Source organism: Streptomyces sp. NPDC055506 (assembly GCF_053643595.1).
This window is the reverse complement of sequence record NZ_JBSHKH010000063.1, coordinates 1-45,099: the sequence shown is the minus strand read 5'-3', so window position 1 is coordinate 45,099 and position 45,099 is coordinate 1. Positions and strand designations below refer to the sequence as shown.

The window sequence follows — 45,099 nt, the reverse complement described above, 5'->3', positions numbered from 1 at the left end:
TTCGCTCAGCTGCGGGCATGCGTGCCGCTGGGGGCGGCACGGGTGGGCGCAGCGGTACCCCGCTACGCCGGGCTGCGGGCCCACCCGGCCCCGGCGTCGGTGCCGAGCGGCTAGGGCAGCCCAGGTGGGGCTGTGGAGCTCCGTACCACCAGCTGCACCGGGATGTCTCCGCCCTCGGGTGCGCGGCCCTCCATGACGGCCAGGAGGGCCCGCATTCCCCGTTCCCCGAAGAGCTCCGCGTCCAGGCGGACCGTCGTCAGTTCTGGGTCGATCGCCGTGGCCAGGGCCAGATCGTCCAGGCCGGTGACCGAGACGTCGTCCGGGACGCGCAGGCCGAGACGGCGGATCGCCTTGTACGCGCCGGCGGCCAGTTTGTCGTCGTCGCAGACCAGGGCGGTGGGGCGCGGACCGGGGAGTGAGAGGGCGGCCTCCGTGGCCGTCACGGCGCCCTCGATGGAGATCGGCGCGCGGGTCGTGCGGACCGAGGTACCGGGTACATCGCTCAGCCGGCTCGCCAGTTCCCGGGCCCGTGCCTCGAAGGTCCAGGAGGGTACGTCCGCCGCCAGATGGAGGAAGCGGCGGTGGCCCAGGGAGAGCAGGTGTTCCGCGACCTGGCGGACACCGTCGGCGATGTCCAGGTTCACGGTCGCCGCACCCAGGCTCCCCTCCGGATCGCTGTCCAGCATCACCAGGGGCAGCTGGTCCCCGCGGATCGCGGTGAGCGCGTCCGCGGCCATGGAGGAGGCGATCACGCCGTCCAGGGCGGCCTGGGCGGAGGCGAAGGGGTCGCGGGCGGGGCCGACGCCCTCGGGGGAGGGGTAGAGGACGACCCCGAATCCGTGCTCGGCGGCGACACGGGCGGCGCCCGTGTAGACGCCCGCGAAGAACTCCGTGGTGAGGGCCGGTACCACCAGGAGGACCGTGCGGGTGCGGCCGAGGCGCAGGTTGCGGGCCGCGAGATTCGGGCGGTAGCCCAGGTCCCGGGCGGCCTCACGGACCCGCTCCGCCGTCGCCTCCGCGACGCGGCCGCGCCACTTGTCGCCCAGGACCAGGGAGACCGCCGCCTGGGACACGCCGGCGGCCTGGGCGACGTCCCGGCTCGTGGGGCGGGTGCTGCCTCGTGCCACCGTCGGGCCGCTCCTTCGTCTGGACTCGTGAACAGCGGACATGGTACGTATGAAACGTTGACGTTATACGTAAAACCTAGGACGGGGACATGGCTACGGGATACCTGGAGATCCTTCGGGCGCGACACGCCGCGCGGCTGCTCGTCGGCACGCTCGTGGGCCGGCTGCCCAATGCCACCGGCGCCATCGCGATCCTGCTGTTCGTGCGGGCGGAGGGCGGTTCGTACAGCCTGGCGGGGGCGCTGGCGGGTGTGTACGGCGTCGCCAACGCCGTGGGGCAGCCGGTGCTGGGCAGGCTCGTGGACCTGCGCGGGCAGCCGCGCGTGCAGTTGCCGGCGGCTGCGCTGTCCGGGCTCGCGATGGCCGCGTTCGCCTTCGCCGGGATCGGGTCGCTGCCGGTCGCGTACGGTGCCGTCGCGGCCGCGGGGCTCTTCACGCCGCCCCTGGAGGGCGGGCTGCGGGCCCTGTGGTCCTCGGTCCTCCGGAAGGAGGACCAGGTGCACACGGCGTACGCCATGGACGCCGTGGCCCAGGAGGTGATGTTCACCGTCGGGCCGCTGCTCGTGACGCTGTGCGTGTCCCTGTGGTCGGCCCAGGTCGCGCTGCTGGTGCTGAACGTGGTCGGGGTGCTGGGGGCGCTGTCCGTGGTGGTGTCGCCGCCGTCGCGTGCCTGGCGGTCGGCGCCGCGGGAGGCCCACTGGCTGGGCGCGCTGCGTTCTGCGGGGCTGCTGGCGTTGCTGGCGGCGTTCCTGTTCATCGGGATGGCGCTCGGGTCCATCACGGTCGCCTCGGTGCCCTACGCGGACGCGCACGGCGGTGACGCCGTGTACGGCTGGCTGATGGCGGCCCTGGGGTTCGGGGCGCTGGTCGGCGGCACCGTCTACGGGGCCCGGCAGTGGGCCGGTGAGCCCGCACGGCGACTCCAGGTGCTGGTGGCCCTTCTGGTGGTGTGTTACCTGCCACTGCTTCTCATGCCGGACGCGGTGCCCATGGTGGCGCTGACCGCGCTCGCCGGTGTCTTCCTCGCGCCCGCCATCGCCTGCGCGTTCGTCCTGGTCGACCGTCATGCCCCGCGCGGCACGGTCACCGAGGCGTTCTCCTGGCTGGTGACGACGTTCACCGTGGGCCACTCGGTCGGAGCGGGCGTCGCGGGACCCGTCGTGGAGGCGGGCGGGGCTCTGTGGGGCTTCGCCGTACCGGGTGCGGCGGGTGGCGTGTCCCTGCTGGTTTTGGCCGCCACAGGGCGGGTACTCGCAGCTCCCGGCGGGGGAGCGGTTGTTGTGTCCGGTTCGGAAAATGATCCAAACCGTGCCCCCGAACCCCGTTTCAGTTCAGGGGATCGGGCGTAATGTTCCCTCATGGACCGCCGCATTTTCGGGCTGGAGAACGAGTACGGCGTCACGTGCACGTTCAGGGGACAGCGCCGCCTGTCTCCTGACGAGGTGGCGCGGTACCTCTTCCGCCGTGTCGTGTCATGGGGCCGCAGCAGCAATGTCTTTCTGCGAAACGGCGCCCGCCTCTATCTCGACGTGGGCTCACATCCGGAATACGCCACACCGGAATGTGACAACGTGACCGAACTGGTCACCCACGACAAAGCGGGCGAGCGCATTCTCGAGGGACTCCTGGTGGACGCCGAACGACGCCTGCACGAGGAGGGAATCGCGGGCGACGTCTACCTCTTCAAGAACAACACCGATTCGGCGGGCAACTCCTACGGCTGCCACGAGAACTATCTGGTCGCCCGGCACGGGGAGTTCTCCCGGCTCGCGGACATTCTCATTCCGTTTCTGGTGACGAGGCAGCTGCTGTGCGGTGCCGGCAAGGTGCTGCAGACGCCGCGCGGAGCCGTCTACTGCGTCAGCCAGCGGGCCGAGCACATCTGGGAGGGCGTCTCCTCGGCGACGACCCGCTCCCGGCCGATCATCAACACACGCGACGAGCCGCACGCGGACGCCGAGCGCTACCGCCGCCTGCACGTCATCGTGGGCGACTCCAACATGTCCGAGACGACCATGCTGCTCAAGGTCGGCGCCACCGACCTGGTGCTGCGCATGATCGAGGCGGGCACCGTGATGCGCGACCTGACCCTGGAGAACCCGATCCGGGCGATCCGCGAGGTCAGCCACGACATCACCGGCCGGCGCAAGGTGCGCCTGGCCAGCGGCCGCGAGGCCTCCGCCCTTGAGGTGCAGCGCGAGTACTACGAGAAGGCCGTGGACTTCTGCGAGCGCCGCGGCATCCGCACCGGCACCGTCGAGCAGGTCCTGGAGCTCTGGGGCCGCACGCTGGACGCGATCGAGGCCGAGGACCTCGACCGTATCGGCACCGAGATCGACTGGGTCATGAAGTACAAGCTCATCGAGCGGTACCGCAGCAAGAACAACATGACCATGTCGCATCCGCGGGTCGCGCAGATAGACCTCGCCTACCACGACATCCACCGCCGTCGTGGCCTGTACTACCTGCTCGAGAAGAAGGGCCAGGCGGCACGCATCTGCAACGACTTGAAGATCTTCGAGGGCAAGTCGGTTCCGCCGCAGACCACTCGGGCCCGGCTGCGCGGCGACTTCATCCGGCGCGCCCAGGAACAGCGCCGTGACTTCACGGTCGACTGGGTTCACCTCAAGCTCAACGACCAGGCTCAGCGCACGGTCTTGTGCAAGGACCCGTTCCGTTCCGTGGACGACCGGGTGGAGAAGCTGATCGCCGGAATGTGAGGAAATGCGCCGGCGGGTATTCAGCCGGAACGCCACACGGGCGCCGTACGTTACAAGTACGGCGCCCTGCTCACGCCGTAGAGTTGCGCGCACGCCAACAACGAGATCGATCGATTACGAGGCCCCCACAGTGCGCCGACGCTCACTTCTCATCTCTGTACCCGCAGGACTGGCCACACTCGCCGCATGCGGCGACGACAAGTCGGATTCGAGCAAGGCCAGCGACAGTCCCTCGCCCTCGCCCTCGGCATCGGCTCCGTCCTCGGCGCCGCCGCCGAAGATCGTGGACGGTCCGCTGCCGGCGGTCACCGCGGGCACGAAGTTCGACGAGAAGCCGACGATCGCCAAGGGCAGCGGGGAACCGTCGAAGCAGCTCGCGGTGAAGACGCTGATCACGGGCAGCGGCAAGACCGTCGCGGAGAACGACTTCGTCGTCGCGAACTACCTGGGCCAGGTCTGGAGCACCGGAAAGGTCTTCGACAACTCCTACGACCGCAAGGCCCGCCTGGCCATCCAGCTCACCCAGGGCCAGATCATCGACGGCTGGCGGTACGCGCTGGCCGGCAAGAAGGCCGGCAGCCGTGTCGAGATGGCCGTCCCGCCGACCTGGGGCTACGGCTCGCAGGGCAACCCGCAGGCGGGCATCAAGGGCACCGACACGCTGGTCTTCGTCGTCGATGTGCAGGACACGTTCAACTCCAAGAGCTCCGCCGACGGCGAGAAGGTCGCCCAGGACGACGCGGACCTGCCCAAGGTCGGCACCAACACCGACGGCAAGGCCCCCTCCATCGAGGTGCCCAAGGCGACCGCCCCGACGAAGCTCGTCGCGGAGTACGTCCTGGAGGGCGAGGGCGAGAAGGTCGCCGCCGCCGACAGCGTCCTCGTGCAGTACAAGGGCGTGCTGTGGGACGGCGGCAAGGAGTTCGACTCCTCGTACGCCAACAAGCAGCTGGTGTCGTTCTCGCTCCAGCAGGTCGTCAAGGGCTGGGCGCAGGGTCTGACCGGCAAGAAGGTCGGCAGCCGGGTCCTCATCGTCATCCCGCCGAAGCTGGGCTACGGCGACAACCCGCCGCAGGGCAGCGGCATCAAGAAGGACTCCACGCTGGTCTTTTCGGTGGACATCCTCGCGAAGCTCTGACGTGCGGGGGATGTAAGACTGTGCGTGTTCGCCTTTTCGCAGACAAGCAGGAGCCAGAAACGTGAGCATCGACAAGCCCGAGATCGACTTCCCGGGCGGCGAGCCCCCGGCGGACCTCGAGATCAAGGACATCTGGGAAGGCGACGGCCCGGTCGCGCAGGCCGGCCAGACCGTCACCGTGCACTACGTCGGCGTCGCCTTCAGCACCGGCGAGGAGTTCGACGCCAGCTGGAACCGTGGCACCCCCTTCCGCTTCCCGCTGGGCGGCGGCCGGGTCATCCAGGGCTGGGACCAGGGCGTGCAGGGCATGAAGGTCGGCGGCCGCCGCCAGCTGACCGTCCCCGCGCACCTCGCCTACGGCAACCAGAGCCCGACCCCGCTGATCAAGCCCGGCGAGACGCTGATCTTCGTGGTCGACCTGCTCGGGGTCTGAGCAAGGTTCGGACAGACCCGATCACGCGGGGCCCATGCCTGTTCGGGCATGGGCCCTCGGCTTTGCCGGGCCACCGCGGGGCGGTACGGTCATCGGTCGTAAGCACCATAGGGAGGCGAAGGGCGTCGATGGCCATTGCCAAGGCCGAGCGGCTGATGAATCTGGCGCTGTGTCTGCTCGGGACGCGGCGGCCGCTCAGCAAGCGTGAGCTGCGTGACTCCATCGAGGCGTACGTCGAGGCCTTCGGACCGGGGAACGGCGCCACCGGATCCGACGACTCCTTCAACCGCATGTTCGAGCGCGACAAGGACGACCTGCGCGAACTCGGACTGGTCATCGAGACCGTCGAGAGCCTCGACGGCGACATCGGCTACCTGGCCCGGCGTGACAGCAACCGCCTCCCGCCCATCACCCTGGACGCCGAGGAGGCCGCGGCCCTCGGGGTCGCCGCCAAGGTGTGGCAGCAGGCCCGGCTCGCCGGCGCGGCCAGCGGTGCCCTGCAGAAGCTGCGCGCGGCCGGCCTCCCCGAGGACGTCGACCCCTACGGGCAGCACGGCGCGCTGGAGCCGCGGATCCCCGTGCACGAGGCGGCGTTCGAGCCGCTGATGCTCGCCTGCCGGGACCGCCGCCCCGTCGTCTTCGACTACCGCAAGGCCACCGCCGCCCACCCCGAGCAGCGGCACGTGGAGCCCTGGGCGCTCGAGTGCTGGCGGGGCCACTGGTACCTCGCGGGCTGGGACCGCGACCGGGGCGCCGAGCGGGTCTTCCGGCTCTCCCGGATCACCGGCAAGGTCCGCTCGCGCGGCGGCCGCTACACCGCGGACGTGCCGGACGTCGTCACCGTCCGTGAGACCGTCGCGAGCTGGGCCGGGGAGATCGCCGACCGCTCCGCCCGGATCCGGCTGCGCTCGGGCGCGGGATACCCCCTTCGGGCGAAGGCCACCGTCGTACGGGAACTCGGCGACGGCTGGGACGAGTTGGAGATTCCGTACGGCCACGGGCTGGACGCCTGGCTGGTGGAGTTCGGGCCGGACGTGGTCGTCCTGGAGCCCGCCGAGCTGCGGGCAGACGTGGTGGACCGGCTGCGGGCCGTGGCCAAGGGCTGAGGGGGAGCGGACGAGACAGTGGCAGGCAAACCGGTCAGGCCCGTGAACGCCATCGACCAGACCCGGCGGATGCTCTCGCTGGTGACGTATCTGAAGGAGCGCCCCGGCGCCCGGGTCGAGGACGTCGCGCGCGCCTTCGGCATCACCGAGGACGAGCTGGTCTCCGACCTCGACGTGCTGCCCATGTGCGGCACCAGCTTCCGCGGCGGCGATCTGCTCGACATCGACACCGACGGCGAGCGCATCTGGTGGCACAACCCCGACGATGTCGCAGAGCCGCTGAGGCTCGCCGCCGACGAGGCCACCGCCCTGCTCGTCGCCGCCCGGGCCGTGGCCACGCTGCCCGGACTGCGCGAGAGCGACCGCCAGGCGCTGCTGCGGGCGACGGCCAAGGTGGAGACCGCGGCCGGCGAGACGGCGGGGGCCAGCTCGCGCCTGTCGGTGACCTTCGAGTCCGAGGGCGGGGTCTTCGCGGACGTCGACCGGGCCATCGCCGAGCGCCGCCGTCTGTGGATCCGCTACTACTCGCCCGCGCGCGACGAGGTCACCGAGCGGGAGATCGACCCCATCCGCCTGGTCAGCGTCGGGCACACCTACGTCGAGGCCTGGTGCCGCCGCTCCGAGGCGCGCCGCACCTTCCGGCTCGACCGCGTCGCCGAGATCAAGATCCTGGACGAGCCGTCGGCGCCGCCGGAGATCGAGCTACGGGACCTGTCGGAGGCCCTGGTGCAGCCCGCGGCCGAGGACCCGGAGGTCGTGGTCGAGGTCGGGCCCGGCGGCCGCTGGGTCGCCGAGTACTACCCGCACGACAGCGCGGACGAACTGCCCGACGGCGGCCTGAAGATCACCTTGCGCACGCCCGACCCCGCGTCGCTCCGCCGCCTGGCGCTGCGGCTCGGGCGGGACGGCCGCATCGTCTCGCCGCCGGAGCTCGCCGACAGCGCCCGGCAGGCGGCCCGCGAGGCGCTGACGGCGTACGACGGGATCGAGGCGGCCGGGACGGCCGGCGCGGTGGAGACGGCCGAGACCGGCGAGCCGCGCGGCGTGAGCGCGGTGCGCCTCGCCCCGGACGGGCCGGACGGCGGGCACGCGTGATGCGCGGGTGCCCGCGGCGTCGACGGCCGAGTGGGACTGCCCCCGGCACCGGCCGCGGTGCCGGGGCACGGACCCGGCCGGCGACGCTGGTGAGCCGGCCCGTATCGGTGTCACCCGGGCGCCCCGGAGGCGTCCGATCCCAGGAAGAGGAGCGAGGCCTGTGAGCGAGTCGGTGACGCCCGGTGCGCGCGGCATGACGGTGGAGTCCGCGTTCGCCGGGATGACGAGCGTGTCCCCGGTGGTCTTCAAGGCCGGCTGTCCGGACTGCCGGGAGCGCTTCGAACTCACCGCCGGAGCCCTGCGCCTCGCCATCGGCGCCAGCAGCCGCACCACCTTCTACTCCTTCACCTGCCCGGAGTGCGGCGCGTCCGTCCGCAAGCCCGCGGGGGAGCGGATCGTGGAGCTGCTCACCGGCGGCGGTGTGCGGACCCTGCGGCTCGCTCCGGCCCTCTGAGGGTCTGGGCGTCCGTCCCTCCCGGAGGGTCTAGGCTCGACGGCATGTTCTGGCCGATGTTCGCGGTTGCCGTGGGGTTCGTGGGTCTCGCCGTGCTCGGGGTGCTCGCCGTCCGGGTCTTCGTGGAGGCACAGCGCCTGGGCAGGCAGGTTTCGGACTCCGCGCGCCGTATCAACCGGGCCGCCGAGGACCTGGAGCGGGCCGCGGGGAGCGCGGCCCGGTCCGTGGACGCCCTGTGAGCCGTTCGGCAGGCGGCTGTGAGTTGCGCTTTGGGACACTTCGCCCTGTCACCTCTGTGGTTCGGACAGGTACTCTGCTGATCGCGGCCCGGTTAACGAGGCACTGGCCGCGGACGGGAGTACGCACAGGAGATGCAGAGGGATTGCCCCGCGTTTACCCCTGAGCGTTACGATCGCTGTCAACACGATCGTTCGGACATATGTCCGACCGGTCGGACAGCATCCCACCCCAGCCGCCTCGGTGAGAAGGTAAAGACTTATGTTCGGAAGGCTCGGAGCCCCCGAGATCATTCTCATCCTCGTCGTCATCATCCTGCTGTTCGGCGCGAAGAAGCTTCCGGACATGGCTCGGTCGCTCGGCAAGTCCGCCCGCATCCTCAAGAGCGAGGCCAAGGCGATGAAGGACGAGAGCAAGTCGTCCACGACCCCGGCCGGCCCGCCCAACAACGACGAGCAGCCCTCGCAGCGCACCATCCAGGCAGCGCCCGGTGACGTGACCAGCTCCCGCCCGGTCAACGAGCCCACGGACACGACCAAGCGCTGAAGCAGGGCCGGTGACCTCCGGCCCGCCGCACGAGATGGGAACGTGGGTTGCTGAAGTCTGCCCGCAAGCAGGAGAAGGATCCCGAGGGGCGGATGCCCCTCGCGGAGCACCTTCGCGAGCTCCGCAACCGGCTCGCCAAGGCGATGCTGGCGATCGTCGTCATCACGGTCGTCGCCGCCTTCTTCTACAACGACATCATCAACTTGATCACCAAGCCGATCCTCGACTCGGTCGGCTGTGACAAGACCTTCCAGGAACTGGCCGCGTCGCGGGCGTCCTCCAAGCCGTGTGCGCAGATCACCATCAACGGTCTGATCACCCCCTTCACACTGGCGCTGAAGGTGTCCCTGATGGCCGGTGTCGTACTGGCCTCGCCGGTCTGGCTCTACCAGCTGTGGGCCTTCGTCGCGCCGGGTCTGCACCGGCACGAGAGGAAGTACGCGTACGCGTTCGTCGGCACGGGCGCCCCGCTGTTCATCATCGGCGCCTACTTCGCCTACACGGTGCTTCCCACCACGGCGAAGGTGCTCCTCGAGTTCACCCCGGGCGGCACGTCCAACCTCCTTCCGCTGGACGACCTGCTCGACCTGGTCATGCGGATGGTGCTCGTCTTCGGCCTCTCCTTCGAGCTGCCCCTGCTGCTGGTCATGCTCAATCTCACCGGAGCACTCACCGGCAAGCGCATGCTCGGCTGGTGGCGCGGCATGATCATGGGCATCACGGTCTTCGCGGCCATCGCCACGCCCAGCACCGACCCGCTGACGATGCTGATGCTCGCCGGGCCGATCTGGGTCCTGTACTTCGCGGCCGTCGCCTTCTCCCTGCTCAACGACCGCCGTCGCAGCCGTCGCGAGGCCCTGGGCCCCGCCGACGACGAGGCCTCCGAGCTGGATCTCACGCCCGACGACATCGGCGAGATCGAGCCCGTGACCAGCGGCCGCGCCGCCCTGCCCGAACAGGCGAGTTCGGACCGCTCGGACCGGGTCAACGGTTATGACGACGTGACCTGAAGATCGGCAGGCAGCTCATAGGGTCGGTCGCGTGACCAGCGAGATCACCCTCTTCGTCAACCCCACCGCGGGCCGCGGCCGGGGCGCCCGCGCGGCGCAGCCGGCCGCTTCCGCTTTGCGGGCGGCCGGTTTCTCGGTGCGTACGGTGCTCGGTGAGGACGCCGCCGACGCCCTCACTCGCGCGCGTGCCGCCGTCGAGGGCGGCACCGGAGCGCTGATAGCCGTCGGCGGCGACGGCATGGCCAACCTCGCGCTGCGGGCGGTCGCGGGCACACGCACCCCGCTCGGCCTGGTCGCCGTCGGCACCGGCAACGACTTCGCCCGCGCCCTCGGCCTGCCCGTGCGCGAGCCGGCCGCCGCGGGCCGCATGATCGCCGACGCCCTCAAGTGCGGCCGGATCCACGACATCGACCTCGGCCAGGTCGGCGACCGCTGGTTCGGCACGGTCCTCGCCTCCGGCTTCGACTCCCGCGTCAACGACCGGGGCAACCGCATGCGGTGGCCCTCGGGCCGCCTCAAGTACGACCTGGCGATGATCGCCGAACTCGCCGAGTTCCGGCCCGTCCCGTACCGCATCCGGCTCGACGACGGGGAGCTCCGTGAGATCGAGGCGACCCTGGTGGCCGTCGGCAACGGCTCGTCGTACGGCGGCGGAATGCGGATCTGCCCCGGCGCCGACCTCACCGACGGGCTGTTCGACATCACCGTGGTCGGGGACTGCAGCCGCACGACCCTGCTGCGGGTGTTCCCGCGGGTGTACCGGGGGACCCACGCCGGGCATCCGGCGGTGACCGTGCTGCGGGCGTCCCGGGTCGAGATCGCCGCCGACGGGATCACCGGGTACGCGGACGGTGAGCCGCTCGGCCCGCTGCCGCTCAGCGCGCGCTGCGTACGCGGGGGCGTGCGCGTCGTCGGCCCCTGAACTGCGCCGATCCCCGGTTTCACAGGAATGGATCCGGATAATGATCGTCCTGTTGTCAGTGCGGCCCGGTACGCTCGAAAGCACGATGACAGAGGACCTCTCACCGGCCGAGCGGTACGCGGCAGCCCGCAAGCGTGCTGTCGAGCAGGCCACCGCGCTCGCCTCCTTCCGCGAGATGTACGACTTCGGCCTCGACCCCTTCCAGATCGAGGCCTGCCAGGCGCTCGAGGCGGGGAAGGGCGTCCTGGTCGCCGCACCCACCGGCTCGGGCAAGACGATCGTGGGCGAGTTCGCCGTCCACCTCGCTCTCCAGCAGGGCAAGAAGTGCTTCTACACGACACCCATCAAGGCGCTGTCGAACCAGAAGTACGCCGATCTGTGCCGCCGCTACGGCACGGACAAGGTGGGCCTGCTCACCGGCGACAACAGCGTCAACTCCGACGCCCCGGTGGTCGTGATGACCACCGAGGTGCTGCGGAACATGCTGTACGCCGGTTCGCAGACCCTCCTGGGCCTCGGCCATGTGGTGATGGACGAGGTGCACTACCTCTCCGACCGGTTCCGGGGCGCCGTGTGGGAAGAAGTGATCATCCACCTTCCCGAGTCGGTCACGCTGGTATCGCTGTCGGCGACCGTGTCGAACGCCGAGGAGTTCGGCGACTGGCTCGACACCGTCCGCGGTGACACCGAGGTGATCGTCTCCGAGCACCGGCCCGTGCCGCTGTTCCAGCACGTTCTCGCCGGGCGGCGGATGTACGACCTGTTCGAGGAGGGTGAGGGCCACAAGAAGGCCGTCAACCCCGACCTCACACGCATGGCCCGCATGGAGGCGAGCCGGCCGTCGTACCAGGACCGCCGGCGCGGCCGGTCCATGCGCGAGGCCGACCGCGAGCGCGACCGCAGACAGCGCTCCCGGGTCTGGACGCCGAGCCGGCCCGAGGTCATCGAACGGCTCGACGCCGAGGGGCTGCTGCCCGCCATCACCTTCATCTTCAGCCGCGCCGCTTGCGAGGCCGCCGTCCAGCAGTGCCTGTACGCGGGCCTCAGGCTCAACGACGACGAGGCACGCGAGCAGGTACGTTCACTCGTCGAGGAGCGCACGGCCTCCATCCCGACCGAGGACCTGCACGTCCTCGGCTACTACGAGTGGCTGGAAGGCCTGGAGCGCGGCATCGCCGCCCACCACGCGGGCATGCTGCCGACCTTCAAGGAGGTCGTCGAGGAACTGTTCGTACGCGGCCTGGTCAAGGCCGTGTTCGCGACCGAGACTCTCGCCCTCGGCATCAACATGCCCGCCCGCTCGGTGGTGCTGGAGAAGCTCGTCAAGTGGAACGGCGAGCAGCACGCGGACATCACCCCGGGCGAATACACCCAGTTGACGGGGCGTGCGGGGCGGCGCGGCATCGACGTCGAGGGCCACGCCGTGGTGCTCTGGCAGCGCGGCTCCAGCCCCGAGCACCTTGCGGGCCTGGCCGGCACACGCACATATCCGCTGCGCTCGAGCTTCAGGCCGTCGTACAACATGGCGGTCAACCTGGTCGAGCAGTTCGGCCGGCACCGTTCGCGAGAGCTGCTGGAGACGTCCTTCGCGCAGTTCCAGGCGGACAAGTCGGTCGTCGGCATCTCCCGCCAGGTGCAGCGCAACGAGGAGGGTCTCGAGGGCTACAAGGCCTCCATGACCTGCCACCTCGGCGACTTCGAGGAGTACGCCCGGCTGCGCCGCGAGCTGAAGGACCGCGAGAACGACCTGGCCCGGCAGGGCGCGGCACAGCGGCGCGCCGAGGCAGCGGTCGCGCTGGAGAAGCTGAAGCCCGGTGACGTCATCCATGTGCCCACCGGCAAGTACGCGGGCCTGGCGCTGGTGCTGGACCCGGGCCTGCCCGCGGGCCGTTCGAACGGCCACCGGGGCTTCGAGCACCACGACGGGCCGCGCCCGCTGGTGCTGACCGCCGAGCGGCAGGTGAAGCGGCTGGCGTCCATGGACTTCCCGGTGCCGGTCGAGCCGCTGGAGCGGATGAGGATCCCGAAGTCCTTCAACCCGCGTTCCCCGCAGTCCCGTCGGGACCTCGCGTCCGCGCTGCGCACCAAGGCCGGGCACATCCCGGCCGACCGGCACCGCAAGCGGCGCTCCCAGGCGGCCGACGACCGCGAGATCGCCCGGCTGCGGACCGCACTGCGCGCACACCCCTGCCACGGGTGCGACGACCGTGAGGACCACGCCCGTTGGGCCGAGCGCTACCACCGGCTGCTGCGGGACACCTCGCAGCTGGAGCGGCGGATCGAGGGCCGTACGAACACCATTGCGCGGACGTTCGACCGGATCGTCGCGCTGCTGACCGAGCTCGACTACCTGCGCGGCGACGAGGTCACCGAGCACGGCAAGCGGCTCGCGCGGCTGTACGGCGAGCTGGACCTGCTCGCCAGCGAGTGCCTGCGCGAGGGCGTCTGGGAGGGGCTCGGCCCGGCGGAACTGGCGGGCTGCGTCTCGGCGTTGGTGTACGAGGCGCGCGCGGCGGACGACGCGATGGCGCCGAAGCTGCCGTCGGGGAAGGCCAAGGCCGCGCTGGGTGAGATGGTGCGGATCTGGGGGCGGCTGGACGCGCTGGAGGAGGAGTTCCGGATCACCCAGACCGAGGGTGTCGGACAGCGTGAGCCGGACCTGGGGTTCGCCTGGGCCGCGTACATGTGGGCCTCCGGGTCGGGGCTCGACGAGGTGCTGCGTGAGGCGGAGATGCCGGCGGGGGACTTCGTGCGGTGGTGCAAGCAGGTGATCGATGTGCTGGGGCAGATCGCGGCGGCGGCACCGCAGGGGTCTTCTGTCGTGAAGAACGCGCGTAAGGCTGTTGATCTGTTGCTGCGGGGGGTTGTCGCCTACTCGTCGGTGGGGTGATCGTTTGTTGCGCGGGTGTCCGTCCGGATGTGGTTGCTCGCGCAGTTCCCCGCGCCCCTGATGGGGCGTTGTCCTGAGGCCACTCACCCGTCACGGTGAGTGGTTTTCGTATATCTGTACGCCGTTACGTACTGCATTCGAACGATGTCGCAGCGTGTAAACGACCGAGCGTACTATCCCTTCGCGTCCGGTTTCCGGCGGATGCTGAATATGACACGGCGATGATCCGGTCGGACTAAGCTCGCCCGCAGCGCACCGGCTTGAGATGAATTCGTGCGCTTGTTCCCCATTTGTGTGGAACCCCAGCCGACTCCTGTCAGAAGGCCTACATGGTGAGTGTTCAATCCCCTCCCGTTCGCCGTGAACTTCCCTACGCGCGCGTGCTGTTGCTGCCGGCCATAGCGATGGCCGCGGCGTCCGGAGCCGCCGTCGCCCTGGTGGCGGAGTCGGCCCGGCTCGCGGTCGGCTGGTGCGGCGGCATCGCCACCGCGCTGGTGATCGCGACGGCGGCCGAAGCGGTCCGCCGCGGCCGTGCCCTGCGCAACCAGCGTGCCGAGCACGCCCGTCACAGCGCGTATCTGGAACAGCGGATCGCCGGCCACGAGCACGAGTTGGTCCGCTTCTCGAGGGAGGTCGTCCCCGCCGCCCTCGACCTGCTGCGCACCGGAGAATCCCCCAGGGAGGTGATTCGCAAGCTCGGCCTCGCCAACCCCGCGTACCGTGACCTGCCCGAGCCGGAGGTCGAGACGCTCCTGACGGTGCTCAGGATCGTCGACAACGAAGTGACCATGCGTGACGCCGCCGCTCGCTCCTTCGTCACGGTCGCCCGCCGCGTCCAGGCGATCGCCCACCAGCAGGCCGAGGAACTCCGGGAGATGGAGGAGGACCACGGCCGCAACCCCGAGGTCTTCGACGACCTGCTGCGCATCGACCACGGCAACGCGCTGATCGGCCGCCTCGCCGACTCCGTCTCCGTCCTCGGCGGCGGCCGCCCCGGACGCCAGTGGCCCGAGCCGGTGTCCCTGTACAGCACGCTGCGCGGCGCCATGTCCCGCATCCTGGAGTACCGGCGCATCCAGCTGTCGTCCATCGCCAAGATCAGCGTCAAGGGCATCTACGTCGAGCCGGTCATCCACGCCGCCGCCGAGCTCCTCGACAACGCCACGCGCTACTCGCCCCCGCAGACCAAGGTGCACGTCACCGCCACCGAGGTGCAGACCGGCGTCTGCATCGAGATCGAGGACGGCGGTGTCAACCTCAACGAGGAGGCGCGAGCCCGGATCGAGGGCATGCTGGAGGCCGCCAAGGCGGGCGTCGACCTCCAGGACATCGGTGAGCACCCGCGGCTGGGCCTGGCCGTCGTCGGCCGCCTCTGCACGGCGTACAACATGCAGGTGTCGCTGCGCGCCTCCGCCTACGGCGGCGTCCGCGCCATCCTCATCGTGCCCAGCGAGATGGTCACCCACGAGCCCGGTGTCGGACTCGCCCACGGCATCGGCGCCACCGGCGCCCCCATGACGGTCGGCATTCCCGAGGGCCCCAAGCGCGCACCCAAGAGGCGCCGTCCCACCAGCCCGCGCATCCCCGAGACGGTCTCCATGGAGGACGACGACGTTCCCGAGGTCACCGAGTGGACGGCGAACGGTCTGCCGCAACGCCGCAGCCGGGTGAAGATGCCGCTCTCCGAGCGACTCGCCCAGCAGGCCGCCAACGAGAAGGCCGACCGGGAGGCCGAGGAGCGGGGCGAGTACAACCCCTGGGCGGCGACGGCGGAGCCCGAGTCCAAGCCGCTGCGCGACATGTCGGCGCCGGACGCCCCCGGCAAGGGCCTCGAGGCCTTCTGGGAGGGACTCAAGCAGGGCATCGAACCCGGCACCCACCCGACGGACTTCCTGCGGAACCCGACCAAGTATCTGCACCTGATCAACGACCCGGCCCGGACCGAGGCCGATGACGAGGGGGACCTCAAGTGATCCAGCAGCGAGGCAACTTCGACTGGATGCTCAAGGAGCTCGCCAACGGCGTGCCGGGCATCGAGATGATCGTGGTGCTCTCGGCCGACGGTCTGCGCATCGCCCGCTACGGCGGTGAGCCCGACGCGGCCGACCGGGTCGCCGCGGCCTGCGCCGGCCTGCAGTCCCTCGCGGGCAGCATCTGCCAGGAACTCACCGTGGGCGACGGCGAGATGAAGCTCGTCATGATCGAGATCGACCGTGGCTACTTCTATCTGATGAACGCCGGCGCCAACGCTTTCCTCGCGGTGCTCTCCGACGTGCGGTGCGAACCCGGCCGGATGAGCGCGATGATGCGTGACCTCATCGTCCGGATCGGTGGCCATCTGACCACTCCGCCCCGGCGCAACGGGCAGATCGTATGACGCCTCCGCAACGCCAGCGGCGCGACCCCACCCCGGAATCGCCCCCGCCCGAGGAGGGCGAGGGCAAGGTCAGAAACCCGGAGCGGATGTATGTGGTGGCCGGCCCCGACGGAGAACGGGCCGAGCTCGACCTGGTCACGTTAATCGTGGCGCGTGCCGATGACCCGCCGCCTTCCGCCTCCCCCGAGCAGGCGGCGCTGCTCCGGCTCTGCGCCGCCCCCCTGTCCGTGGCCGAGCTCTCGGCCTACCTCCACCTGCCGTTCAGCGCGATGGGCGTGCTGCTCACCGAGCTGCTGACGGCGGAACTGGTGCAGGCGCGCGCCCCGATCGTCCGCCAGTCACGCACCGACCGTTCCCTTCTCGAAGCGGTGATGAATGGACTTCAAAGGCTCTGACACCATCCCGGGCCCCCGGGCCGAGGACCAGTTGCCCCACACGGCACAGTCCGCGGCCAAGATCGTGATCGTGGGTGGCTTCGGCGTCGGCAAGACGACCATGGTCGGCTCCGTCAGCGAGATCACACCGCTGACCACCGAGGAGACCATGACGCAGGCCGGTATCGGTGTCGACGACAACTTCGGCTCCGCGTCCAAGACGGCCACCACCGTCGCCATGGACTTCGGCCGCATCAGCATCACCGACCAGCTCGTGCTGTACCTGTTCGGCACACCCGGCCAGCAGCGCTTCTGGTTCCTGTGGAACGGCCTGTTCGAGGGCGCGCTCGGCGCCGTCGTGCTGGTCGACACCCGTCGGCTGGAGGTCAGCTTCGACGTCATGGGGCGGCTGGAGGAGCGCGGTGTGCCGTTCGTGGTGGCGGTCAACTCCTTCCCGGACGCCCCGCGTTACGCCATCGAGGAGCTCCGTACGGCCCTCGACCTCGCCCCGGACATCCCGATCATGGAGTGCGACGTACGCCGCCGGGCCTCCAGCCGTGACGTCCTGATGACCCTCATGCGCTTCCTGCACTCGCTCGCCATGACGGGCTCGCGCACCTGATCCCGTACCCGCCCCACTCCACCCCCGCTTTCCCCCACCAGACACCTGGATTCACTTCAGTTTCGGAGCGACCACTGTGACGCCTGAATCCCACACCCCGACCGATACCGACGCCTCCCGGCTCGGCCCGCCCCCCGGTTGCCCCGCACACGGCCTCGGGCCCGGCGGACTGCACCGGCTGCACGAGTCGGAGGATCTGGGAGCGCTGTACGAGCAGCTGCGGAAGGACCACGGCCCCGTGGCGCCCGTGCTGCTCCACGACGACGTACCGATCTGGGTCGTCCTCGGACATGCCGAGAACCTGCACATGGTGCGCTCGCCCTCGCAGTTCTGCCGGGACAGCCGCATCTGGACCCCGCTCAAGGACGGCCTGGTCAAGCCCGACCACCCGCTGATGCCGCACATCGCCTGGCAGCCCATCGCCTCGCACGCCGAGGGCGACGAGCACAAGCGGCTGCGCGGCGCGGTCATGGGCGCCATCTCGACCATCGACTTCCGCAGCCTGCGCCGCTACATCAACCGCAGCACGCAGGCCATCGTCAACCGCTTCTGCGAGCAGGGCGAGGCCGACCTCGTCGGCCAGTTCGCCGAGCACCTGCCGATGGCCGTGATGTGCGAGATCCTCGGCATGGCCGACGAGTACAACGACCGTCTCGTCGAGGCCGCCCGCGACGCGCTCAAGGGCACCGAGACCGCGATCGCCAGCCACTCCTACGTCATGGACGCCCTGAGCCGGCTCACCGCGCGGCGCCGCGCCCAGCCGGAGGAGGACTTCGCCAGCTACCTGATCACCCACCCGGCCCGGCTGACCGACGACGAGGTCAGGGAGCACCTGCGCCTGGTGCTCTTCGCCGCCTACGAGGCGACCACCAACCTGCTGTCCAACGTGCTGCTCACGGTACTGATCGACCCGCGCTTCCGGGCCCAGCTCAACGGCGGCCAGATGACGGTGCCGGAGGCGGTGGAGCAGTCCCTGTGGAACGAACCGCCGTTCAGTACGGTCTTCGCCTACTTCGCCAAGCAGGAGACCGAGCTGGGCGGTCAGCGCATCCGCCGGGGCGACGGACTGCTCTTCGCCCCGGCCCCGGCCAACGTCGACCCGCGGGTACGGCCCGACCTGTCCGCCAGCATGCAGGGCAACCGCTCGCACCTCGCGTTCGGCGGCGGCCCGCACGAGTGCCCCGGCCAGGACGTCGGCCGCTCCATCGCCGATGTCGGCGTCGACGCGCTGCTGATGCGGCTGCCCGACGTCGAACTCGACTGCGACGAGGAGGAGCTGCGCTGGACGGCGTCCATCGCCTCCCGGCACCTGGTGGAGATGCCGGTGACGTTCTCGCCCAAGCCGCCGCAGGACGTGACGGAGCCGCCGAACCACAAGCAGGTCCCCGCGCAGCGCTCCGACTGGCAGATCGGCAGCCCCCGGCCGCAGGCCGCACCGGCCGCCGCCCAGCCGCAGCCGGCCCCGGCGCAGCCCCAGCCGGCCCCTGTGTATCCGCAGGTTCCGGCAGCGGCTCAGGAACCGGCCCGCCCCAAGGGCGTCTGGCAGCGCTTCCTGAGCTGGTGGCGCGGCTACTGACCGGCTGACGGGCCGTCGTACGTCCCGGCGGCCCACCGGTCGTACGACGCCCAAGCCGAGAGCTCCCGGCCGCTGCGGAACCGGTGCTCCTCGCCCGTGACCGGATCGGTGAACTCCAGGGCCCGTGCCAGCAGTTGGAGCGGGCGCCGGAAGTCACCGGCCGGTACGGGGTCGGTCACCTCCGGGTAGAGCGGGTCGCCGAGGATCGGCACCCCCAGCGCGGTCATGTGCACCCTGAGCTGGTGCGTCTGCCCGGTGCCGGGCACCAGCCGGTACCGGGCGAGCTCGCCCGCTCCTCCCGGACGGTGCTCGACGAGTTCGACACGGCTCACGGCGTTCGGCTCGCCCGCCACCTCCCGGGCGGTGAGCACCCCGCGCTCCTTCACGATCCGGCTGCGTACGGTCCGGGGCAGCGTGAGGGCGGGGTCGTACGGGGCGACGGCCTCGTACTCCTTGTGGACCCGGCGGTCACTGAACAGGGTCTGGTACGCGCCGCGTTCCTCGGGGCGCACGGTGAACAGCACGAGCCCCGCGGTGAGGCGGTCCAAGCGGTGTGCGGGGCCGAGCGCGGGGATGTCCAGCTCCCGGCGCAGCCTGGCCAGCGCGGTCTCGGTGACATGGCTGCCGCGCGGGGTGGTGGCGAGGAAGTGGGGCTTGTCGACGACGACGATGTGCTCGTCCCGGTGCACGACCTCCAGCGGGAAGGGCACCGGCACCTCCTCGGGCAGCTCCCGGTGGAACCACACGAACATCCCCGGCACATACGGCGCGTCCGCCGCCACGGCCCGTCCGTCCGCCCCGACGATCCGCCCCGCGTCGAACATGCCGTCGACGACCCCCGCACCCGCGCCGCTGAGCCGCTCCACCAGGTGCTCGCGCACGGTGGTCCACGACCGGGCGACGGGCAGCCGCACCCGTACCGGATCCACGCCGTGGCGCTGCGGCAGGGGAGAGGGCGGGATGCGGGGCTTGCGTCTCATCGCGCCCAGCGTACGAGGACCGGCGCGCCGGGCGGAAAACCACTGGGGAAGTCCCTCACGTCCTTGCCAGGATGCGGGGCATGCCGTTCCTCACCAGCCCGGTCCTGGCCGCCGGGACCCTCGCCCACCGCCCGCAGCCCACCCTCGCCACCGGCGACGGACTCCTCCTGCGTCCCTGGCAGGTCTCGGACGCGCCCGCGGTGTACGAGGTCTTCCAGGATCCCGTGATGCACCAGTGGCACGCCCGGGCCGCCGACTCCGAGGAGGAGGTCACCGGCTGGATCCGTGACTGGCACCGGGCGTGGGAGGAGGAGCGGGAGGCGCAGTGGGCCGTCACCGACGCGGACTCCGGCTCGCTGCTGGGGCGGGTCGCGCTGCGCGAGATACGGCTCGACGACGGTGTGGCGGAGGTGGCGTACTGGACCGTCCCGGCTGTACGGGGCCGTGGCATCGCCGCGCGTGCCACGACCGCACTGACCCGCTGGGCCCTCGACGAGACCGGCTTCCACCGCCTGGAACTGCTGCACGCCGTGCGCAACGAGGCGTCCTGCCGCGTCGCCACCAGGACCGGCTTCCTCCTCGAGGGCACCAAGCGCAGCGCCCTCCTGCAGCCGGACGGCAGGCACGACGCGCATCTGCACGCGCGAGTGCGGGGTGACTGAAGGGGCGTCGCGTCGCCGAGGCCCGTCGCGCTCGCGGCGCTCAGGCGGCCGGGGTGTTCTCCTGCTCCGCCTCGATGCGCGCGTTCCAGTCCCGCTTCGAGGCCTGCCAGCCGTCCTCGTCGTGGCCGCGTCGCCAGTAGCCGGAGATCGACAGGTCCTCGCGCGAGATGTGGCGCTCGACCCGGAGCAGATGGCGCAGCTCCTTGACGAAGTGTGCCTCGCCGTGGACGAAGGCGTGCACCCGGCCCTCGGGGAACTCCAGGCTCCGTACCGCCTCGACCAGCGCCTCGCCGAGGGGCCGGTCGCCGCGGTGCAGCCAGACGACGTCCACGTCCGAGTCGATCTTCTGCTCCTCCTCGGGGCCGGAGATCTCCACGAAGGCGAAGGCCTTGGCGCCGCGCGGCAGGGCCTCCAGGGCGCAGGCGATCGCGGGCAGCGCGCTCTCGTCACCGACTAGCAGATGCCAGTCGGCGTCGGTGTCGGGCGCGTAGGCCCCGCCCGGTCCCATGAAGCGCACGACCTCGCCCGGCTGGACGCGCACCGCCCAGGGACCGGCCAGGCCCTCGTCGCCGTGGATGACGAAGTCCAGGGTCAGCTCGCGGTGCTCGGCGTCCCACTGGCGCACCGTGTACGTCCGGGTCACCGGCCACTGTTCGCGGGGGAGCTCATAGCGAACGCGCTGCATGTCGAAGGGTTCCGGGTAGGTCACGCCCTCGGGTGCGAACAGCAGCTTCACATAGTGGTCGGTGCACGCGCCCGCCGCGAAGTCGGCGAGGCCCTCGCCGCCGAGCACCACACGCTGCATGTGCGGAGTCAGCCGCTCGGTGCGGACGACCTGAGCGGAATGCGGCTTACGCGGCTGGCGTCCGGGTCGCTCTGCCATGAGGACCTCCCTGTCTCGCATAGTTAGGCTTACCTAAGTTAGCACCTCGCCCCCACTTAACACCTCCCGAATGAGAGGTTCATGAACACCGCCGGTCTCCGGGAGGCCGTCGGCCCGCCCCCGTCACACCGCCAGTGTGGTCAGAAGACGCTCCAGTGAGCCGCCCAGTCCCCAGCGGGTCGCCAGCGCTTGAAGCTCCGCCGGGTCGCGCGGGGACCGGGGCAGCGCCGTGGTGACATCGGGCAGCGGTACGTCGTCCGCGACCCGGACCACCTTCGGCGCGACCGCCAGATAGGGGCGCGACTCGTCCAGCCGCCTGCGCTGCGTCGGCGTGAGCTTCGACCGCCGGTCCTCGACCGCCGCCATGATCCCGGCCAGGTCCCCGTACTCGGCCAGCAGCTTGGCGGCCGTCTTCTCGCCGACGCCGGGCACGCCCGGCAGGCCGTCGCTGGGGTCGCCGCGCAGCAGGGCCAGATCCGCGTACCCGCTCCCGCCGACCCCATACTTCCCGCGCAGCACGGCCTCATCGGTGAGCTGGAGCGTGCCCACGCCCTTCAGCGGGTACAGCACGCGCACCCCGCGCGCGTCGTCCACCAGCTGGTACAGGTCCCGGTCGCCCGTGACGATGTCGACCGGGCCCTCGGCCCGCGCGGTGAACGTGCCGATCACGTCGTCCGCCTCGTACCCCGCGACGCCCACGCGCGCGATGCCGACCGCGTCCAGCACCGCCTCGATGACCGGCACCTGCGGCGACAGCGTGTCGGGCACCTCCTCCTCGTCCGGGCCGGCCGCGCGCTCCTCGGCGACGCGGTGCGCCTTGTACGAGGGGATCAGCTCCACCCGCCAGTGCGGCCGCCAGTCGGCGTCCATACAGGCCACGAGCTGGTCGGGCCGGTGGTCCTTGACCAGGCGGTCGATGAAGTCGAGCAGCCCGCGCACGGCGTTCACCGGCGTGCCGTCCGGGGCCCTGACCGAGTCCGGGACGCCGAAGTAGGCGCGGAAGTACAGGGAGGCGGTGTCGAGGAGCATCAGTCGTCCGGTCACGCCCCGCATCATGCCGTACGCCACTGACAGCCACTCGCCGCTGAGCAGCGCGTTGCCGTGTGTGCGTCTTGTGTGAAGCGCCCCACTTGTGGGTTTGGCTTTCCGGATCCGGGGGAGGCGCGGCCCCAGAGCGAGGCTGGTTGCGCATTTCAACTGTTTGCGGCCCTGTCCTCGCTCTGTTCTATTGCCGTCGAGATTGAGGTGCACGTGTCAGCGAGGCTTCAGGCAGAGAGCCTGTACAAAGTGTTCGGCAGAAGACCGGACCGAGCGGTCGAGCGGCTCCGTGACGGAGCCGACCGGGAGGATCTGCGCGCCGAGGGCACGACCGCCGCCGTGATCGACGCTTCCTTCACCGTGGAGCCCGGCCAGATCTTCGTCGTCATGGGTCTGTCCGGATCCGGCAAGTCCACCCTGCTGCGCATGCTGAACGGCCTGCTCGAGCCGACCGCCGGGCACGTCCGCTTCGACGACCAGGACCTGACCGCGCTCGGCGACCGGGAACTGCGCAAGGTCCGCTCCCGGAAGATCAGCATGGTGTTCCAGCACTTCGCGCTCTTCCCGCACCGCAGTGTGCGCGAGAACGCCGCCTACGGTCTGGAAGTGCAGGGCGTGCCCCGCGCCGAGCGCGTACGCCGCGCCGACGAGGCGCTCGCCCTGTGCGGCCTGGCCGGCTGGGAGAAGTCCTGGCCCGACGAGCTGTCCGGCGGCATGCAGCAGCGCGTCGGTCTCGCCCGCGCGCTCGCCACCGACGCCGACCTGCTGCTGATGGACGAGTCCTTCAGCGCCCTGGACCCGCTGATCCGCCGCGACATGCAGGACCAGCTGCTCGAGCTCCAGCAGAAGCTCAAGAAGACGATCGTCTTCATCACCCACGACCTGAACGAGGCCATGCGCCTGGGCGACCGCATCGCCGTCATGCGCGACGGCCGGATCGTCCAGATCGGCACCGCCCAGGACATCCTGCTGCGACCGGAGAACGACTACGTCGCCTCCTTCACCCAGGACGTCGACCGCTCCCGCGTCCTGACCGCGGGCGAGCTCATGGACCCCTCGGCCACCGCCGACGACCCCGGCTGCCGGTGCCGGACCGCCACGGCCGACACCCCGTTCACGGAGCTGTGCGCGATCAGCGCCCGGCTCTCCCACCCCGTCTCGGTCGTGGACAAGGACAACAAGCAGATCGGCGTCGTCCCCCGGCAGCGCCTGATCGGCTTCCTCGGCGACGAGCAGGACGCCACCCCGCAGCCCTGCGACTCCCCGCGGGACAAGGGCGGAGAGAAGGTGACCGCCCGTGCCTAGGATCGAGCTCGGCACCTGGGTCAACGACGCGGTCGACTGGCTCACCACCCACATGGCGTGGCTGTTCGACTTCTGCAAGACCGTCTTCCTCGGCCTCTACGACGGCATCAACGCCGTCCTCCAGGCCCCCGAACCGCTCCTCCTCGCGGGCATCTTCGCCGTGGTCGCCTTCTGGCTGCGCGGCACGCTCGCCGGTGTCCTCACATTCGTGGGATTCGCGTTCATCGACTCCCTCGAACTGTGGGAGAACGCGATGATCACCCTGGCGCTCGTCCTCGTGGCGACCGTCATCGCGCTCGTGATCTCCATACCCGTCGGCATCTGGGCGGCCCGCTCGGACCGCGTCAGCGGTCTGGTCCGGCCCGTCCTGGACTTCATGCAGACGCTGCCCGCGATGATCTACCTCATCCCGGCGATCCTGTTCTTCGGAACCGGCGCCCCCGCCGGCATCGTCGCCACGCTGATCTTCGCGCTCGCCCCGGGCGTGCGCATGACCGAGCTGGGCATCCGGCAGGTCGACAAGGAACTGGTCGAGGCCGCCGACGCGTTCGGCACCACACCCCGCAACACCCTGCTGCGCGTCCAGCTCCCGCTCGCCCTGCCCACCGTCATGGCCGGCGTCAACCAGGTCATCATGCTCGGCCTGTCCATGGCCGCGATCGCCGGCATGGTCGGCACCGGCGGCCTCGGCGGCGACGTCAACGAGGCCATCGGTCAGCTCAACGTGGGCCTGGGTTCCGAGGCCGGTGTGGCCATCGTGATCCTCGCGATCTACCTGGACCGCATGACCAGCGCCCTGGGCACCCAGGTCTCCCCGCTCGGCCGCCGCGCCGCCGCCAAGCTGCGCGCCGCCCAGGGTCTGAGGATCTGGTCCTACCGGCCCCGCCCGGTCGTCGCCGTGGTCGGCGTCGTCGTCCTCGCGCTCGCCGCGGGCGGCATGGGCGTCTTCGGCAAGAGCGCCGACTCCACCGCCGTGGCGGGCGGCAAGAACGTCGGCCAGGGCAAGAAGATCAGCATCGGCTACATCCCCTGGGACGAGGGCGTCGCCTCCACCTTCCTGTGGAAGGAGGTCCTGGAGCAGCGCGGCTACGAGGTCGAGGCCAAGCAGTTCGAAGCCGGCCCGCTGTACACCTCGCTCGCCCAGGGCAGCGTCGACTTCCAGACGGACGGCTGGCTGCCCACGACCCACGCCCAGTACTGGAAGAAGTACGGCAAGCAGCTCGACGACCTCGGCTCCTGGTACGACAAGACGTCCCTGGAGCTCTCCGTGCCCTCCTACATGAAGGGCATCGACTCCCTCGAGGACCTCAAGGGCAAGGCCTCGCAGTTCGGTGGCAAGATCACCGGAATCGAGCCCAGCGCCGGCGAGATGGCCCTGCTCAAGAGCAAGGTCCTCAAGGAGTACGGCCTGGACAAGGAGTACAAGGTCGTCGACAGCTCCACGCCCGCCATGCTGGCCGAGCTGAAGCGCTCCTACGCCCAGAAGAAGCCGATCGTCGTCACGCTCTGGTCGCCGCACTGGGCGTACAACGACTACGACCTCAAGAAGCTCAAGGATCCCAAGGGCGCCTGGGGCAAGGGCGACGGCGTGCACACGCTGTCCCGCAAGGGCCTCGCGGACGACGACCCGACGGTCGCCGAGTGGCTGAAGAACTTCAAGATGAACGAGAAGGAGCTCACCAGCCTCGAAGCCGAGATCAACAAGGCCGGCAAGGGCAACCAGCAGGAAGCCGTGCGCGCCTGGCTGAAGCAGAACCCCGGCTTCGCCGACAAGATGGCCCCGGTGGAGAACGCCGGCGGCAGCACGCCCGCCGAGGCCAAGCAGCCCCTGGACGTGGCGTGGTTCCCCTGGGACGAGGACATCGCCGTCACCTACCTGTGGAAGAACGTCCTCGAGCGGCGCGGCTACAAGCTGAACCTGAAGCAGATGGACGTCGGCCCCGTCTACACGGGCCTGGCCTCGGGTGATCTCGACCTCAACTTCGACGCCTGGCTGCCCTATGCCCAGAAGAACTACTGGGACAAGAACAAGGACCGGCTCAAGGACCTCGGCACCTGGTACGAACCGACCTCCCTGGAGATCGCCGTACCGTCCTATGTGAAGGGCGTCGACTCCCTGGAGGACCTCAAGGGCAAGTCCGGCACCTTCAAGGGGAAGATCATCGGCATCGAACCGGGCACCGGCGAGATGGACCTGGCGAAGAACAAGGTCCTGCCCGCCTACGGCCTGGACAAGGAGTACGAGGTCGTCGACGGCTCCACCCCGGCCATGCTGGCCGAGCTGAAGCGCGCCTACGCCAAGAAGGAGCCGATCGCCGTCACGCTCTGGTCGCCGCACTGGGCGTACAGCGACTACGAGCTGACCAAGCTGAAGGACCCCAAGAAGGCCTTCGGCGAGGGCAACACGATCCGCACCATCTCCAACGAGAAGTTCCCCGAGGAGTATCCGCAGCTCACGAAGTGGATCAAGAACTTCAAGATGACCGAGGAGGAGCTCGGCACCCTGGAGAGCGAGATCAAGAACCGCGGTCAGGGCCATGAGGAAGAGGCCGTCGCCGCGTGGCTGAAGGAGCACCCCGACATGGTGGAGCGCATGACGCCGCAGTGAGTCCGGATGCGGTGCGGGGCGGGACGCGAACACGACGCGTCCTGCCCCGCACCCGTCTCCACGAGCAGGATCCGGACAACCACAGAGCGCGACGCCACCCCCAGAGCCCCTCCTGGCACCCTGTTCCTCCCGTAGGAGGAATCCGCCCCCTCCCCTGAAGGCGGCGGATCCCCTGGCGCGAACCATGAGGTCGCGCACCGCCCTGTATGACGTCGATGTGACGGGCGCATGAAACGGTTTGCCGAACATGCGTAGGGTGCAGACAACTCAACAGAAGCAGTGCGGCGGGAGACCGGCGCACGGGGACCGGATCGACGGGCGAAGGAGGGAGCCGGAGCGATGGGCGACCACAAAGAGCAGTCCCTTCGGGTGGGCGCGGCCGTACGCCGCCGGCGCCGCGCGCTGGAGCTCACCCTCGCCGCCGTGGCCGAGCGCAGCGGCCTGTCGGTCCCGTTCCTGAGCCAGATCGAGAACGACCGGGCGCGTCCCAGCCGAAGCTCCCTGGAGAAGGTCGCCGACGCCCTGCGCACCACCGCCGTGGAACTCCTCGCCGCGGCCGACCCGGCGTGCAGCGTGGACGTCGTCCGCGCCGAGAACGGCGAACCGCTGCCCCGGCCCCGGACCCGTTCGCTGGTGCGCGGCCACCACCAGATGCACGCCTCCGAGTTCATCGGCGACCATGACGCGGGCCGGGAATTCCAGTACCGCAACGACCAGTTGATGTACGTCGCCGACGGCGCGGTGGAGATCGAGGCGGAGGGCCGCGCCTACCGGCTCGGCCGCGGCGACACGCTGTACCTCACCGGCGGCGTACGGCACCGGTGGCGGGCCACGGAGTCGGACACCCGCGTGGTCGTCGTCGCCGTGGCGGAGCACATCGAGGCGGTCCGCGACCGGCCGCGCCGGTGAGGGTCGTCTCGCTGGTCCCCTCGCTGACCGAGGCCGTGGCCCTCTCCGCGCCCGGCGCCCTGGTCGGCGCCACCGACTGGTGCACCCATCCGCCCGGCCTGGACGTCGTACGCGTCGGCGGCACGAAGAACCCGAAGCCCGACCGGATCGTCTCCCTCGCCCCCGACCTGGTGATCGCCAACGAGGAGGAGAACCGCGAGCCCGACCTCGCGGCCCTGCGCGCGGCGGGCGTCGAGGTCTTGGTGACGGAGATCCGCGACGTGCCGGGCGCCTTCCGGGAACTGGCCCGGGTCCTGGACGCCTGCGGGGTGGCGGCGCGCCCGCGCTGGCTGGACGAGGCGGAGCACACCTGGTCGTCCCTGCCGCGGCCGGTGACCCGCCTGACGGCGGTCGTGCCGATCTGGCGCCGCCCCTGGATGGTCCTGGGCCGCGACACCTTCGCGGGCGACGTCCTGACCCGCCTCGGCATCGACCACGTGCACACGGCGCACCCCGAGCGCTACCCCCGCATCCCGTTGGAGGAGTTGCGCGCGGCGGCGCCGGACGTGGTGATCCTCCCGGACGAGCCCTACCGCTTCACCGCCGACGACGGCCCCGAGGCCTTCCCCGGCCTGCCCTGCGCGCTCGTCAGCGGACGGCACCTCACCTGGTACGGGCCATCGCTGGCCGAGGCGCCACGGGTGCTGGAGCGGGCCCTGCGAGCAGCTCGCCCCTGAGCAGCCCGCGCACGGTGCCCGCGGCGGCGGTGCCCCACGCGACGACCAGCACCGCGTACAGGACCACCGCCGGCCCTTCGTAGGCCACGAGCCCGGTGTGCCGGCCCAGGGCCTCGGCGCCCGTGACACAGGTGCCGACCGGGAAGGTGAACGACCACCACGTCATCGCGAACCGCATCCCGTGCCGCCGGGCGCGCAGCACATGGACGGTGGCCAGGCAGAACCACAGCAGCGCGAACCCCATCACAGGCACGCCGTAGAGCACGGCGAGAACACCGAAGCCCTGGCTGTACGGCGCCGGTACGACTCCGGGGGCGGTGTCAGCGAACGCGCCGACGGCGGTCGTCGACTGCCCGAGCGGGCCGAGCACCAGGAACAGCGTGGGGGTGAGGGCGAGGGGCAGCGGCCCGCCGGTGAGCAGCCGTCCGAAGACCAGCGGCAGCATGACGAGCGTCGCCAGCAGACTGAGCCCGAACAGCGCGAAGCAGCCCAGCAGCAGCGTCTCCCGGGCCTGCCCGGGCGGCAGATGGGGAACCAGCTGCGGCCCGACGGCGGCCGACACCATGGGCGCGACCAGCGGCAGCAGCCAGACGGGCGTGGCCTGGCCCGGCTCTACCCGGTGCCGTACGGCCATCAGATACGGCACGGCGACGGCGGCGGCAAGACCGAGAGCCGTGCCGGCACTGAACAGCACGGCGTCGAGCGCGACGGCCGCCCGCACGCCGATCACGTCCCGGCCCACGGTGAGCGCACCGCCGCCCACGGCGAGCAGGGCCATGGCGAGACAGCCGTAGAAGGGGGCCGTCGCCGGGTCGAGGAGATGGGCGCGGGCCTGGTCCCGGTGGTGGGCCCAGTGCACGGCCCGGGCCCCGAGCAGGGTCAGGAGCAGGACGAACGCGAGGGCCCAGACCCCGGCGAGCACGGGGCGCAGCCCGGGGAGGTGCGCCGCCAGGGCGGCTCCGGCGGTGGCGACGACGGCGGTGCCCATGACGGTGGCGTACCAGTTGGGCCCGAGATGACGGACCGACACGGGGTACGCGAGGGGCTGGGCTGCGGTGACCATGACTCCACGGTCGGTCCGCCGGAGCCGTGCCACCAGGGACCATGCCTCTATGGCGACATAAGCTGGGTTTATGAGCAGGACGGATGAGCAGGGTGACGTGCCGACCACCGCGACCGGGTCCCTGGCGCACCGGGTGCCGGATCTCGGGGCGCTGGAGCTGCTGTTGGCGGTGGCGCGGCTCGGCAGCCTCGGCGGGGCGGCGCGGGAACTCGGCATTACCCAGCCCGCGGCGAGCAGCCGGATCCGGTCGATGGAGCGGCAGCTCGGTGTGGCGCTGGTCGACCGCTCGCCCCGCGGGTCGCGGCTGACGGACGCCGGTGCGCTGGTGACGGACTGGGCGCGCCGTATCGTCGAGGCGGCGGAGGCGTTCGACGTGGGCGCGCAGGCGCTGCGCGACCGCCGTGACTCGCGGTTGCGGGTGGCGGCGAGCATGACCATCGCCGAGTACCTGCTGCCCGGCTGGCTGCTCGCGCTGCGCGCCCAGCGGCCCGACACGGCGGTGTCCCTGCACGCCGGCAACTCCACGGTCGTGGCGGAACGCCTGCTGTCGGACGAGGCGGATCTGGGCTTCGTGGAAGGGGTGTCGGTCCCTACGGGGCTGGACTCCGCCGTGATCGCCCACGACCGGCTGATAGTGGTCGCGGCGCCCGGCCATCCCTGGGCCCGCCGCCGACGGCCGCTGGCGGCGGGGGAGTTGGCGTCGACGCCGCTGATCCTCCGTGAGAAGGGGTCGGGTACGCGGCAGGTTCTGGACGCGGCGCTCGGGGGACTGGCCCGGCCGCTGATCGAGTTGTCCTCGACGACGGCGGTCAAGGCGGCGGCGGTGAGCGGGGCGGGGCCGTCGGTGCTGAGCGAACTGGCGGTGAGGGAGGAGCTGGCGATGCGGCGGCTGGTGAGTGTGCCGGTGGAGGGGGTGGCGCTGGCGCGGGATCTGCGGGCGGTGTGGCCTACGGGGCATCGGCCGACTGGTCCGGCCCGGGATCTGCTGTCGCTGACGCGGGGGTAGGAGGTGCCCGGGCGGGTATGTCGAGCCCGGCTTCTTGTTCGGCTGATTCGGGTGGTGGGTGGCCATAGGCCGGGGGTCCAGGGGGCGGAGCCCCTGGTGCTGTGCGCGCACCCGGGTCAGGTCGTCGCGGCCGCTTCCACCAACGCCCGCATCACCCGCACGTCATCCCCCATCTCCGGGTGCCACTGCACCCCCAGCACCCACCCCGGATGCGTCGGCAGTTCCAGCGCCTCGATCGTCCCGTCCGCCGCATACGCCGACGGGACCAGGCCCTCGCCCAGCCGGTCCACGGCCTGGTGGTGATACGTCGGTACGAAGGTCTCCTCCGGCACGACACCGCCGTACAGACTCCCCGGCACCGGCTTGACGGTGTGGCCGCCGAAGACGCCCACCTGCTCCGCATGCCCGTCGATGTGCTGCACCAGCGTCCCGCCGAGGGCCACGTTCAGCAGCTGCATGCCCCGGCAGATCCCCAGCAACGGCACACCCGCCGCCAGCGCCGCGTCGATCAGCGCCAGCTCCCACGCGTCCCGCTCCCGCGCCGGCGGCCCGGTTCGCGGCTCGCGCTCCGCGCCGTAGCGGACCGGCTCGACATCCGGCCCGCCCGCGATGACGACCCCGTCCAGCCGGGCCACGACATCGGCCGCGTGCAGCGGGTCGTCCGGTGGAAGCATCGCGGCCAGGCCGCCCGCGCGCCGCACCAGCCGCGGGTAACCGGCCGGCAGCAGCGCCGCGTCCAGCTCCCACACGCCCCAGCGCGCACCGGACTCCAGATAGGTGCTGACCCCGATCAACGGCCTGGACACAGCAACTCCCTCATGATCGACGTCCCGGTCCACCTCAGTCCCGTGCCAACTCTGCCTCGGCCTCCGCCAGCGCCGCGAACTCCTCCTCCGGTGCCTTCGCCACCAGCCGCTTGCGGCTGTACAGGCCGAAGTACCCGATGGCGACGACGTACACCACGAGCGCGATGACCGCCGCCGTCACATCCACCAGGAACGTGGCCACCAGCGCCGCACAGGCCAGCACCAGGGCGACCGAGGAGGTCAGCACCCCGCCCGGCGTACGGTACGGCCGCGGCAGCTCCGGCTCGCGGCGGCGCAGCACGATGTGCGACAGCGACATCAGCGCGTAGGAGATGGTCGCGCCGAAGACGGCGATGTTCAGCATGCGGGCGCCGTTGCCCGACCACGCCGCCAGCACGAAGCCGATCGTGCCGGGGACCAGCAGGCCCAGGTACGGCGCCTTGCGGCGGCTGGTGAGGGACAGGAAGCGGGGCAGATATCCCGCCCGGGACAGGGCGAAGAGCTGGCGTGAGCCCGCGTAGATCAGGGAGAAGAACGAGGCCACCAGGCCGGCCAGGCCCGCGTAGTTCACGATCCGGCTCAGTGTCGTCGCCTCGCCGCCCGGCTGCAGCGCCTCGACCAGCGGGTTGCCCGCCTCCTGGATCACCGCGGAACCGCGTGCGCCGGCCGCCGCGAAGAACGTGACCACGGCCAGCACCACCAGGATGCCCATGGACCAGCGGATCGCCTTCGGCAGCGTACGCGCCGGATCCCTGGTCTCCTCGGCGGCCAGCGGCACCCCCTCGACGCCCAGGAAGAACCACATGCCGAACGGGAACGCCGCCCAGATGCCGAGCAGGCCGAACGGCAGCCAGGAGCTGGATCCCGCGGCCGAGGCGTCGACCGGGATGTCGTCCAGCGACGCGAAGGAGAAGTCGGGCAGTGCCGCCAGCGCGAACACGATCAGGGCCGCGACCGCGATGCCGGTGACCACGAAGCTGAACCGCAGCGCCTCGCCCACGCCCCACAGATGGATGCCAAGGAAGATCGCGAAGCAGACCAGGTACACCGGCCAGCCGGACTCCAGGCCGAACAGGCCCAGCGACTCGACGTAGTCCCCGATGAAGATGACGATCGCCGCGGGCGCGAGGACGTACTCGATGAGGATCGCCGTACCCGTCAGGAAGCCGCCCCAGGGCCCCAGCGCCCGCCGGGCGAAGCCGTAGCCGCCGCCCGCCGTCGGCAGGATCGAGGACAGCTCGGCGAGGGCGAAGACCATGCACGCGTACATCGCGCCCATGAGCACCATGGCGATCGCGAGCCCGCCGAAGCCGCCCTCGGCCAGGCCGAAGTTCCAGCCCGAGTAGTCGCCGGAGACGACGTAGGCGACACCGAGGCCGGTCAGCAGCACCCAGCCGGCACTGCCGCGGCGGAGCGCTCTGCGCTCCAGATAGTCGTCGCCCTCCGGGGCGGCGGGAGGGGTGGCGGGTTCCTGGGACATGGGCAGACTCCCCACGGGGCGGCGGACACGGCGTCGAGCGGGCCTCGACTCAGTGGAACTCGGTGGAACTCAATGAAACTCAATGGAATGAGGCCATACCTTTGCGGTGCCGACCGAGGGAAGGCAAGACCCGTGCGTTAATCGCCCGTAAATCCTCACCGGGCCACTGCGCCGAACCCGGCCCGGCTCAGCCCAGAAACCCGCGCAGCAGCGCCGCCGTGCCTCCGCAGTGCTCGCGCATGATCTCCCGCGCCTGGTCCGCGTCGCCCTCGATCACGGCCTCCACCAAGGCCGTGTGCTGCCGCTGGGAGTGCTCCAGATTGCGCACCAGGAGCGGGATGCAGTCGAGCAGGTCGTTGACGCTCGCGCGCACGGCCGCGTACTGGGCCGTGAGCGTGGGGGACCCGGACAGCTCGGCGATCGTGAGGTGCAGCAGCGTGTCCAGACGGCGGTACTCGGCGAGCGGGGCGTCATGAGTGCGGGCCAGGGCCTCGCGGAGCTGTCCGGCCTGCTTCTCGTCCAGTCCGTGAGCCGCGCACAGCCCCGCGGCGCCCACCTCCAGCACCTCCCGGAAGCGCAGGACGTCCTCTATGTCGACCTCGGCGACCCGGCGCCGCAGCTCGTCCTCGCCGCCGGCGTCCGTACGGGGCCGTACGAACGTCCCGCCGTACCGTCCGCGCCGCGACTCGACGAGACCCTGGTCCTGGAGCACCTTCAGCACCTCGCGCAGCGTCACCCGGCTGATCCCCAGCCGCTCCGCCAGCTCCCGCTCGGCCGGCAGCCGCTCGCCCCCCGCCACCAGGCCCAGCCGTACGACCTGAAGGATCTGCTCCAGCGCCTCCTCGAAGCCGTTGCCCGCGCGCACCGGCCGCAGCACCGGCGTCAATCCGTCCCGCACCTCGCCCCCAGCTTCCTCCGGCATGTGGCCGTACCCCCTTCCCAAGAAATGGTTCTCCGCAATACCTTATGGCTCCCGGCGGATCCAAGGAGCCTAGGAGGCCCTCCCGTGGCAGACCGCACAGCCCCGCTCAGCGTCGAGGAGCTGCACGCCCTCGTCGCGGGCGGTGAGATCGACACTGTCGTCCTGGCCTTCCCCGACATGCAAGGGCGGCTCCAGGGCAAGCGGTTCGCCGCCCGCTTCTTCCTCGACGAGGTGCTCCAGCACGGCACCGAGGGCTGCAACTACCTGCTCGCAGTCGACACCGAGATGAACACCGTCGACGGGTACGCGATGTCCTCCTGGGACCGCGGCTACGGCGACTTCGCGATGCACCCGGACCTGAGCACCCTGCGCCGCGTCCCCTGGAACGAGGGCACGGCCATGCTCCACGCCGACCTCGCCTGGAGCGACGGCTCCCCGGTCGTCGCCGCGCCCCGCCAGATACTGCGCCGCCAGCTGGAGCGCCTGGCCGAGCTCGGCTACACCGCCCAGGTCGGCACCGAGCTGGAGTTCATCGTCTTCAAGGACAGCTACGAACAGGCCTGGGACGCCAACTACAAAGGCCTGACCCCGGCCAACCAGTACAACATCGACTACTCGATCCTCGGCACCGGCCGGATCGAGCCCCTGCTGCGCCGCATCCGCAACGAGATGGCGGCGGCCGGCCTCACCGTCGAGTCCGCCAAGGGCGAGTGCAACCCCGGCCAGCACGAGATCGCCTTCCGATACGACGAGGCCCTGGTCACCTGCGACCAGCACTCCGTCTACAAGACCGGCGCCAAGGAGATCGCCGCCCAGGAGGGCGTGTCGATCACCTTCATGGCCAAGTACAACGGGCTCGAGGGCAACTCCTGCCACATCCACCTCTCGCTCGCGGACGCGCACGGCGGCAACGCCATGGCCGGGGACGGCGAAGGCGGCATGTCGGACGTCATGCGCCACTTCCTCGCCGGCCAGCTCGCCGCCCTGCGCGACTTCTCCCTGCTCTACGCCCCCCACATCAACTCCTACAAGCGGTTCCAGCCCGGCTCCTTCGCCCCGACCGCCGTCGCCTGGGGCCATGACAACCGCACCTGCGCGCTGCGCGTGGTCGGCCACGGCCGCTCCCTGCGCTTCGAGAACCGGCTGCCCGGCGGCGACGTCAACCCCTACCTCGCCGTCGCCGGACTCGTGGCGGCCGGGCTGCACGGCATCGAGCAGAAGCTGGAGCTGCCCGAACCCTGTCCCGGCAACGCCTACACCGCCGACTTCGCCCACGTCCCCACCACCCTGCGCGAGGCCGCCGAGCTCTGGGAGAACAGCCCCATCGCCAAGGCCGCCTTCGGGGACGAGGTCGTCGCGCACTACCGCAACATGGCGCGGGTCGAACTGGACGCCTTCGACGCCGCGGTGACCGACTGGGAGCTGCGCCGCTCCTTCGAACGCATGTGAGGTCCTTCTTGTCTTCCGAGCACCTCCTGGAAGTACTGAACCCCGCGACCGAGGAGGTCGTCGCCGCCATCGCGGCGGCCGGCCCGGCCGATGTCGACGCGGCGGTCACCCTGGCCACCCGGGCCCAGAACGTCTGGGCCGCCCTCGCGCCAGGCGACCGCGCCCGGCTGCTGCGCCGCTTCGCGGCCACCGTCGACGAGCACCTCGAAGAACTGGCCCGCCTGGAGGTCCGCGAGGCCGGTCACCTCATCGGCAACGCCCGCTGGGAGGCCGGCAACGTCCGGGACCTGCTGGACTACGCGGCCGGGGGAGTGGAGCGGCTCACCGGCCGGCAGATCCCGGTGCCCGGCGGCCTGAACGTCACGATCCTCGAACCGCTCGGCGTCGTCGGCGTGATCGCCCCCTGGAACTTCCCCATGCCGATCGCCGCCTGGGGGACGGCACCGGCCCTCGCGGCCGGTAACGCGGTCATCCTCAAGCCCGCCGAGACCACGCCCCTCACCGCGCTGCGCCTGGCCGAACTCGCCCTGGAGGCAGGGCTCCCGGAGCACCTCTTCCAGGTTTTGCCGGGGCACGGCGCCGTCGCGGGCGAGGCACTGGTACGGCACCCCGGCGTCGCCAAGGTCGTCTTCACCGGCTCCACCCGCACCGGGACGCGCGTCGCCGCGCTCGGCGCCGAGCAGGTCAAGCCCGTCACCCTCGAACTCGGCGGCAAGAGCCCCAACATCGTCTTCGCCGACTCCGACCTCAGGACCGCCGTCGACCCGTTCTCCTTCCTGGACAACTCCGGCCAGGACTGCTGTGCCCGCACCCGCATCCTGGTCCAGGAGCAGGTGTACGACGAGGTCCGCGAGCTGCTCGCCGAGGCCCTGGCCGCCGTGGTGGTGGGCGACCCGGCCGACGAGAAGACGCAGATGGGCCCGCTGATCTCCCGGCAGCAGCTCGACCGCGTCCGGGGTTTCGTACCAGAGGACGCCCCGGCCCTGCGCGGCAGCGCACCCGAGGGGCCCGGCTTCTGGTTCCCGCCGACCGTGCTCACCGGCGAGCGACCCGACTCGGCGGCGGCCTGCGAGGAGATCTTCGGCCCCGTGGCCGTCCTGCTGCCGTTCACCGACGAGGCGGACGCGATCCGCCTGGCCAACGACACCCCGTACGGCCTCTCCGGTTCCATCTGGACGAGGGACGTCGGCCGGGCGCTCCGCGTCTCCCAGGCCGTCCGCGCCGGCAACCTGTCCGTCAACTCCCACGCCAGCGTCCGCTACTGGACCCCGTTCGGCGGCTACAAGCAGTCGGGCGTCGGCCGCGAGCTCGGCCCCGAGGCCCTGGCCGCCTTCACCGAAACCAAGAACGTCTTCATCAGCACGGAGGGCCCCGCACAGTGACTGCTCAGGACACCATCTGCCGCCGTCTGGTCGGCCGCACCGCCGTCGTCACCGGAGCCGGCAGCGGCATCGGCCTCGCCGCCGCGCGCCGCCTCGCCTCCGAGGGCGCGCACGTCGTCTGCGGCGACGTCGACGAGGTACGCGGCAAGGCCGCCGCCGAGGAGACCGGCGGCACCTTCGTCAAGGTCGACGTCACCGACCCCGAGGAGGTCGAGGCCCTCTTCAAGGCCGCCTACGACACCTACGGCAGTGTCGACATCGCCTTCAACAACGCCGGCATCTCCCCGCCCGACGACGACTCCATCCTGGAGACCGGCCTGGAGGCCTGGAAGCGTGTCCAGGAGGTCAACCTCACCTCCGTCTACCTGTGCTGCAAGGCCGCCATCCCGTACATGCGGCGCCAGGGCAGGGGCTCGATCATCAACACGGCGTCCTTCGTCGCGAGGATGGGCGCCGCCACCAGCCAGATCTCGTACACGGCCTCCAAGGGCGGCGTCCTCGCCATGTCCCGCGAACTGGGCGTCCAGTTCGCCCGCGAGGGCATCCGCGTGAACGCCCTCTGCCCCGGCCCGGTCAACACCCCCCTCCTTCAGGAGCTGTTCGCCAAGGACCCGGAGCGCGCCGCGCGCCGCCTGGTGCACATCCCGCTGGGCCGCTTCGCCGAGGCCGAGGAGATCGCCGCCGCCGTCGCCTTCCTGGCCAGCGACGACTCCTCCTTCGTGAACGCCACCGACTTCCTGGTCGACGGCGGGATCGCGGGGGCGTACGTCACCCCCCTGTAGGCGCCTGGCCCTAGAGTGCCGGGATGAGCATGACGCCTCCGCCCGGCTGGTATCCCGACCCGCACGGCCCCCATCTGGAACGCTGGTGGGACGGCACGGCCTGGACCGAGCACCGCCGCGCGCCCGGAGGCACCGCGGGCCCGGTGCCTTCGCCCCCGGGCGGCGGCACCGGGCGCGCGAAGGTGGTCGCCCTCGTCGCCGCCGGGGCGGTCCTGGTCGCGGCGATCGTCACCGGAGCCGTGGCCCTCACCAGCGGCGACGACAGCGGCGCTGAGACGAGGACGATTCCGACGCCCTCCGGCCCCACCGCGCCGGAGTCCTCGCAATCCTCGGAGCCGACTCCAGCGGCATCCGCCTCCGAGCCGTCCGCCGACGACCCGGCCGTCGTCGAGGACCAGCTCAACGGCGTCACCTTCCCGCTGCTCGACGGCTGGGTCCGCCCGCAGCACGTCGCCGAGCACGACGTCGTCATGACGACGGACGGCACATACGACTGCCCCGGCGACGGCACCGTCTGCCGCCACGGCCTCGTCTTCTCCCGCACGGTCACCGCGAACGACGAGAAGTCCCCCGAGGCCCTCGCCAAGGCGGACATCTCCGAGGCTGCCGAAGACGCCTACGACCGCGACCGGATCGGCCGCAAGCCCTACGGGGGCATGGAATCCCACGAAGTCGTCAAGTCCGGGCCGGTCGCGGTGGCGGGCCGCGCCGGGTACTTCGTGCGCTGGCGGGTCCACACCGCCAAGGGACCGGGCGGCTACGTCCAGTCGCTCGTCTTCCCCTCCAGCGTCGGCACCGAGTCACCCGTCCTCGTCCGCTACGTCTTCGACGCGGGCGAGGACGGACCGCCGCTCGCCGACATGGACCGCGTCACCAAGGGCATCCGCCCGGTCGGCGACGGGGACACGGGCGGCGGCGTCGGCAGCAGCATCGGCCCGTCGGACTGAACGGCCGACGGCCGACGGCCGACGGCCGACGGCCGACGAGCTGACGGGCTGACGTCCTACAGGAACGTGTGCCCCTCGCCCCGGTAGGTCGGCACGGTCGCCGTCACCGCGTCGCCCTCGATCAGCCGCAGCCGCTCGAACCGCTCGCACAGCTCACCGGCCTTCGCGTGCCGGAACCAGACCTTGTCACCGATCAGCAGATCGTCGGCGGGCGAGCCGAGCAGCGGCGTCTGCACCTCACCGGCCCCCTCCTGAGGGTCGTAGCGCAGCCCGTCGGGCAGATACGGCACGGGCGACCGGTCGGCCCCGGCGGCCCCGGAAGCGGGATACCCGCCACCGAGCACGGTCACCACGCCCACCCCGGGCCGCCGCACGACCGGCTGGGCGAACAGGGCCGCCGGACGCCCGCTGAACGACGTGTAGTTGTCGAACAGCCGCGGCAGATACAGCCCCGACCCGGCGGCGATCTCGGTCACCGAGTCCTCCGCCGCCGTGTGCTGCACCGAACCGGTGCCACCGCCGTTGACGAATTCCAGACCCGGCACGACGGCCCGCACCGCGCGCACCACCTCCGCACGCCGCTCGGCGAGTTCACGCTTGGCGGCGGCCTGCATCAGCCGTACGGCACGCGAGCGCAGCGGGCGCCCCGCCACCGCGTCCCCGACACCGGCGACGTGCCCCTCGTACGCCATGATCCCCACGACCTCGAAGCCCGGCCGCCGGGCCACCGCCCGGGCCACGTCCGCGACCTGCGCGGGGGAGTGCAGCGGCGAACGCCGGGCCCCGATGCGCACGCGCCCGCCGAGCAGCCTGAGGGACGTGTCCAACTCCAGGCACACCCGCACCACTTCACGACCGCCGCCCCGCGAGGCGTCGATCAGATCGAGCTGGGCCACATCGTCGACCATGACGGTGACGGCGGCTGCGAGCTTGGGATCACCGGCGAGCTCGGCGAACGCGGCACGGTCGGCCGACGGGTAGGCGAGCAGTACGTCCTCGAACCCCGACCGGGCCAGCCACAGCGACTCGGCGAGCGTGAAGGACATGATCCCGGCGAAGCCGTCCCGGGCCAGAACGCGTTCCAGCAGTGCCCGGCACCGCACGGACTTGCTGGCGACCCGGACGGGCTTGCCCCCGGCGCGGCGGACCAGATCGGCGGCGTTGGCGTCGAAGGCCTCCAGGTCCACGATCGCGAGAGGGGCGTCGAGATGGGCTGTGGCCCGGTCGTAACGGGCCCGGTCGGCGGCGCGCGCAGTCATGAACGCAGCCTGCCAGACTGGATTACCGCAGGGTAGGGGGACGTTCCGGGCAGATGCCCCGGGGTCGTGGACTGGTTCCCGTTCGTGCGGCGACAAGCCGTAGAGTGACGCGCACGTACGGCGGAACGAGCCGGCCGGGGATCCGCGCCGGGATGACGCTCCGTCCGTACGGGTATGTGTGCCCGGGACGATTCCGTGCCGGGCCTCGGGCAGGGCGCCACCGGCCCGCGCGGAACGCAGCGGCCCGGGCACGAGGAAACGGGGGGTGCATGAGCACGGAAGCGCGGCGTGCCTCCTTCCCCCCACGCCCCAGCGGCCCACCGCGTCCCCCGCACCCCCCGAAGAACACGACAGCCGAACCGCCCGACGAGACTCCGCCGGGTGCGGACGGGCGCGAGTCTTCCGACACCGGCCGGCCCAGTACGCCGGGCCTGACGACAGGTGAGCAAGGGCCCTCCTCGGTGCGTGAGGCGGGCACGACCGGCTCTGCCGCCGAGGACCGGGAAGCGTCCCGTGGGCGCTCCGGCGCCGGCGTCTCGTCGGCAGGGGACAGCTCGGCCGGTCCGGCATCCTCCGGCACCCGCGACGCTGCGAACGGCCGCCCTCGCTTCCCGAGCCTCGGCGCCACCGCGCCCGAGCGCACCGAGCCCACGACACCACCCCCACCGCTCGCCTCCGCCCGCTTCCCGGACACGCCGCCCGGCGTCCGCCCCGAGAACCGGCCCGCGTCGAACAGGCCGTCCACACCGCCCGAGACCCCTCCGCGGCCGCGTCACCTTCCGGGCTCCTCCGTCCGGCCCGGGCCGCTCCCCCTGCCACGCCGTACCGGCTCCCCCGCCGAGAACGTCGCGGAGACGACCCGGCGCCTGCGGCCGATCCCTCCGGACCCGTCCCCCGCCGAGCGGTCCGACCGGCCGGCCTCCGGGACCACCGAGACCTCCGGCCGTCCCGGCCCCGTACGCCCCGGCACCCCGCCGCGCCCCACCCGTGAGCCGCAGGTAGGCGCGGGCCTGTTCGCCGGATCCGGTGCCGGTACCAGTTCCGGTTCCGGTGCCGGCCGTGGGACGCGCGTGCCGCCCGCGCCCACCCAGCGGCCCCGCATCGCCGCCTCGGCCCCTCCGCTCCCGGACTCCGCCCCCGCCTCCGGCGTCTCTCCCGACCCGGCGTTCTCCTGGAGCGCCCCCCTGACTCCCGGCGGAACCCTCACCGGCGCGCGGCCCGTCGTGTCGTTCGGGGAGCCCGAGGGATACGACGGTGACGCCCGGCCCCGCCCACTCGGCCGGCGCGGCGCGTCGCAGGCCGCCGCGGCCGCCGCCTGTCTCGTGCTCGGACTGGGACTCATCTCGGGCGCGGCCACCGGCAGCTGGCTGGTCGGGGACTCCGGCGAGGAGGGCTCGCGCAGCACCTTCGCCACGGCCGGAAGCCTCTGGCACAACGTCCCCGTCGACCAGCTGTTCCCGCCCACGGTGCAGGGCCGGGGCGCGGGCCCCGGCGGAGCCGACCGCACCTGGACCCGGATCGCCGTCGCCCCGGACAGCGGCTGCAAAGGCGCCTTCGACCTCCTGCTGCGCAAGGCCCTCGCCCCGGTCGGCTGCGAACGGCTCCTGCGCGCCACCTACACCGACGCCACCCAGAGCTATGTGACCACCGTCGGCCTGCTCTTCACCACCGCCGACGCCCCGGGCATGACCTCCCTCGCGAACCGTTTCCGCAAGGAGCGCCTGGACCGCCGCAGCGACCTGATGCCCCTGCCGTACGCCGCGAAGGACACCCCCGCCGCCCACTTCGGCGCGGGACAGCGCGCTTCCTGGACCGTCTCCGTGCTCACCGAGGCCCCGGTCGTCGTCTACGCCGTCTCCGGCTGGGCCGACGGCCGTACCGTCGACGACCCGCAGCCCGCCGAGGACGCCATGGAGCCGAACGCCACCACCGCCCCGGCCCAGGCCGGCCTCGGCAACGAGGCGCAGGGCCTCGCCGACCGCGTCGAACGGGGCCTCCGCAAGAACGTCCGCTCGGCCACGGAGCAGCCGTCGTGACAGCCGCAAGCCGCCCGGCGGGCCGAGCCACCGCGCCCCGGCGGGCCTTCGCGCCCAGGCGGGCCCTCGCGTCCGGGCGTACCGGAGCCCTGGGCGTCCTGCTCGCCGCCGGCCTCGTCCTGCTCCCCGCTCCCGTCGCCCACGCCGACAGCATCCGCGCCCAGCAGTGGGCCCTGGAAGCCATGCACACCCAGGAGGCCTGGCAGACCACCAAGGGCGACGGCGTCACCGTCGCCGTCCTGGACACCGGCGTCGAGGCCGACCACCCCGACCTGGTCGGGAACGTCCTCACCGGCAAGGACCTGGTCGGCTTCGGAGCCGAGCCGGGCGATCGCGCCTGGGCCCGGCACGGCACCGCCATGGCCGGCATCATCGCCGGCCACGGACACGGCCCGGGCAACGCCGACGGCGTCCTCGGCATCGCCCCCGAGGCGAAGATCCTGCCCGTCCGCGTGATCCTGGAGGACGGCGACCCCTCCCGCGCCAAGGCCCGCAGCACCCGCGGCAACGCCCTCGCCGAGGGCATCCGCTGGGCGGCCGACCACGGCGCCGACGTCATCAACCTCTCCCTCGGCGACGACTCCGCCTCCGCGCACCCCGAACCCACCGAGGACTCGGCCATCCAGTACGCCCTGAAGAAGGGCGTGGTCGTCGTCGCCTCCTCGGGCAACGGCGGTGAGAAGGGCGACCACATCTCCTACCCGGCCGCCTACCCGGGCGTCATCGCGGCCACCGCCGTCGACCGCTCCGGAACCCGCGCCTCCTTCTCCACTCGCCGCTGGTACGCCACCGTCAGCGCCCCCGGCGTAGACGTCGTCATCGCCGACCCCGACCACAAGTACTACGAGGGCTGGGGCACCAGCGCCGCCGCCGCCTTCGTCTCCGGCGCCGCCGCCCTGGTCAAGGCCGCTCACCCGGACCTGGCCCCGGCCCAGGTCAAGTCGCTTCTCGAGGAGACCGCCCGCAACGCGCCCGTCGGCGGCCGCGACGACTCCCGGGGCTTCGGCTTCATCGACCCGGCCGCCGCCATCAAGGCCGCCGGCGGGCTCGAGCCGCAGGGCCTGCGCTCGGCCTCGCACGGCGAGAAGTACTTCGGCAGCGGCCCGGACGCCGCCGCCTCAGGCGACGACACCGCCGACTGGGCCGCTCCCCTCGCGGGCAGCGCCGGCGGCGTCCTGCTGGTGGCGGCCGTGGTCCTGTGGCGCGGCCGCCGCACGAGCCGCGACGACTTCTAGCGGCCGGCCGTCAGAACCGCTGCCGAAGCGGCGGCACCCGGCCGATAGGGTCGACGACCGTGGCGAACAAGAACATCCCCGACTCCGGCTTCTCCGACGACGACGGCTCCGCCGACCCCCGGCTGAGCGCGGCACTCACCGCCTGGTCGGAGGACCGCGCCGCCGTGGGCCCGGTCCTCGACGCCCTCAGGGGCGCCCGGCTGCTGGTCCCCGTCGTGGCCGTGCTCGGCGAGGTCGAGGAGGACGAGCGGGGACTGCGCCGCGAGAAGACCAGCGACATGGCCGTACCGACCCTGAAGGCCGGCGACCGCACTGCCCTCCCCGCCTTCACGTCCACGGACTCCCTCGCCCGCTGGGACCCGGAGGCGCGCCCCGTCGCCGTGCCCCTGCACCAGGCCCTCCAGGCCGCCGCCCACGAGAAGGCGGACACGGTCGTGCTGGATCTGGCCGGGCCCGTGCCCTTCGAGCTCACCGGCTCCGCGCTGCTCGCTCTCGCGGAGGGCCGGTCCACCGCCGACCCGCTGGCCGACCCGGCCGTGATCGCGGCCGTACGCGAGGCCGTGGCCGCCGAGCCCGCCGTCCTGCGCGCCCATCTCGGGCCGGGCCGGGCCGACGGCACCCTCGCCCTGGTCCTCGACCCGTCCGCGACCCCGGCCGAGGCCGCCCGGGCCGTCGCCGAGCGGCTCGCCGCCGACGAGACACTGAGGGCCCGCCTGGTGCGCGGCCTCGACCTGGCACTGCTGCCGGCCGAGGCGACGCCCCCGGGCGAGCCCTTGTTCGAACGCTGACGGACCGGCCGCGGCCGACCGGCCCCAAGAACTACAGGGACTAGCCGTAGACCGGGCCCGTGTACTTCTCGCCCGGCCCCTGGCCCGGCTCGTCCGGGCTCAGCGACGCCTCGCGGAACGCCAGCTGCAGCGACTTCAGACCGTCGCGCAGCGGCGACGCGTGGAAGGAGCTGATCTCGGTCGCGGAGGCGTCCAGCAGGCCGGCCAGCGCGTGCACCAGCTTGCGGGCCTCGTCCAGGTCCTTGTGCTTGTCGCCCTCCTCGGTCAGACCGAGCTTCACAGCGGCGGCGCTCATCAGGTTGACGGCGACCGTCACGATCACCTCGACCGCAGGGACCTCGGCGATGTCGCGGGCCATGGCGTCGAAGTCGGGGGACTCAGGAGGGGTCTCACTCATGCCCCACACGATAGGCGCAGGAGGGGGCCGTGCCGCACCAGGCCCCACGGCGTCCCAATTAGCCGTTCCTGGCCATTGCTGGTAACCTCGTGTAACGACCGGTCGGACCCGTATGCCTCACGGCCCGCGAGCCCGACCCACAAGTGGAGGCTTTCGAACTCCCACCCGACCGCCCCCAGGGCGGCGGGTCACCGGTCAGACGATCCCGTCCCAGCGGCGGCGATCCGTCCGAAAGCGCGCCCCGCGGTCACCGCGGCGGTGCTCCGGTAGTTCGAGGAGCCCCGCCTGGGATCGTCCGGGGCATTTTTTCTGCTTCGGCGCGGTTAGGTCTATCGAATAGAGACGTTACGCGGCCGTCCGCCAGACCGTCGCGTGGTGCTACCGAGGAGGATCCATCAGCGCCGAGCCCCGCATCAACGACCGGATTCGCGTTCCCGAGGTGCGACTTGTCGGTCCCAGTGGCGAGCAGGTGGGCATCGTCCCGCTGGCCAAGGCACTGGAGCTTGCGCAGGAGTACGACCTGGACCTGGTCGAGGTCGCGGCGAATGCCCGTCCGCCCGTGTGCAAGCTCATGGACTACGGGAAGTTCAAGTACGAGTCGGCCATGAAGGCCCGTGAGGCGCGCAAGAACCAGGCGCACACGGTCATCAAGGAGATGAAGCTCCGGCCGAAGATCGACCCGCACGACTATGACACCAAGAAGGGTCACGTCGTCCGGTTCCTCAAGCAGGGCGACAAGGTCAAGATCACGATCATGTTCCGTGGTCGCGAGCAGTCCCGGCCCGAGCTGGGCTACCGACTGCTGCAGCGTCTCGCGGAGGACGTCCAGGACCTCGGTTTCGTCGAGTCGAACCCGAAGCAGGACGGCCGGAACATGATCATGGTCCTCGGTCCGCACAAGAAGAAGACCGAGGCGATGGCCGAGGCTCGCCAGGCGCAGGAGGCCCGCAAGGCGGAAGCGAAGGCCAACCCCGGCCGCTCGCAGAACGCCGCGGAAGCCGACGCGGACGTCGAGGCGCCGGCCGAGGAGCCCGCCGAGGCGTGACCCCTGGGGACGCGAGTCCCGAGGAAGCAATCGAAACAAGACGACGCTCCACCGTGCCCGGTTTCACGACCGGGCACCGGAGCGCCACCGACGAGGAGAGTACGGCGCTATGCCGAAGAACAAGTCGCACAGCGGGTCCAGCAAGCGCTTCAAGGTCACCGGCTCCGGCAAGGTGCTCCGCGAGCGCGCCGGCAAGCGCCACCTGCTCGAGCACAAGTCGTCCCGTGTGACGCGTCGCCTCACCGGCAACGCCGAGATGGCCCCGGGCGACGCCAAGAAGATCAAGAAGCTTCTCGGCAAGTGACGCATCGGCGCGTGAGCGCCGTACGTCAGGACCGGGACCCAATCGATTTCGGGCCGTGTGAGGACCACCGCGGCCCCGCTACAAGGAGTTAAAAAGTGGCACGCGTCAAGCGGGCAGTGAACGCCCACAAGAAGCGCCGGGCGATCCTCGAGCAGGCTTCCGGCTACCGCGGTCAGCGTTCGCGCCTGTACCGCAAGGCCAAGGAGCAGGTCACCCACTCGCTGGTCTACAACTACAACGACCGCAAGAAGCGCAAGGGTGACTTCCGTCAGCTGTGGATCCAGCGCATCAACGCCGCTGCCCGCGCCAACGGCATCACGTACAACCGCTTCATCCAGGGTCTGAAGGCCGCGAACGTCGAGGTCGACCGCAAGATCCTGGCCGAGCTGGCCGTCAACGACGCCGGTGCGTTCGCCGCGCTCGTCGAGGTCGCGCAGACGGCGGTGGCAGGGAGAGACGCTCAGCTTCAC

The 45,099-nt window shown here is 71.4% G+C and carries 43 protein-coding genes; 33 read left to right on the top strand and 10 right to left on the bottom strand.

All coding sequences use genetic code 11. The features are described 5' to 3' along the window. Positions 1–110: 110 nt before the first annotated feature. Positions 111–1,127 (bottom strand): LacI family DNA-binding transcriptional regulator, encoded by a 1,017-nt coding sequence (locus tag ACWIF2_RS23430; protein ID WP_454362582.1) that lies wholly within the window; start codon positions 1,125–1,127, stop codon positions 111–113. Positions 1,128–1,216: 89 nt separating this feature from the next. On the opposite strand from ACWIF2_RS23430, the gene ACWIF2_RS23425 reads away from it, so the two are divergent. From ACWIF2_RS23425 to ACWIF2_RS23345, 17 genes are all read left to right on the top strand, one after another. After that, positions 1,217–2,476: an MFS transporter gene (locus ACWIF2_RS23425; protein WP_454362581.1), complete on the top strand. Its 1,260-nt coding sequence runs from the start codon at positions 1,217–1,219 to the stop codon at positions 2,474–2,476. A 9-nt stretch (positions 2,477–2,485) separates the two neighbouring features. Further along, a complete protein-coding gene (gene pafA, locus ACWIF2_RS23420; RefSeq protein WP_184597419.1) occupies positions 2,486–3,847 on the top strand; it encodes a Pup--protein ligase in 1,362 nt (453 codons plus the stop codon). Positions 3,848–3,977: 130 nt separating this feature from the next. Then, positions 3,978–4,985: an FKBP-type peptidyl-prolyl cis-trans isomerase gene (locus ACWIF2_RS23415; RefSeq protein ID WP_454362580.1), complete on the top strand. Its 1,008-nt coding sequence runs from the start codon at positions 3,978–3,980 to the stop codon at positions 4,983–4,985. Positions 4,986–5,046: 61 nt separating this feature from the next. Then, a complete protein-coding gene (locus tag ACWIF2_RS23410) occupies positions 5,047–5,418 on the top strand; it encodes an FKBP-type peptidyl-prolyl cis-trans isomerase (RefSeq protein ID WP_184597416.1) in 372 nt (123 codons plus the stop codon). Between the two features lie 128 nt (positions 5,419–5,546). Next, complete coding sequence (locus ACWIF2_RS23405; protein ID WP_454362579.1) at positions 5,547–6,524, top strand: helix-turn-helix transcriptional regulator; 978 nt, start codon at positions 5,547–5,549, stop codon at positions 6,522–6,524. An 18-nt stretch (positions 6,525–6,542) separates the two neighbouring features. Next, positions 6,543–7,619: a helix-turn-helix transcriptional regulator gene (locus ACWIF2_RS23400; RefSeq protein ID WP_454362578.1), complete on the top strand. Its 1,077-nt coding sequence runs from the start codon at positions 6,543–6,545 to the stop codon at positions 7,617–7,619. Between the two features lie 160 nt (positions 7,620–7,779). Beyond that, positions 7,780–8,073: a hypothetical protein gene (locus ACWIF2_RS23395; RefSeq protein WP_454362577.1), complete on the top strand. Its 294-nt coding sequence runs from the start codon at positions 7,780–7,782 to the stop codon at positions 8,071–8,073. A 44-nt stretch (positions 8,074–8,117) separates the two neighbouring features. Further along, on the top strand, positions 8,118–8,312 hold the full coding sequence (locus ACWIF2_RS23390) for a hypothetical protein (RefSeq protein ID WP_454362576.1): 195 nt from the start codon (positions 8,118–8,120) through the stop codon (positions 8,310–8,312). A 259-nt stretch (positions 8,313–8,571) separates the two neighbouring features. Next, on the top strand, positions 8,572–8,856 hold the full coding sequence (gene tatA / locus ACWIF2_RS23385) for a Sec-independent protein translocase subunit TatA (protein WP_184597412.1): 285 nt from the start codon (positions 8,572–8,574) through the stop codon (positions 8,854–8,856). A 47-nt stretch (positions 8,857–8,903) separates the two neighbouring features. Further along, positions 8,904–9,866, top strand: a complete 963-nt coding sequence (gene tatC / locus ACWIF2_RS23380; RefSeq protein ID WP_454362575.1) for a twin-arginine translocase subunit TatC — start codon at positions 8,904–8,906, stop codon at positions 9,864–9,866. Between the two features lie 31 nt (positions 9,867–9,897). Continuing rightward, positions 9,898–10,788, top strand: coding sequence for a diacylglycerol kinase (locus ACWIF2_RS23375; protein WP_454362574.1), 891 nt, complete (start codon positions 9,898–9,900; stop codon positions 10,786–10,788). Between the two features lie 40 nt (positions 10,789–10,828). Then, positions 10,829–13,678, top strand: coding sequence for a DEAD/DEAH box helicase (locus ACWIF2_RS23370; RefSeq protein WP_454362573.1), 2,850 nt, complete (start codon positions 10,829–10,831; stop codon positions 13,676–13,678). A gap of 329 nt (positions 13,679–14,007) precedes the next feature. After that, positions 14,008–15,651, top strand: coding sequence for a sensor histidine kinase (locus ACWIF2_RS23365; RefSeq protein WP_454362572.1), 1,644 nt, complete (start codon positions 14,008–14,010; stop codon positions 15,649–15,651). Continuing rightward, positions 15,648–16,055 (top strand): roadblock/LC7 domain-containing protein, encoded by a 408-nt coding sequence (locus ACWIF2_RS23360; protein WP_399021109.1) that lies wholly within the window; start codon positions 15,648–15,650, stop codon positions 16,053–16,055. The genes ACWIF2_RS23365 and ACWIF2_RS23360 overlap by 4 nt, the downstream gene beginning before the upstream one ends. Further along, on the top strand, positions 16,052–16,450 hold the full coding sequence (locus tag ACWIF2_RS23355; RefSeq protein WP_454362571.1) for a DUF742 domain-containing protein: 399 nt from the start codon (positions 16,052–16,054) through the stop codon (positions 16,448–16,450). Before ACWIF2_RS23360 ends, ACWIF2_RS23355 begins: the two co-directional genes overlap by 4 nt. Further along, positions 16,431–17,051, top strand: a complete 621-nt coding sequence (locus ACWIF2_RS23350) for a GTP-binding protein (RefSeq protein ID WP_454362570.1) — start codon at positions 16,431–16,433, stop codon at positions 17,049–17,051. Before ACWIF2_RS23355 ends, ACWIF2_RS23350 begins: the two co-directional genes overlap by 20 nt. A 76-nt stretch (positions 17,052–17,127) precedes the next feature. Further along, entirely contained in the window at positions 17,128–18,627 is a 1,500-nt protein-coding gene (locus ACWIF2_RS23345; protein ID WP_454362569.1) for a cytochrome P450, read from the top strand. Here the strand turns inward: ACWIF2_RS23345 and ACWIF2_RS23340 are convergent. Next, a complete protein-coding gene (locus ACWIF2_RS23340; protein ID WP_454362568.1) occupies positions 18,621–19,607 on the bottom strand; it encodes an RluA family pseudouridine synthase in 987 nt (328 codons plus the stop codon). The genes ACWIF2_RS23345 and ACWIF2_RS23340 overlap by 7 nt on opposite strands. An 80-nt stretch (positions 19,608–19,687) precedes the next feature. Between ACWIF2_RS23340 and ACWIF2_RS23335 the strand changes: the two genes are divergently transcribed. Beyond that, positions 19,688–20,269, top strand: coding sequence for a GNAT family N-acetyltransferase (locus ACWIF2_RS23335; RefSeq protein ID WP_454362567.1), 582 nt, complete (start codon positions 19,688–19,690; stop codon positions 20,267–20,269). Between the two features lie 40 nt (positions 20,270–20,309). Here the strand turns inward: ACWIF2_RS23335 and ACWIF2_RS23330 are convergent, their stop codons facing one another. Together ACWIF2_RS23330 and ACWIF2_RS23325 are read right to left on the bottom strand one after the other, a co-directional pair. Beyond that, positions 20,310–21,152 (bottom strand): siderophore-interacting protein, encoded by an 843-nt coding sequence (locus tag ACWIF2_RS23330; RefSeq protein WP_454362566.1) that lies wholly within the window; start codon positions 21,150–21,152, stop codon positions 20,310–20,312. A gap of 123 nt (positions 21,153–21,275) precedes the next feature. Beyond that, positions 21,276–22,205, bottom strand: a complete 930-nt coding sequence (locus ACWIF2_RS23325; protein ID WP_454362586.1) for a 5'-3' exonuclease — start codon at positions 22,203–22,205, stop codon at positions 21,276–21,278. Positions 22,206–22,403: 198 nt separating this feature from the next. Here ACWIF2_RS23325 and ACWIF2_RS23320 point away from each other — a divergent pair, with 198 nt between their 5' ends. The 4 genes from ACWIF2_RS23320 (at position 22,404) to ACWIF2_RS23305 (ending at position 27,728) form a co-directional block, all read left to right on the top strand. Further along, positions 22,404–23,495: a quaternary amine ABC transporter ATP-binding protein gene (locus ACWIF2_RS23320; RefSeq protein WP_454362565.1), complete on the top strand. Its 1,092-nt coding sequence runs from the start codon at positions 22,404–22,406 to the stop codon at positions 23,493–23,495. Beyond that, positions 23,488–26,103 (top strand): ABC transporter permease/substrate binding protein, encoded by a 2,616-nt coding sequence (locus ACWIF2_RS23315; RefSeq protein ID WP_454362564.1) that lies wholly within the window; start codon positions 23,488–23,490, stop codon positions 26,101–26,103. Before ACWIF2_RS23320 ends, ACWIF2_RS23315 begins: the two co-directional genes overlap by 8 nt. A gap of 339 nt (positions 26,104–26,442) precedes the next feature. Then, on the top strand, positions 26,443–27,012 hold the full coding sequence (locus ACWIF2_RS23310) for a helix-turn-helix domain-containing protein (protein WP_454362563.1): 570 nt from the start codon (positions 26,443–26,445) through the stop codon (positions 27,010–27,012). Then, a complete protein-coding gene (locus ACWIF2_RS23305) occupies positions 27,009–27,728 on the top strand; it encodes a helical backbone metal receptor (protein WP_454362562.1) in 720 nt (239 codons plus the stop codon). The genes ACWIF2_RS23310 and ACWIF2_RS23305 overlap by 4 nt, the downstream gene beginning before the upstream one ends. Here the strand turns inward: ACWIF2_RS23305 and ACWIF2_RS23300 are convergent. Beyond that, complete coding sequence (locus tag ACWIF2_RS23300) at positions 27,655–28,791, bottom strand: TDT family transporter (RefSeq protein ID WP_454362561.1); 1,137 nt, start codon at positions 28,789–28,791, stop codon at positions 27,655–27,657. The genes ACWIF2_RS23305 and ACWIF2_RS23300 overlap by 74 nt on opposite strands. A 70-nt stretch (positions 28,792–28,861) precedes the next feature. Here ACWIF2_RS23300 and ACWIF2_RS23295 point away from each other — a divergent pair, with 70 nt between their 5' ends. After that, a complete protein-coding gene (locus ACWIF2_RS23295; RefSeq protein ID WP_454362560.1) occupies positions 28,862–29,797 on the top strand; it encodes a LysR family transcriptional regulator in 936 nt (311 codons plus the stop codon). A gap of 116 nt (positions 29,798–29,913) precedes the next feature. Here the strand turns inward: ACWIF2_RS23295 and ACWIF2_RS23290 are convergent, their stop codons facing one another. From ACWIF2_RS23290 to ACWIF2_RS23280, 3 genes are all read right to left on the bottom strand, one after another. Next, positions 29,914–30,591 carry a gamma-glutamyl-gamma-aminobutyrate hydrolase family protein gene (locus ACWIF2_RS23290; RefSeq protein ID WP_454362585.1) on the bottom strand — a complete coding sequence of 226 codons (678 nt, stop codon included), beginning with the start codon at positions 30,589–30,591 and terminating at the stop codon, positions 29,914–29,916. Positions 30,592–30,637: 46 nt separating this feature from the next. Continuing rightward, positions 30,638–32,083 (bottom strand): ethanolamine permease, encoded by a 1,446-nt coding sequence (gene eat, locus ACWIF2_RS23285; protein ID WP_454362559.1) that lies wholly within the window; start codon positions 32,081–32,083, stop codon positions 30,638–30,640. A gap of 187 nt (positions 32,084–32,270) precedes the next feature. Continuing rightward, a complete protein-coding gene (locus tag ACWIF2_RS23280) occupies positions 32,271–33,005 on the bottom strand; it encodes a FadR/GntR family transcriptional regulator (RefSeq protein ID WP_454362558.1) in 735 nt (244 codons plus the stop codon). Between the two features lie 84 nt (positions 33,006–33,089). On the opposite strand from ACWIF2_RS23280, the gene ACWIF2_RS23275 reads away from it, so the two are divergent. Genes ACWIF2_RS23275 through ACWIF2_RS23260 form a run of 4 tightly spaced genes read left to right on the top strand, consistent with a single transcriptional unit; the run spans position 33,090 to position 37,565 of the window. After that, the gene (locus tag ACWIF2_RS23275) at positions 33,090–34,454 is read left to right on the top strand and encodes a glutamine synthetase family protein (RefSeq protein ID WP_454362557.1); all 1,365 of its coding nucleotides are present in this window, start codon (positions 33,090–33,092) and stop codon (positions 34,452–34,454) included. An 8-nt stretch (positions 34,455–34,462) separates the two neighbouring features. Further along, positions 34,463–35,836 carry an aldehyde dehydrogenase family protein gene (locus ACWIF2_RS23270; RefSeq protein WP_454362556.1) on the top strand — a complete coding sequence of 458 codons (1,374 nt, stop codon included), beginning with the start codon at positions 34,463–34,465 and terminating at the stop codon, positions 35,834–35,836. After that, positions 35,833–36,618 (top strand): 3-oxoacyl-ACP reductase, encoded by a 786-nt coding sequence (locus ACWIF2_RS23265; protein ID WP_454362555.1) that lies wholly within the window; start codon positions 35,833–35,835, stop codon positions 36,616–36,618. The genes ACWIF2_RS23270 and ACWIF2_RS23265 overlap by 4 nt, the downstream gene beginning before the upstream one ends. Positions 36,619–36,647: 29 nt before the next feature. Next, the gene (locus ACWIF2_RS23260) at positions 36,648–37,565 is read left to right on the top strand and encodes a DUF2510 domain-containing protein (protein ID WP_454362584.1); all 918 of its coding nucleotides are present in this window, start codon (positions 36,648–36,650) and stop codon (positions 37,563–37,565) included. 56 nt (positions 37,566–37,621) lie between these two features. Here the strand turns inward: ACWIF2_RS23260 and ACWIF2_RS23255 are convergent, their stop codons facing one another. Continuing rightward, complete coding sequence (locus ACWIF2_RS23255; protein WP_454362554.1) at positions 37,622–38,824, bottom strand: amino acid deaminase/aldolase; 1,203 nt, start codon at positions 38,822–38,824, stop codon at positions 37,622–37,624. A 461-nt stretch (positions 38,825–39,285) separates the two neighbouring features. Between ACWIF2_RS23255 and ACWIF2_RS23250 the strand changes: the two genes are divergently transcribed. From ACWIF2_RS23250 to ACWIF2_RS23240, 3 genes are all read left to right on the top strand, one after another. After that, complete coding sequence (locus ACWIF2_RS23250) at positions 39,286–40,860, top strand: hypothetical protein (RefSeq protein ID WP_454362553.1); 1,575 nt, start codon at positions 39,286–39,288, stop codon at positions 40,858–40,860. A gap of 89 nt (positions 40,861–40,949) precedes the next feature. Further along, positions 40,950–42,095: a type VII secretion-associated serine protease mycosin gene (gene mycP / locus ACWIF2_RS23245; protein ID WP_454362583.1), complete on the top strand. Its 1,146-nt coding sequence runs from the start codon at positions 40,950–40,952 to the stop codon at positions 42,093–42,095. Between the two features lie 59 nt (positions 42,096–42,154). Next, a complete protein-coding gene (locus ACWIF2_RS23240; protein WP_454362552.1) occupies positions 42,155–42,883 on the top strand; it encodes an SseB family protein in 729 nt (242 codons plus the stop codon). Between the two features lie 40 nt (positions 42,884–42,923). Here the strand turns inward: ACWIF2_RS23240 and ACWIF2_RS23235 are convergent, their stop codons facing one another. Further along, positions 42,924–43,280 carry a DUF1844 domain-containing protein gene (locus tag ACWIF2_RS23235; protein ID WP_215122530.1) on the bottom strand — a complete coding sequence of 119 codons (357 nt, stop codon included), beginning with the start codon at positions 43,278–43,280 and terminating at the stop codon, positions 42,924–42,926. A 394-nt stretch (positions 43,281–43,674) separates the two neighbouring features. Here ACWIF2_RS23235 and infC point away from each other — a divergent pair, with 394 nt between their 5' ends. The 3 genes from infC to rplT form a co-directional block, all read left to right on the top strand. Continuing rightward, complete coding sequence (gene infC, locus ACWIF2_RS23230) at positions 43,675–44,325, top strand: translation initiation factor IF-3 (protein WP_215124526.1); 651 nt, start codon at positions 43,675–43,677, stop codon at positions 44,323–44,325. 109 nt (positions 44,326–44,434) lie between these two features. After that, positions 44,435–44,629, top strand: a complete 195-nt coding sequence (gene rpmI, locus ACWIF2_RS23225) for a 50S ribosomal protein L35 (RefSeq protein WP_003989075.1) — start codon at positions 44,435–44,437, stop codon at positions 44,627–44,629. Positions 44,630–44,724: 95 nt separating this feature from the next. Next, on the top strand, positions 44,725–45,099 hold a 375-nt coding region (gene rplT / locus ACWIF2_RS23220; RefSeq protein ID WP_454362551.1), incomplete at its 3' end, for a 50S ribosomal protein L20.

Coding starts and splice junctions, on each gene's coding strand:
- ACWIF2_RS23425 (WP_454362581.1), top strand. CDS start 1,217: ATGGCTACGGGATACCTGGAGATCCTTCGGGCGCGACACGCCGCGCGG.
- pafA (WP_184597419.1), top strand. CDS start 2,486: ATGGACCGCCGCATTTTCGGGCTGGAGAACGAGTACGGCGTCACGTGC.
- ACWIF2_RS23405 (WP_454362579.1), top strand. CDS start 5,547: ATGGCCATTGCCAAGGCCGAGCGGCTGATGAATCTGGCGCTGTGTCTG.
- ACWIF2_RS23390 (WP_454362576.1), top strand. CDS start 8,118: ATGTTCTGGCCGATGTTCGCGGTTGCCGTGGGGTTCGTGGGTCTCGCC.
- tatA (WP_184597412.1), top strand. CDS start 8,572: ATGTTCGGAAGGCTCGGAGCCCCCGAGATCATTCTCATCCTCGTCGTC.
- ACWIF2_RS23370 (WP_454362573.1), top strand. CDS start 10,829: ATGATCGTCCTGTTGTCAGTGCGGCCCGGTACGCTCGAAAGCACGATG.
- ACWIF2_RS23365 (WP_454362572.1), top strand. CDS start 14,008: ATGGTGAGTGTTCAATCCCCTCCCGTTCGCCGTGAACTTCCCTACGCG.
- ACWIF2_RS23355 (WP_454362571.1), top strand. CDS start 16,052: ATGACGCCTCCGCAACGCCAGCGGCGCGACCCCACCCCGGAATCGCCC.
- ACWIF2_RS23350 (WP_454362570.1), top strand. CDS start 16,431: ATGGACTTCAAAGGCTCTGACACCATCCCGGGCCCCCGGGCCGAGGAC.
- ACWIF2_RS23340 (WP_454362568.1), bottom strand. CDS start 19,607: ATGAGACGCAAGCCCCGCATCCCGCCCTCTCCCCTGCCGCAGCGCCAC.
- ACWIF2_RS23335 (WP_454362567.1), top strand. CDS start 19,688: ATGCCGTTCCTCACCAGCCCGGTCCTGGCCGCCGGGACCCTCGCCCAC.
- ACWIF2_RS23330 (WP_454362566.1), bottom strand. CDS start 21,152: ATGGCAGAGCGACCCGGACGCCAGCCGCGTAAGCCGCATTCCGCTCAG.
- ACWIF2_RS23325 (WP_454362586.1), bottom strand. CDS start 22,205: ATGCGGGGCGTGACCGGACGACTGATGCTCCTCGACACCGCCTCCCTG.
- ACWIF2_RS23310 (WP_454362563.1), top strand. CDS start 26,443: ATGGGCGACCACAAAGAGCAGTCCCTTCGGGTGGGCGCGGCCGTACGC.
- ACWIF2_RS23300 (WP_454362561.1), bottom strand. CDS start 28,791: ATGGTCACCGCAGCCCAGCCCCTCGCGTACCCCGTGTCGGTCCGTCAT.
- ACWIF2_RS23295 (WP_454362560.1), top strand. CDS start 28,862: ATGAGCAGGACGGATGAGCAGGGTGACGTGCCGACCACCGCGACCGGG.
- eat (WP_454362559.1), bottom strand. CDS start 32,083: ATGTCCCAGGAACCCGCCACCCCTCCCGCCGCCCCGGAGGGCGACGAC.
- ACWIF2_RS23280 (WP_454362558.1), bottom strand. CDS start 33,005: ATGCCGGAGGAAGCTGGGGGCGAGGTGCGGGACGGATTGACGCCGGTG.
- ACWIF2_RS23260 (WP_454362584.1), top strand. CDS start 36,648: ATGACGCCTCCGCCCGGCTGGTATCCCGACCCGCACGGCCCCCATCTG.
- ACWIF2_RS23255 (WP_454362554.1), bottom strand. CDS start 38,824: ATGACTGCGCGCGCCGCCGACCGGGCCCGTTACGACCGGGCCACAGCC.
- ACWIF2_RS23235 (WP_215122530.1), bottom strand. CDS start 43,280: ATGAGTGAGACCCCTCCTGAGTCCCCCGACTTCGACGCCATGGCCCGC.
- rpmI (WP_003989075.1), top strand. CDS start 44,435: ATGCCGAAGAACAAGTCGCACAGCGGGTCCAGCAAGCGCTTCAAGGTC.